The organism is Bradyrhizobium sp. CCGUVB1N3, from assembly GCF_024199925.1.
GTDB lineage: Bacteria > Pseudomonadota > Alphaproteobacteria > Rhizobiales > Xanthobacteraceae > Bradyrhizobium.
Window position 1 is genome coordinate 5,057,266 of the sequence record NZ_JANADR010000001.1, and the last position, 57,671, is coordinate 5,114,936.

General features: G+C 60.4%; 52 protein-coding genes (2 of these 52 only partly in view). 25 read left to right on the forward strand and 27 right to left on the reverse strand.

Annotated elements, in window-relative coordinates:
- Positions 1 to 42: the 5' end (the start) of a hydantoinase B/oxoprolinase family protein gene (locus NLM33_RS24190; protein ID WP_254099431.1), read on the reverse strand. 1,695 nt of this gene lie to the left of the window's left edge; only the first 42 of its 1,737 coding nucleotides appear in the window; its start codon is at positions 40 to 42; its stop codon lies off the left edge, out of view.
- Positions 43 to 53: 11 nt separating this feature from the next.
- Positions 54 to 2,138 carry a hydantoinase/oxoprolinase family protein gene (locus NLM33_RS24195; protein WP_254099434.1) on the reverse strand — a complete coding sequence of 695 codons (2,085 nt, stop codon included), beginning with the start codon at positions 2,136 to 2,138 and terminating at the stop codon, positions 54 to 56.
- Positions 2,139 to 2,337: 199 nt separating this feature from the next.
- Between NLM33_RS24195 and NLM33_RS24200 the strand changes: the two genes are divergently transcribed.
- The 7 genes from NLM33_RS24200 to NLM33_RS24230 all read left to right on the forward strand — a co-directional run bounded on the left by NLM33_RS24200 (position 2,338) and on the right by NLM33_RS24230 (position 8,398).
- Positions 2,338 to 3,318, forward strand: coding sequence for an ABC transporter substrate-binding protein (locus NLM33_RS24200; RefSeq protein ID WP_254099436.1), 981 nt, complete (start codon positions 2,338 to 2,340; stop codon positions 3,316 to 3,318).
- A gap of 10 nt (positions 3,319 to 3,328) precedes the next feature.
- Complete coding sequence (locus NLM33_RS24205; protein WP_254099438.1) at positions 3,329 to 4,126, forward strand: ABC transporter ATP-binding protein; 798 nt, start codon at positions 3,329 to 3,331, stop codon at positions 4,124 to 4,126.
- Positions 4,123 to 4,914, forward strand: coding sequence for an ABC transporter permease (locus tag NLM33_RS24210; protein WP_254099440.1), 792 nt, complete (start codon positions 4,123 to 4,125; stop codon positions 4,912 to 4,914). The genes NLM33_RS24205 and NLM33_RS24210 overlap by 4 nt, the downstream gene beginning before the upstream one ends.
- 61 nt (positions 4,915 to 4,975) lie before the next feature.
- A complete protein-coding gene (locus NLM33_RS24215) occupies positions 4,976 to 6,049 on the forward strand; it encodes a phosphotransferase (RefSeq protein WP_254099448.1) in 1,074 nt (357 codons plus the stop codon).
- 14 nt (positions 6,050 to 6,063) lie between these two features.
- Positions 6,064 to 7,410, forward strand: a complete 1,347-nt coding sequence (locus NLM33_RS24220) for an aspartate aminotransferase family protein (protein WP_254099450.1) — start codon at positions 6,064 to 6,066, stop codon at positions 7,408 to 7,410.
- A gap of 692 nt (positions 7,411 to 8,102) precedes the next feature.
- Positions 8,103 to 8,303: a DUF3732 domain-containing protein gene (locus NLM33_RS24225; RefSeq protein ID WP_254099452.1), complete on the forward strand. Its 201-nt coding sequence runs from the start codon at positions 8,103 to 8,105 to the stop codon at positions 8,301 to 8,303.
- Complete coding sequence (locus tag NLM33_RS24230) at positions 8,300 to 8,398, forward strand: hypothetical protein (RefSeq protein ID WP_254099454.1); 99 nt, start codon at positions 8,300 to 8,302, stop codon at positions 8,396 to 8,398. The genes NLM33_RS24225 and NLM33_RS24230 overlap by 4 nt, the downstream gene beginning before the upstream one ends.
- Positions 8,399 to 8,864: 466 nt before the next feature.
- Here the strand turns inward: NLM33_RS24230 and NLM33_RS24235 are convergent, their stop codons facing one another.
- The 3 genes from NLM33_RS24235 to NLM33_RS24245 form a co-directional block, all read right to left on the reverse strand.
- Positions 8,865 to 9,962 (reverse strand): GGDEF domain-containing protein, encoded by a 1,098-nt coding sequence (locus tag NLM33_RS24235; protein ID WP_254099456.1) that lies wholly within the window; start codon positions 9,960 to 9,962, stop codon positions 8,865 to 8,867.
- 295 nt (positions 9,963 to 10,257) lie between these two features.
- Positions 10,258 to 10,425 carry a hypothetical protein gene (locus NLM33_RS24240; protein ID WP_254099458.1) on the reverse strand — a complete coding sequence of 56 codons (168 nt, stop codon included), beginning with the start codon at positions 10,423 to 10,425 and terminating at the stop codon, positions 10,258 to 10,260.
- A gap of 376 nt (positions 10,426 to 10,801) precedes the next feature.
- Positions 10,802 to 11,260, reverse strand: a complete 459-nt coding sequence (locus NLM33_RS24245; RefSeq protein ID WP_254099460.1) for an SRPBCC family protein — start codon at positions 11,258 to 11,260, stop codon at positions 10,802 to 10,804.
- Between NLM33_RS24245 and NLM33_RS24250 the strand changes: the two genes are divergently transcribed.
- The gene (locus NLM33_RS24250; RefSeq protein ID WP_254099462.1) at positions 11,259 to 11,558 is read left to right on the forward strand and encodes a hypothetical protein; all 300 of its coding nucleotides are present in this window, start codon (positions 11,259 to 11,261) and stop codon (positions 11,556 to 11,558) included. The two genes, NLM33_RS24245 and NLM33_RS24250, sit on opposite strands and share 2 nt — an antisense overlap.
- 165 nt (positions 11,559 to 11,723) lie before the next feature.
- On the forward strand, positions 11,724 to 12,677 hold the full coding sequence (locus tag NLM33_RS24255) for a LysR family transcriptional regulator (RefSeq protein ID WP_256570550.1): 954 nt from the start codon (positions 11,724 to 11,726) through the stop codon (positions 12,675 to 12,677).
- Positions 12,678 to 12,728: 51 nt separating this feature from the next.
- On the opposite strand, the gene acdA is transcribed toward NLM33_RS24255, so the two are convergent.
- The 6 genes from acdA to ggt form a co-directional block, all read right to left on the reverse strand.
- Complete coding sequence (acdA, locus tag NLM33_RS24260) at positions 12,729 to 13,931, reverse strand: 3-sulfinopropanoyl-CoA desulfinase (RefSeq protein WP_254099464.1); 1,203 nt, start codon at positions 13,929 to 13,931, stop codon at positions 12,729 to 12,731.
- Positions 13,932 to 13,944: 13 nt separating this feature from the next.
- Positions 13,945 to 14,520: a peroxidase-related enzyme gene (locus tag NLM33_RS24265; RefSeq protein ID WP_254099466.1), complete on the reverse strand. Its 576-nt coding sequence runs from the start codon at positions 14,518 to 14,520 to the stop codon at positions 13,945 to 13,947.
- Between the two features lie 17 nt (positions 14,521 to 14,537).
- Positions 14,538 to 15,536: an MDR family oxidoreductase gene (locus NLM33_RS24270; RefSeq protein ID WP_254099468.1), complete on the reverse strand. Its 999-nt coding sequence runs from the start codon at positions 15,534 to 15,536 to the stop codon at positions 14,538 to 14,540.
- Positions 15,537 to 15,538: 2 nt separating this feature from the next.
- Entirely contained in the window at positions 15,539 to 16,195 is a 657-nt protein-coding gene (locus NLM33_RS24275) for a TetR/AcrR family transcriptional regulator (RefSeq protein WP_254099470.1), read from the reverse strand.
- A 341-nt stretch (positions 16,196 to 16,536) separates the two neighbouring features.
- Positions 16,537 to 17,547 carry an SDR family oxidoreductase gene (locus tag NLM33_RS24280; RefSeq protein WP_371929983.1) on the reverse strand — a complete coding sequence of 337 codons (1,011 nt, stop codon included), beginning with the start codon at positions 17,545 to 17,547 and terminating at the stop codon, positions 16,537 to 16,539.
- A 582-nt stretch (positions 17,548 to 18,129) separates the two neighbouring features.
- Positions 18,130 to 19,716 carry a gamma-glutamyltransferase gene (gene ggt / locus NLM33_RS24285; protein ID WP_254099472.1) on the reverse strand — a complete coding sequence of 529 codons (1,587 nt, stop codon included), beginning with the start codon at positions 19,714 to 19,716 and terminating at the stop codon, positions 18,130 to 18,132.
- Positions 19,717 to 20,258: 542 nt separating this feature from the next.
- Between ggt and NLM33_RS24290 the strand changes: the two genes are divergently transcribed.
- On the forward strand, positions 20,259 to 21,101 hold the full coding sequence (locus tag NLM33_RS24290; protein WP_254099474.1) for an IS5 family transposase: 843 nt from the start codon (positions 20,259 to 20,261) through the stop codon (positions 21,099 to 21,101).
- 136 nt (positions 21,102 to 21,237) lie between these two features.
- Here the strand turns inward: NLM33_RS24290 and NLM33_RS24295 are convergent, their stop codons facing one another.
- On the reverse strand, positions 21,238 to 22,419 hold the full coding sequence (locus NLM33_RS24295) for an alanine--glyoxylate aminotransferase family protein (RefSeq protein ID WP_254099476.1): 1,182 nt from the start codon (positions 22,417 to 22,419) through the stop codon (positions 21,238 to 21,240).
- Positions 22,420 to 22,568: 149 nt separating this feature from the next.
- Between NLM33_RS24295 and NLM33_RS24300 the strand changes: the two genes are divergently transcribed.
- Together NLM33_RS24300 and NLM33_RS24305 are read left to right on the forward strand one after the other, a co-directional pair.
- Positions 22,569 to 23,273: a GntR family transcriptional regulator gene (locus NLM33_RS24300; RefSeq protein ID WP_254099478.1), complete on the forward strand. Its 705-nt coding sequence runs from the start codon at positions 22,569 to 22,571 to the stop codon at positions 23,271 to 23,273.
- Between the two features lie 258 nt (positions 23,274 to 23,531).
- The gene (locus tag NLM33_RS24305) at positions 23,532 to 26,450 is read left to right on the forward strand and encodes an FAD-binding and (Fe-S)-binding domain-containing protein (protein WP_254099482.1); all 2,919 of its coding nucleotides are present in this window, start codon (positions 23,532 to 23,534) and stop codon (positions 26,448 to 26,450) included.
- A gap of 11 nt (positions 26,451 to 26,461) precedes the next feature.
- Here the strand turns inward: NLM33_RS24305 and NLM33_RS24310 are convergent, their stop codons facing one another.
- Positions 26,462 to 26,962, reverse strand: a complete 501-nt coding sequence (locus NLM33_RS24310) for an Lrp/AsnC family transcriptional regulator (protein ID WP_254099484.1) — start codon at positions 26,960 to 26,962, stop codon at positions 26,462 to 26,464.
- A 350-nt stretch (positions 26,963 to 27,312) separates the two neighbouring features.
- Here NLM33_RS24310 and NLM33_RS24315 point away from each other — a divergent pair, with 350 nt between their 5' ends.
- From NLM33_RS24315 to NLM33_RS24360, 10 genes are all read left to right on the forward strand, one after another.
- On the forward strand, positions 27,313 to 28,749 hold the full coding sequence (locus tag NLM33_RS24315; RefSeq protein WP_254099486.1) for a M20 family metallopeptidase: 1,437 nt from the start codon (positions 27,313 to 27,315) through the stop codon (positions 28,747 to 28,749).
- 180 nt (positions 28,750 to 28,929) lie between these two features.
- Positions 28,930 to 29,937, forward strand: coding sequence for an amino acid ABC transporter substrate-binding protein (locus NLM33_RS24320; RefSeq protein WP_254099488.1), 1,008 nt, complete (start codon positions 28,930 to 28,932; stop codon positions 29,935 to 29,937).
- A gap of 111 nt (positions 29,938 to 30,048) precedes the next feature.
- Entirely contained in the window at positions 30,049 to 31,248 is a 1,200-nt protein-coding gene (locus NLM33_RS24325; protein ID WP_254099490.1) for an amino acid ABC transporter permease, read from the forward strand.
- Between the two features lie 2 nt (positions 31,249 to 31,250).
- Positions 31,251 to 32,390, forward strand: coding sequence for an amino acid ABC transporter permease (locus NLM33_RS24330; protein WP_254099492.1), 1,140 nt, complete (start codon positions 31,251 to 31,253; stop codon positions 32,388 to 32,390).
- Positions 32,391 to 32,551: 161 nt separating this feature from the next.
- Entirely contained in the window at positions 32,552 to 33,244 is a 693-nt protein-coding gene (locus NLM33_RS24335) for an amino acid ABC transporter ATP-binding protein (protein WP_254105872.1), read from the forward strand.
- Positions 33,245 to 33,540: 296 nt separating this feature from the next.
- Positions 33,541 to 34,590 (forward strand): amino acid ABC transporter substrate-binding protein, encoded by a 1,050-nt coding sequence (locus tag NLM33_RS24340; protein ID WP_371930131.1) that lies wholly within the window; start codon positions 33,541 to 33,543, stop codon positions 34,588 to 34,590.
- A 37-nt stretch (positions 34,591 to 34,627) separates the two neighbouring features.
- Positions 34,628 to 35,785, forward strand: a complete 1,158-nt coding sequence (locus NLM33_RS24345; RefSeq protein WP_254099496.1) for a M20 aminoacylase family protein — start codon at positions 34,628 to 34,630, stop codon at positions 35,783 to 35,785.
- Positions 35,786 to 35,842: 57 nt separating this feature from the next.
- Positions 35,843 to 37,063 carry a Zn-dependent hydrolase gene (locus tag NLM33_RS24350; RefSeq protein WP_371929984.1) on the forward strand — a complete coding sequence of 407 codons (1,221 nt, stop codon included), beginning with the start codon at positions 35,843 to 35,845 and terminating at the stop codon, positions 37,061 to 37,063.
- Between the two features lie 571 nt (positions 37,064 to 37,634).
- A complete protein-coding gene (locus NLM33_RS24355) occupies positions 37,635 to 39,044 on the forward strand; it encodes a malonyl-CoA decarboxylase (RefSeq protein WP_254099500.1) in 1,410 nt (469 codons plus the stop codon).
- Positions 39,041 to 40,564 (forward strand): malonyl-CoA synthase, encoded by a 1,524-nt coding sequence (locus NLM33_RS24360; protein ID WP_254099502.1) that lies wholly within the window; start codon positions 39,041 to 39,043, stop codon positions 40,562 to 40,564. Before NLM33_RS24355 ends, NLM33_RS24360 begins: the two co-directional genes overlap by 4 nt.
- Positions 40,565 to 40,593: 29 nt before the next feature.
- On the opposite strand, the gene dapF is transcribed toward NLM33_RS24360, so the two are convergent.
- On the reverse strand, positions 40,594 to 41,457 hold the full coding sequence (dapF, locus tag NLM33_RS24365; protein ID WP_254099506.1) for a diaminopimelate epimerase: 864 nt from the start codon (positions 41,455 to 41,457) through the stop codon (positions 40,594 to 40,596).
- Between the two features lie 213 nt (positions 41,458 to 41,670).
- Here dapF and NLM33_RS24370 point away from each other — a divergent pair, with 213 nt between their 5' ends.
- Positions 41,671 to 42,876 (forward strand): diaminopropionate ammonia-lyase, encoded by a 1,206-nt coding sequence (locus NLM33_RS24370; protein WP_254099508.1) that lies wholly within the window; start codon positions 41,671 to 41,673, stop codon positions 42,874 to 42,876.
- Between the two features lie 217 nt (positions 42,877 to 43,093).
- Here NLM33_RS24370 and NLM33_RS24375 read toward each other — a convergent pair whose 3' ends face one another.
- Complete coding sequence (locus NLM33_RS24375) at positions 43,094 to 43,573, reverse strand: MarR family winged helix-turn-helix transcriptional regulator (protein WP_254099510.1); 480 nt, start codon at positions 43,571 to 43,573, stop codon at positions 43,094 to 43,096.
- Between the two features lie 109 nt (positions 43,574 to 43,682).
- Between NLM33_RS24375 and NLM33_RS24380 the strand changes: the two genes are divergently transcribed.
- Together NLM33_RS24380 and NLM33_RS24385 are read left to right on the forward strand one after the other, a co-directional pair.
- Positions 43,683 to 44,891: an ABC transporter substrate-binding protein gene (locus NLM33_RS24380; RefSeq protein ID WP_254099512.1), complete on the forward strand. Its 1,209-nt coding sequence runs from the start codon at positions 43,683 to 43,685 to the stop codon at positions 44,889 to 44,891.
- A gap of 16 nt (positions 44,892 to 44,907) precedes the next feature.
- A complete protein-coding gene (locus NLM33_RS24385) occupies positions 44,908 to 46,086 on the forward strand; it encodes a cytochrome P450 (RefSeq protein WP_254099519.1) in 1,179 nt (392 codons plus the stop codon).
- A 253-nt stretch (positions 46,087 to 46,339) separates the two neighbouring features.
- On the opposite strand, the gene NLM33_RS24390 is transcribed toward NLM33_RS24385, so the two are convergent.
- The 12 genes from NLM33_RS24390 to NLM33_RS24445 form a co-directional block, all read right to left on the reverse strand.
- Complete coding sequence (locus NLM33_RS24390) at positions 46,340 to 47,116, reverse strand: enoyl-CoA hydratase-related protein (RefSeq protein ID WP_254099521.1); 777 nt, start codon at positions 47,114 to 47,116, stop codon at positions 46,340 to 46,342.
- Between the two features lie 124 nt (positions 47,117 to 47,240).
- Positions 47,241 to 47,912 (reverse strand): nitroreductase, encoded by a 672-nt coding sequence (locus tag NLM33_RS24395; RefSeq protein WP_254099523.1) that lies wholly within the window; start codon positions 47,910 to 47,912, stop codon positions 47,241 to 47,243.
- A 34-nt stretch (positions 47,913 to 47,946) separates the two neighbouring features.
- A complete protein-coding gene (locus NLM33_RS24400; RefSeq protein ID WP_254099525.1) occupies positions 47,947 to 48,924 on the reverse strand; it encodes an NADPH:quinone oxidoreductase family protein in 978 nt (325 codons plus the stop codon).
- Positions 48,925 to 48,998: 74 nt separating this feature from the next.
- Positions 48,999 to 50,144 (reverse strand): acyl-CoA dehydrogenase family protein, encoded by a 1,146-nt coding sequence (locus tag NLM33_RS24405; protein ID WP_254099527.1) that lies wholly within the window; start codon positions 50,142 to 50,144, stop codon positions 48,999 to 49,001.
- Between the two features lie 164 nt (positions 50,145 to 50,308).
- A complete protein-coding gene (locus NLM33_RS24410) occupies positions 50,309 to 51,517 on the reverse strand; it encodes an ABC transporter substrate-binding protein (protein WP_254099534.1) in 1,209 nt (402 codons plus the stop codon).
- A gap of 20 nt (positions 51,518 to 51,537) precedes the next feature.
- Positions 51,538 to 52,557, reverse strand: coding sequence for a branched-chain amino acid ABC transporter permease (locus NLM33_RS24415; protein ID WP_254099536.1), 1,020 nt, complete (start codon positions 52,555 to 52,557; stop codon positions 51,538 to 51,540).
- Between the two features lie 2 nt (positions 52,558 to 52,559).
- A complete protein-coding gene (locus NLM33_RS24420; protein ID WP_254099539.1) occupies positions 52,560 to 53,438 on the reverse strand; it encodes a branched-chain amino acid ABC transporter permease in 879 nt (292 codons plus the stop codon).
- Positions 53,439 to 53,451: 13 nt separating this feature from the next.
- A complete protein-coding gene (locus NLM33_RS24425; protein ID WP_008135694.1) occupies positions 53,452 to 54,165 on the reverse strand; it encodes an ABC transporter ATP-binding protein in 714 nt (237 codons plus the stop codon).
- Entirely contained in the window at positions 54,162 to 54,941 is a 780-nt protein-coding gene (locus NLM33_RS24430) for an ABC transporter ATP-binding protein (RefSeq protein WP_371929985.1), read from the reverse strand. The genes NLM33_RS24425 and NLM33_RS24430 overlap by 4 nt, the downstream gene beginning before the upstream one ends.
- A gap of 54 nt (positions 54,942 to 54,995) precedes the next feature.
- The gene (locus NLM33_RS24435) at positions 54,996 to 55,991 is read right to left on the reverse strand and encodes a nitronate monooxygenase family protein (protein WP_254099543.1); all 996 of its coding nucleotides are present in this window, start codon (positions 55,989 to 55,991) and stop codon (positions 54,996 to 54,998) included.
- Positions 55,988 to 57,151, reverse strand: coding sequence for an acetyl-CoA C-acetyltransferase (locus NLM33_RS24440; protein ID WP_254099545.1), 1,164 nt, complete (start codon positions 57,149 to 57,151; stop codon positions 55,988 to 55,990). Before NLM33_RS24440 ends, NLM33_RS24435 begins: the two co-directional genes overlap by 4 nt.
- A 13-nt stretch (positions 57,152 to 57,164) precedes the next feature.
- Positions 57,165 to 57,671: the 3' portion of an enoyl-CoA hydratase/isomerase family protein gene (locus NLM33_RS24445; RefSeq protein ID WP_254099547.1), read on the reverse strand. The gene runs 270 nt beyond the window's last position; the window shows 507 of its 777 coding nt (coding positions 271-777); its start codon lies beyond the right edge, outside the window — the gene reads right to left on this strand; it ends in the stop codon at positions 57,165 to 57,167.

Genomic DNA, 57,671 nt, shown 5'->3' on the forward strand with positions numbered 1-57,671 from the left:
AACAGCGAAGGTGATCGGATCGTGAGCGGAAATCTCGGCCATGGCTTCGTTCCTCAGGAAAGGCGAATATGGAGGTTCAGGAAGTCGTCACGCTCGACGCTCGCCATGGGCGGCACGACGACGGTGCTGTCGTTGGCTTCCAGGATAACCGGACCGATCAGCTTGCGCGGCGAACGGGTGCGGTCGTAGATCGGCGTATCGATCCAGCCCTCGGCCTTGCCGTAGTAAACCTTGCGGCGCGAAACGGGCCCTGCCTCTTCAGATCCGACCGCCGACAGCTGGCGAAAGTCCAGGCGGCCCTGGCGCAGGCCACGGCCGGTCATCCGGATGCTGACGACTTCGACGGCATCCGAGGAGACGTAGCTGTAGATCGAACGATAGGTCTCGAGGAACGCGGTTCGCACCGCCTCGGGATCGAAGGGCTCCGCGAACGGGATGGCCAGCGACATTTCCTGTCCACGGAAACGCATGTTGGCCTCGGGCAGGAGCTCCATCGCGTCCTCGGGGATGCCTTCCTCGCGCAGGTTGGCAACGGCCTGCCGGCGCAACTCGTCGGTCACGGCCGCGAAATTATCGAGATCGACCGTCTCCACGACGCCGCCGATCGGAGCCGTGAAATAGCGTTCGACGTCTCCCGACAGCATGCCCATTGCCGTGAACACACCGGGGGTCGCAGGGATCAGCAGGCTGGTCATCGACAGGAGCGAGGCGATGGCGGCGGCATGGACGGGACCGGAGCCTCCGATGGCCACCAGTGTGAAGTCACGTGGGTCGACGCCCCGCTCCACGGTCACCGCACGAATGGCGCGCGCCATGTTCGCGTTGACTACTTCGCGCACGCCATAGGCCGCCTCGCTGGCGCTGAGGCCAAGCTGGCTGCCGATCTGGTCGGCGATGGCTGCCTCGGCGGCCGCCTTCGACAACCGCCTCGCACCACCCGCGAGCTCTTCCGGCAGATAGCCCAACACCAGGTTGGAATCGGTTACGGTGGCCCTGTTGCCACCGAGGCCGTAGCAGGCCGGACCGGGATCGGCGCCGGCAGAAACGGGTCCTACCCGGATCAGTCCCGCACTGTCGAGCGCCGCGATCGATCCAGCACCGCTGCCGACTTCGGCAACGTCGACGGTCGGAACGCTCATCATGTACCCGCCGGCCTTGATGAAGCGACTGGGCGTCGAAATTCCCGCCCGGAATTCATACTCGCTGACCCGGCTCAATTCGCCCTCACGCACCAGCGACGCTGAAGCCGTGGTGCCTCCCATATCGAAAATGACGAGGTTTTTCTGGGCCAATGCCTCGCCCAGACGCGCCCCGCCGACGGCTCCCGCGGCGCGGCCCGAGGAAATGAAGAACACCGGCTTCGCACAGGCCGTCTCGGCCGAGGCGAGCGCGCCGTTCGAGTTGCTGACCAATAGCGGTGCATCGATGCCGAGGCTTTTGATGCCGGCCTGCAGGCGCTCGAGATAGGCGGCCAGCACGGGACCGACATAGGCATTCACAACCGTTGTGCTGGTCCGCTCGTATTCCTTCGCCTCCGGCAGCACCGAGACCGACGTCGTGATCTGGACGGCAGGAAAGCGCTTGCGGATCAGCGCCTCAGCGCGCTGCTCGTGGGCGGGATTGCGATAGCTGTTGAGCAGGCAGATCGCGATGGATTCGGTGCCCGCCTCGACCAGCATGGCAGCCGCGGCAATGACGCCGGCCTCGTCGAGCGGCTCGATGACGCTGCCGTCGGCAGCGATCCGCTCCCTGACCTCGAGGCGGTAGCGGCGCGGGATGAGCGGCAGCGGCTTGTCCCACTGCAGGTCGAACATGTTGGGCGTGCGCAGCCGCCCGATCTCCAGCACATCGCGGAAGCCGGCGGTCGTGATCAGGCCGGCCCTGGCGCCCACCTTCTGAAGCAGCGTGTTCGATCCGACGGTCGTGCCATGCACGATCTCACGGACGTCGCCGACGGATATCCGCGCGTCCGACACGAGATGCGAGATGCCGGTGATGACGGCCTCCTCGGGCGCGCCGGGCGTCGAGGGAACCTTGGCGTGATGTAGGCGACCATCGCCCTCGATCATCACCAGATCCGTGAACGTCCCCCCAATGTCGACACCGATCCGCGCGGTCCTGATCGCCGAAGTCGCCATGCAAACCATCCTTGTTGAACTAATTGGTTAGTTCTGTATCACGCCGCGAACAGAGCCGGCAACGTAATTTTTTGGCATTTTATGCCTGAAATTCAGACTTTTCGATCTCGGCTCTTGCTTGTTATCTAACTAATAGTACTATTCTCCTTTGAACCAATAAGGGCGGATGGCCAACACGGCCCACTTCTGGAGAGGACAAATGAGAAATATGCGACTTCTGTCATCGGCCGCTTTTGCGATGCTTTTGGCCCTTGCCGGGCCCGCCCTTGCAAACGAGAAGCTGACGGTGCGGCTAGACTTCTCGCCCTGGGGCAGTCACGCAGCGATGCACCTCGCACAACAAAAGAGCTGGTTCAAAGAGGCTGGACTTGATGTCGATGTGCAGGACGGCCGGGGCTCCGCTAACACCCTGCAGCTCGTGAACGCGGGCCAAGCAGATGTCGGACAAATTCAGCTCGGCCTCGTGCCCGCGGCCCGCCACGGCGGCGCCAAGGTCAGGGCGATCGCGGGGTTCGACAGGCGCACGGACCTGTGTGTGCTCGTCGACAAGGACGCGCCGATCCGGAAGATCGAAGACCTCAAGGGCAAGAAGCTTGTCGTTTTCGCCGCCAGCCCATGGGCGCCCTATATCGACACGTTCCTCGCCGCCGGAGGGCTCGACCGCAACAACACGACGATCGAATTCGTCGATGCCGCGGCGCTGTGGGGCACCTACACGTCGCGACGCGCCGACGGGCTGATGTCGACTGTCGCTTCCGCCCTGCCGCTCGCGCAGGCGACCCGGCCGTCAAAATGCCTGACCTCCGACATAGCGGACCTCTATTTCCCGAGCTACGGGCTGATCGCCTCCGACGCAACGATCCAGAAGCGCGGCGACACGCTGAAGAAGCTGATCGAGGTCGAACAGCGCGCATGGGCCGAGATCGCCAAGGATCCCGACCTCGGCGTCAAAGCCATGCTCGCCGAGCGTCCAGACGCAATGCTGAAGCCCGACGTCCTGCGCGAGCAGATCAAGCTGACCCTCGAATACTTCAACACGCCAGCGACCGAAGGAAAGCCGATTGGCTGGCAGGCGACCGAGGACTGGAACGCCGCGCTGAAGGGCATGGAGCGCGCCGGCGTCGTGCCCGCGGGCTGGAAGGCCAGCGACTATTTCACCAACGATCTGGTCCCGCGCTGACGAGGTCGCCATGAACATGATAGCCAACAGGATCGCCGATAACTATCTGCAGGTCAGAGGCGCGGGGAAAACCTACCCCTCCAAGCATGGCCCGGTCGTTGCGCTCAGCGACATCAACCTGGATGTGCGCCTCGGCCAGTTCAACAGCATCGTTGGTCCGAGCGGCTGCGGCAAGAGCACGTTGCTCAAATGCATCGCCGGACTGGAGACAATCACCTCCGGCAGCATCAATGTGTCGGGCAAGCCTCTGATCGGTCCGCCGGATCGCATGGGCGTGGTGTTCCAACGTGACGTGCTTCTGGATTGGCGCACCATTCTGGACAACGTGCTGCTGCAGGCTGAATTTCTTGGCCACCCGCGCGAGCAGTACCGCGGCCGCGCCCTGCAGCTCCTGGAGCGCTTTGGCCTCAAGGGCTACGAGAAGCGACATCCGTGGGAGCTGTCGGGCGGCATGCGTCAACGCGCCTCGATCTGCCGCGCCCTGCTATGCGACCCCGACCTGCTCCTGATGGACGAGCCCTTTGGCGCGCTGGACGCGATGACCCGCGACGATCTCAATGTCGAGCTCGCGCGCATCTGGCAGGGCACCAACAAGACCGTCATTTTCATCACGCATTCCATCTCGGAGGCCGTGTTTCTCGCCGACCGGGTGGTGATGATGTCGCGCGGACCGGGCCGCATCGTCGACATGTTCGATGTCGATCTACCCCGCCCCCGCCCGCTCTCCGTGCGCGAGACCGATGCATTCGGTGTTTATGCCCAGCGTATTCGCCACCACTTCGCCGAACTGGGAGTGCTTCACGAATGACAAGCAGTTTCATCGCAAAATTCATGCGCGACAGTCGATCACTGGACATCGTCCTCGTCCTGATCGGCTCGATCCTGCTCTGGGAGGCGGTCGTGCGCATCTTCGATCCGCCCGCCATCATCCTGCCCGCGCCCTCCGCGATCTGGGCGGCGTTCTTGCAAAGTCCATGGATATTTATCCGTAATATGCTCTACACCCTGTCGACGACAGCCATCGCCTTCGCGATCTCCGTCGGATTGGGCGTGATTCTTGCTGTCGGCATCGTCCAGTCGCGGTTTCTCGAGCGCACGGTCTATACGCTGCTAATCGCTGTGAACTCGGTGCCTAAGGTGGCGCTGGCACCACTGTTCGTCATTTGGCTGGGGACCGGTGTCTCGTCGCAACTGGCGGTGGCGGTGATGCTGGCGATCTTCCCGATTGTCATCAATACCGTGCTGGGCTTGCGCTCCGTCGACCCGGATATGCTGAATCTCGCCAAAGCAACCCGGGCCTCAAAGTTCGACATCATCTATAAGATACGAATACCCAACGCCCTGCCTTCACTGTTCTCGGGTATGAAGGTTGGCATTTCCTTCGCGCTGGTCGGAGCGATTGTCGGCGAGTTCGTGGCCGGTGGGCGAGGCTTGGGATTCCTGGTGCTGACAGCCCAGGGGCAGTTCGACACAACGCGCGTCTTCGTCTCCCTGGTGCTGCTCGGCGTGATGGGCACCATCCTGTTCTACGCCGTCGATGTCATGGAGCGCATCGCCCTGCCCTGGCATACGTCGCAGCGCCAGCCGACAACCTGATCACGGAACGGGAGGGACGCATGCATCCCTCCCTCGTACCCGCCATCGAAAGCGATCCACGATGTCCTCTCCCAATCTGCTGACCGCTGGAGGGTTGGCCACACCGTTCAAGTCGATTGCCGTCGACGAAGCGCTTGGTATTCTCAACGTCCACTTCGGTGTCACCGGCACGCTCGATCGCTTGGCAACCGAAAAGGACGACACCTTCCGTCTGGCAACGCCCGCGGGAGAGCGCTTCATCGTGAAGTTCTCCAACCCGGATGAGGACCCGAATGAGTTGGCGCTTCAGTCGGACTTGCTCGATCACCTGGCAAGACACGACGGCGGCCTTCCGACGCCCCGCGTGGTGCGCGATCGCGATGCTGCGACCTTCTTCACGCACATCGATCGCCATGGCCAGCCACGTCTGGTGCGCATGCTGACGTATCTGGAGGGCACTCCGCTCGACCGCGTCGACGAAACGGCCGCCGATCGCGCCCGGGTCGGCGCGGTGCTTGCGAAGCTGCGTCTGGCCATGGCCGACTTCAGTCATCCATACGACGGGCGCGAGATTGCCTGGGACGTCCAGCATCTGCCGAAGCTCGCCTATCTTCTGGGCGGCATTCGCGGTCCCGAGCAGCGTAGGATGCTGGAACGCGGTCTCCAACGCTTTCACGAGATCGAGGACCTACTCAAGCGGTGCCGCCGTCAGGTCCTGCATAACGATTTCAGCCGCTCGAACATCGTCACCGATCGCGCCAACGCCAATTTCGTCACGGGCGTGATCGATTTCGGAGACGCCGTGCGAACTTATATCGCCGTCGACGTCTCGACTGCGTTGTTGAACCAGCTCGACGCTGAAGGCGACGACGCGATGTTCGATGCCGGACGCGACCTTCTGGCAGGCTATCTGTCTGTCGCTGGCCTGACAAGCACCGAGCTGGAAGTCCTGCCACACCTCGTCATGGCTCGCGTAATCGCGCGCGCGCTGATCACCACATGGCGCGCTGAACAATTCCCAGACAATGCCCGCTACATCATGCGCAACACCCACCAGGGCTGGAAGCAGCTGCACTACTTCCTCGAGCGGTCGCGCGACCACATCAGCGAGACATTCGCTGGCGCGCCCCAAAGCATCCGCCTGGAAAGCATCTGAAAGGAAGCACGATCATGAATGCGCCCACCAAGCCCAAGGTCAATGTCGGGATGGTCAACGGCTTCGACCCCAACAACATGGACGGTCTTGACGCCGCACTTCAGGACAAGATCCGCCAGCGCCGCGAGCTGCTGGGACCAGCCTACCGGCTGATGTACGCCGAGCCCGTCCAGATCAGCCGCGGCCTCGGTACGAAGATGTGGGATGCGCAGGGCAACGAATACCTCGACGCTTACAACAACGTCGTATCGGTCGGCCACTGCAACCCGCGCGTCGTCGAAGCGGTCCATCGTCAGATGCAGACGCTCTGTACCCATACGCGCTACGTGCAGGACGGTATCCTCGAATTTGCCGCCGAGATCATTCCGACGTTCGGCGCGCCGATCGAACACATCATGTTCACCTGCACCGGCTCGGAGGCCAACGATCTGGCGTTGCGCATCGCCATGCACCAGACCGGCCGCAAGGGCATCATCATCACGTCCGAGGCCTACACGGGGAATTCGTTCCTAACAGCAGGGCTGTCCCCGTCGCTTGGCAAGAACTCCCCGTTGGGGACCTGGGTCCGCAGGATCCCTGCGCCCGATTCCTACCGCCTGCCCGCGGGCCAAGTTGCCGAGCTTCTCGTTCGCCAGGTCGCACACGAGATCACGGAGCTTGAACGGCGGGGTGAAGGGATCGCCGCCTTCATCGCGGACTCGCTCTTCTCATCCGACGGGATCTACGCCAATCCCACGAATATCCTGCAGCCGATCACCGAGCTCGTGCACAAGGCCGGCGGCGTCGTCATCGCCGACGAAGTGCAGGCCGGCTTCGGTCGCTCGGGCGACAAGCTGTGGGGCTTCCAGCGCCATGGCCAGACGCCGGATATCGTCACCATGGGCAAGCCGATGGGCAATGGCTTCCCAGTCGCGGCCGTGGCGGTCCACGGAGAGGTCATCGAGCGCTTCGGCAACGAAATGCGTTATTTCAATACGTTTGGCGGCAATAGCGTGGCCATCGCGGCGGCAAAGGCAACGTTTGATGTCATCCGTGAGGATAATCTGCAGCACAATGCCGCGCGCATCGGCGCCATGATTCAGAAGGGTCTCCGGGAGATCGCGGCCAACGATGAGCGCATCGGGGACGTCCGCGGCGCTGGACTTTATGTCGCGGCGGAGTTCGTGAAGGATCGAGGCACGAAGGAACCCGACTCGGCAACCGCGCTCGCCGTGGTCGATGGCCTGCGCAAACGTCGCGTGCTGATCTCGGCGACCGGCTATCATGCGAACTGCTTGAAAATTCGTCCTCCTCTCGTCTTCTCGGAGAGCGATGCCGATCGCCTGTTGACCGAAACGCGCGCCGTTTTGAGGAGCATCTGACCTACTCTCAAAGAGCGGCGCAATCGAGCCGCTAGACTAGCGAAGCTTTGCAAAAGGAGCTTCTTCGCATCCACCTTGATACGCGGGGGGCCAGCACGCAGACAGTCGCGCCCGTGCTGGCGCCCGCGGGAAGCCTGGGTTTTGGGTACCTCGCTTTCGCAAGAATCGTTGGTTGCGGGGAGGCGCAGCACCCGATTGTTGCGATTGATGGAACGGGAGATCCCTAAGCTTGTCGCATAAGCGGGGTCCGACCGGGGCGCTGATTAAGAGACAGCCACAGGTTAAGACAAATCAATGACTTACCGGTCGCACCCCTAGACTTATCAGGCTGAAAATGGGCATTCGTCGCACGATCATGATGCCTCGGGTTGGGCGATAAGGGCACTATACCACTTACGCGAAGCGGGTTGCTGCAGCCCGCGCCTTAGTTGTCAACCCGTGCATACGCAGACAACGTCATTCGTCCTCGGCCACCATGGCTGTGGCGCTTCGGTCGCCGAGAGACTCGTGGCAGGCGATGACTTCAAGAAAAGCACTAGCGCGTACGATTGGTTGGGCCCAGGATTTACTTCTGGGAGTCCAATCCGGTCCGGGGAATTCAGTTCGCTGAAGAACTAAAATCAAGCGCCAGAGGCCGAAGAAGGATACGTAAGCCCGCGGTCGTAGGGGCGGCCATTGATCTCGGGCAGTGTTTGGATCTGACTACGGCTGCAGGTATCGCTCAGCTTGGCCGCAGAGAAGCAGCGACTACTGGCCGAAGCGGCAATCGCCCTGACTATCTCTGGGAGATCGGTAGCGGAGAGAATTGGATGGCGTACCATCTGGCCGCGCTGCTAACACTTCATGGTGTGTTCCTGACGCGCGGCACGACCAATCCAGGAACTTCCTTGTGATCGATCAGCCCAGCCAAGTCTATTTTCCGAGCGACACATTCGCTGCGTTCATCAAGGGTGAGCAGGCCGCAGGCGGGCAGGATCAACGGCCTTGACGTCGCAGGCATCTGACAGACATTGAGAGTACCGAACGCATCTTCTCCAGCCTCGCGCGCGCCCATCGAAGCTTTGAGGGTCGCGTTTAGATTATCGTTCTAGATCATGCAGACCGAAATGCTTGGGGTAAAGTGGATGGTGTGGTCGGAGTTGCCAATTGGCGCGATGACGAGGACTTCCTTTTCCCGGCCTCGTGGATTTCTCCACAGTCTCAGGACCCAGAGGAGACTGACAAGGACAACTGATATGACGCCGCATAGCCGTCCAGACCCAAACCTGTACTTCGCGACATGTTCGATGTGCATTCCGACAAACGTCTTTTGACGCTTGCATTGAACCTCCAAGTCAATTTCCTGTTGTCGGAACAGCGAAGCAAATTTCGAGCAACGTTGGGAAAACGTGATGACGATCATCGATGGATCGTCACGGGCCCGCTACATGGTTAGATTCACGGCAAGCCGTCCTTCACGGGCCCGGATGCGCGCTTAGGATAGCGTCCGAGACGACCTCATCTGGAACGATACTCGGTGAGGCGTTGCTCGTCACTCTCCCGGCCCACGCAACGCAATTGCGCCCGGCGGCCTTTGCTTCATATAGCGCACGATCTGCCTCTTCCAACAATAGATGAGGATCACCAGCAAACGTATCCCACCAAGCCAGTCCTGCACTGATACTTACGCTGCATCCCGGCAAGCCGGGATGAGGCAGGTCAACACTGGAGACCGCCGCCCGCAATTCCTCGCAAACACGCTCCAGTTCAATGGCCGTGATTGAGGGAGCTATCGCAGCGAATTCCTCGCCACCGTACCTAGCAATCGAAATGCCTTCTCTATCCGCCTTGCAAGCGAGTGCCTGCGCCACCGTCCGAAGGCAGACGTCGCCAGCAATATGCCCGGCCGAATCGTTATACTTCTTGAAGTGGTCGACATCCATCAGGATAGCGCCGACACTCTTACATTCTTTCTCCGCGCACAGACGTGCGGCTTCTGCCTCGAAATAGCGACGGTTTGGAAGCCCGGTCAATGCGTCTGTGTTGGAGATGCGCAGAAGCTCTCGATTCACCAGACTCAATTCGGTCGCCGCATATTCGTAGCGGAGCGCTTCCAGGAATCGTCGCCGCCGATCAATCTCGTTCTTTCGGATCACCAGGAGCACCGTCAGGGACGCCGCGGTACCGATAATCGTATCGCTGACGAATGAACTCGAATCCGTTCCGAAGAGTAGTGGCAGGGTTGGGTGCAAGATGGCCGCAGAAATGCAGGTAACAAGTCCCGCAGGAAACGACATTGGTACAGCCGCGAGACATATGGCAAATACCATGATCGCGGCGAGCATATAGTTCTCCATCATCGCTGGCGGCGCTGACGCTCCCGCGAATTCGATGACAGCCATGGTCGATATGATCGCGGCGCCATAGGCGAAGCTGATCTGCAAGGCGTTGCGGGAACGCAACCCGCAGACCGCGACGCCAGCGCAAAAGAGTGCGACCAGACAACGCCAATGCCAAGCCGCAGCAAAAACCTCGACGCTATTTGAACGGTCAAAGCCAATTGCGGCAAGCATCAGAACTCCGCAGACCGCCGAGGAGCGCGCCATGTGACGAGCCATCGAACGTCCGCGTCGAAGTGCATACATGCCCTCCAGCTCAGGCTGAAAGGACCAACAAGACGCGCGCGCAATCTCGCTCTCGAAATCGGTACGATCCATGAAGGCGGCAAACTCATTGAAAAGTCACACGATAGTGGTCCGGGAGAGGTTAAGAATGGGTGCCGGCCACGCGGCCATGTGGACCACCAGACATCATCCGCAAATTTACGGAGCGACCGAAAGCTGAAAACCGGCGACCGCTCGGCTTCAGCTATGTGCGCATCGACCAGTCCATCAGCTGCCCCAACCGCGCCGGGCCGATTCCGGGGAACTCGACAATGAAATCCCAGCCCATCACATCGACTGTGCTCTTGTTGCAGATCGAACCGGTCTGCGCGCAAAGGAGCTGGAGCTGGCTTACCGCCGATAAGACCGCCACGTTCCGACTCGACGGGATGGAAGTTTGGCCCAATTCACAGACCCGGATTGTTCGTCGTTTCTCCATGACCGCCTGAGTTGGCGATCAGGAACATGACCCCTCCCCCCTCTATCATGTCCGGATCGCAAACGCAGATTTGAATGTGAGTTTTCTGGAAGAACCCCGAGGTCGGATAGATGCGCTCACCCCCGATGAACATGCCTCGCACTGTGTCAACGGGAGCTTCAGATCGATCCAACCGTACGTCGTGAACTCGCGCGAAGGCGTTGGTACTCGGCGAAGTCGAAAGTCGCGATCTGGATCGGCGTGAGCTTCTCGACCCAGAACGAATTCTTCCCTTGGCAACACCGACTGTCTGCGAGCTTGCCGTGGCACTTCAGGATGCGTCGCGCTGCTCACGGGCATAAGCGTTGAGGCGGGTGAGTTCCTCGACGTATACGCGGTGCAACCTGCGAGGCGCGACGAGTCCCTCGACGAAGCCGGCGATGCCCGTCTCGCCATCAAACCTGGAGGTGATGTTCACCAACGCCTGCTCGCCGTGGGGAGTCACAGTAAATGTCCTGACGAGGCCGGAGCTTCCGGTGTCAGCCTGGACCAAGATTCGGCCGCGCTCCGGCTCAGTGATCTCCATCCGGAGATTCCGGACGCCGCCAGCAGATTTTATTTTGAAGCTGACGACGCTGCCTGCTCCTACGCCGCCTTCTTCGACTTGGAAGTCGTAGAAGGGGGGCGGCAGGAACCGAGCGTGAAGGTGCATGTCTGCGAGGTATCGGTAGACATCGTGCGCGGGCGCGTCGATGGTGCGCTCGGCGGACGCGACGACGTATTTTGCCATGAGTCTGATCTCCTTGTTTGTGTTGACCGTGGATCCGAGCGTGCTTTCCTATGAAGACTGGTCGCTGCGGGAGGCCATCGACGTGAGATGCACTACGGTGACCGACGATTTTGATTTCGAGCGTTCTCAGAAATTCTCGCGCGAAACGGCCCTGAAAAACGTCATGCAGCTAGTAGCTAAGGTCAAAGACGAGGCGCCAAAGGCGCTCAATGGCCCTTGCCATCCAGCCACCCGCGACCGAGCCGTTCACAAAATCGACGGCTCCGGAGTTCATCGTCTTCGGTGTCATCCCGCCTAATTCATTTTGACTAACTACGGAATCATTGACGATGAACAAGACTCCGTCGCCTGCCTGCTGGTCGAGCATTACCGTCGCCTCCTACTGCCTGAGCACCCAGCCCCAGACTGATGAACGATGACGACTTTGCCCTGGACAGACAGAATAGCAATCGCCTAACTTCCTATGTCTCCATACATAACTGGATGGCCCACCATACGAGCCGGAGGAGCGAACGTGGACTTACAATGGGACGACCTCCGCATTTTTCTCGCCGTTTGCGATGCTGGGAGCATGAGTGGCGCCGCGCGGCACTTGAAGGTGAGCCAACCCACTTTGAGCCGGAGGATTGCGGAGATGGAGTACGGGCTCGGCGAGCCGCTTTTCGTCCGCAAAAACCAGGGCATCACCCTAACGAAAACTGGAATAAGGCTAATGCCCGCAGCCCAAGGCATGGCGCAATGGGCGACGGAAGCCAATCGCTCACTCGATGCGAAGAACTCTCCTGTCAGTGGCCGCGTGCGCGTTACGGCCGCACCGACGTTCGCCTTAGATCTCCTGGCGCCGTTCGCGGAAACCCTCAAGAGAAAGCACCCACAGATCGCTCTCGAGGTGTTGGCCAGCACGGAACGCTTGAATCTCTCGCGTGGCGAGGCGGACATCGCGCTCAGGAGATATCCCTCCGATGATCCCGATCTGATCACAGTCGGCGAAACTGTGATTCCGATCGGCGCGTACGTCAGCAAGGACTACGCACGGAGACTGCCCGCGAAATATGGCTTTCGCGACCTCGACTGGATCGCATGGGCGGGGCAGCTCGAGATGGTCAGCCCGAATCCGGAGCTCGCGGCCAAGATCCCAGACTTTCGTCCCACTTTCGCATCTGACGACTACAGCGTACAGGTCGCGGCCTGCCAGGCTGGCGTTGGCGCGATGATCCTTCTGAAGACGCCCCATCGGCTCAAGCGGCCGGGAGACCTCGTGGAGCTCAAGCTCGAGCTTCCAGCCTCACTCCGCGCAGAACTCGCGATCATCTGCCACAAGCGCATGGCGGATCTCCCCAAGGTCAGAACTGTTCTGGACCTGCTCAAGCAAGAGTTTTCTGACCTGAGGAAGAGTCAAGGCGCGAAGAAACCCTGAATGGTGCCGCCAACGATCCCAAGGTCATGGCTTTGATCTTAGGTGTAGACCTTATTGGTTCTCGGATATCGTGTAGCCATCGCGGGTCTGCGGCAGCTTCCAGCCCAGAACCTTGCTTGCGACGAGCGTGCGCAGCACCTGGGCTGTGCCCCCGCCTATCGTGAACATGCGTACATCACGCGCCATGCGTTCAAGCGGGAAGTCGCGCGAATAGCCGCGGGCCCCGAACATTTGCAGCGCGTCGTTGACGATCTTGATCGCGGCCTCCGACGCGAAGATTTTTGCTTGGGCTGCGAGCATCGGGTCGGGAAACGCGCTGCCATCCGGACCGCGCGATGCTGCCGCGGCATGCAGCATCAACCGGGACGCCGTGAGCTGCGTCTGCATGTCGGCAAGCATCCATTGCAAACCCTGGAATTCGCCGATCGGCCTCCCGAACTGCTCGCGCGTTTTCGCCCATTGGACGGCGTGCTCCAGGGCGCCGGCGGCGATCCCCATGGCGACGGTGCCCGCGCCAACGCGCTGGCTGTTATAGGCGTTGATGAGATCGGCAAAACCGCGTTTGAAGCCCGACGGGGGCAGCAGCACCATATCTGGCGTGATCTCCAGATCTTCGAACACCAGCTCGCCCTCGGGCATGCCGCAGAGTCCCATCGTCGTTTCGCGCCTGCTCATGCGCAGACCGCCGGCGTCCCCGCGCACAGCTAGGAAGCCGCCGACGCCCAGCTCCTCGCCGCCCTCATCGAAAACCCGCGCGAAGATCAGGTGCAGGCGCGATACGCCGGCGCCCGTGATCCAGTGCTTCTTGCCGTTGATCACGTAACGGTTGCCGCGCTTGTCGGCCCGGGTCTTCATTCCGCTGGCGTCGCTGCCCGCGTCGGGCTCGGTAATGCAGATCGCCGGCTTGTCGCCGGCCAAGACGAGATCGGCAGCCCGCTTGCGCTGGGCGTCAGTGCCATACGCCATGACAGTCGAGATTGCACCCATGTTGGCTTCAACGACGATGCGCGCCGAGACGGTACACGCGCGCGCCATCTCCTCGATGACCAGAACTGTGTCGAGGAAGCTGCGGCCCCCTCCGCCATACTCCTTCGGAATGGTCATTCCCATGAAGCGCTCGGTCTTCAGCGCTTCGACGACGTCCCAGGGATATTCACGCGATTGATCGACCTCGGCGCCGCGCTTGCGCAGCAGCCCGTTCGAGAACGCCGCGGCTCTTTCCTTCAGCGCCAGTTGCTCCGATGAAAGCTCCATGGCGTACCTCCTCTCAGCCGCGGCCCATGGCGTAGAACTCTGCGTTCGGACGCATGCTCGTCACGTTGGCAAGCCGGTTCGACAGGCCGAAGAAGGCCGAGATCGCAGCGATGTCCCAGATGTCCTCCTCGGTGAAGCCGTGCGACTTCAGCGTGGCGAAGTCGCTCTCGGAGACCTTTTGAGCCTCGGTGGAGACCCGGACGGCGAAATCCAGCATCGCTTTCTGGCGATCAGCGATGTCCGCCTTGCGGTAGTTGACGGCGACCTGGTCGGCAATCAGGGGATCCTTGGCACGGATCCGCAGAATTGCCCCATGCGCCACCACGCAATACTGGCACTGGTTGAGGTTGCTGGTTGCGACCACGATCATCTCGCGCTCGGCTTTCGTGAGATTCCCGGGTTTGTCCATCAGCGCGTCGTGATAGGCGAAAAACGCGCGGAACTCGTCCGGTCGGTGCGCGAGCACGAGGAAGACGTTCGGAATGAAGCCCGACTTCTCCTGAACGGCCAGGATGCGGCTGCGGATGTCGTCGGGCATGTCGGCGAGATCGGGAACGGGAAAGCGACTGACTGCAAGGGCTTGGGTCATGACTTTGGATCCCTAGGTTATTGCTCGTTGGAAATTGGCACGATTACGCGGCCGCGCACCGTGCCCGAAATTAGACGATCTGCAACGCTGATGCAGGCTCCGAGCGGCACGCGCTCGGTCATCGCATCAAGGAGAGAAGGATCGAGGTCGCGGGCAAGTCGCCGCCACGCCTCGCGGCGTTCCTCGCGAGGACACATGACGCTGTCGATGCCAGCGAGTGTGACGCCTCGCAGGATGAAGGGGGCCACGGTCGCCGGCAAGCCCATGCCTGCGGCGAGACCGCAGGCCGCGACCACACCACGATACTTCATCGATGCGCAGACGTTGGCGAGCACCTGTCCGCCGGCCACATCGACCGCGCCGGCCCACTCTTCCTTCGCGAGCGGCTTCCCCGGTTCGCTGAACCGCGATCGCGGCAAGATACGCTTGGCACCAAGCTTCGTGAGATAGTCCGATTCTTCAGGACGCCCTGTAACTGCGGCCACCTCATAACCGAGATTGGCGAGTAGCGCCGTTGCGACACTGCCCACGCCGCCTGCCGCGCCGGTCACGAGCACCTCGCCACTTCCCGGCGTAACGCCGTGGCGCTCAAGCGCAATCACACAGAGCGCGGCAGTGTAACCGGCCGTCCCAATGCTCATCGCTTGAGCCAAGGAAAAGGCCGGCTCCAAAGGGATCAGCCAATCGCTCTTCACCCGGGCGACTTCGGCCAACCCGCCCCAGTGCCGCTCGCCCACGCCCCATCCGTTCAGCACGACCCGGTCGCCTGGCTTGAAATTCGCGTTTGAAGATTCTTCGATGGTCCCCGCGAAATCGATGCCAGGGATCATGGGAAAGTTACGAACAACCGGATTCTTTCCCGTGATGGCCAACGCATCCTTATAATTCAACGTCGAGCAGGCAACGCGTACCGTCACATCTCCCTCGGGCAACTGGTCGCGAGCAAGCTCAGCCAGTCTTACCGACTGCCGGTTGCCATCATGCTCGATCAGCACGGCTTTGAAATTCGACCCCACTGTCAACTCTCCTTACACGTTGCCCGGATAATCGAAAAAAAGCCTTCGGCGAATAAGTCGAGCGCGTCGGGGCGCCGTTCGAGCTTGGCGCGCAGGACCGCGCCCTCCCAGCCTGTCCAAAAAAACTGCGCTAGGCCTTCGCAATCGATGCCACTGGGTATCTCGCCCGCCTCTTGCGCCGAGCGCAGACAACGGGACGTCCGCGCTTCCCAGTCCCGGAAGACGGCGGCCAGGCGCTTTCGAAACGGCTCCGGCAGGACACCCATCTCTTGTCCGAGATTACCGATGAGACAGCCACGCCGGTAACCGTACCGCGCCATCCCCGACCCTGCGTCCGCAATGAAATCACGGAGACGGTCGAGGGGAGCACGCTCCATGTTGTCGAACCATCGATCCAGCTTGCGCGCGAAAAAGTCAGCATAGGCGTCGATCAGCTCGAGACCGAAGGCGTCCTTGCTGTCAAAGTAGTGGTAAAATGACCCTTTTGGCACATCGGCAGCTTCCAGGATCTCCTCAACTCCAACGGCGCTGAAGCCCTTCTCGGTCAGGATCGCGACGCCCGTGCGTAGTAGCCGTGCGCGCGGCGCGTCCGGCCGTGACTGGTCCTTGGGCGGGCGACCACGACGACGGGGCCCTGTTGATGGCAAAATCACTTTCACAGCGATTTATTAGACCGAATGTCTTGTAAAATCAACAGCCGTGGCCACCGCCGAGCCTGGACATCGAGGGAGCTGCTAGCGCCGTTCCTTTCCGCTGATTGCCGATCGCGTATCGATTTATGAGCAGTTCAAAGTCGCCTCAGCCAGCATTCCCGATGCAGCGCATGGAATTCCGATGTCCGTCGCAATGATGACGGTGCCTGGCATTCCCGGGTTTCAGCACAGAGTCTTCCGACATACGATCACACGCCGATTCTAATGAGCGATGGTCAAATCCATTCCACAAGGCCATCCGCCTCGAATAGAGCGGATGACCTTGTCATGCTTGGTCGCAGGAACCATCAGACTTGGTTCCAGCCGCCGTCGACACAGAGTTCGCTGCCTGTCAGATAGGATGAGTCATCGGAAGCTAGGAATAGGACGGCTTTTGCGATCTCATCGGCGGTGCCGCTGCGGTGCATCGGAATTTGGGCATGCACTTGGGTCTTGGTCTGCTGGATCATCTCCTCACTCACACCCGATTTGCGCGCTTGGTCAGTGTCGATGTAGCCGGGCGCCATGGCGTTCACTCGTATGCCCTTACCGATGAGTTCCGCCGTGAGCGAGCGTGCAAGCGAGCGAACGGCAGCTTTGCCCGCCGAATAGACGCTGACATAGGGCATGCCCTTCGTGGTCAGGGTCGTGGTGTTGAGAACGATCGAGCCGCCGGACGTCATGAGCGGCAGGAGCTTCTGCACCGTGAAGTAGGTTCCCTTGAAGGTACAGGCGATCGTGAAATCGAATTCTTCCTCCGACATATATTCAAACATGTTCGGTCGCGCCGCACCGGCGTTCGCGAAGATGATGTCGACACGGCCGTGCTTCCTCTCGACAAACGCACGCAGCGCTTCGATGTCCGCCATCTTCGAAATATCGCAGCCGATCGCGTCGGCGCCATTTCCGATGCCCTGCGCCGCGGCATCGAGCCTTGCCTGATCGCGCCCGGTGATGATGACCTTCGCGCCCTCGCGTGCGAACAGCTTGGCTGTCGCCAAGCCCATTCCATCGCTGCCGCCGGTGATAACAGCAACCTTGCCACCTAGTTTACCCATATTTCGTCTCCTATTTCGTCCTTTGGCGCGCCCGATGTGAACCGCGCGTTTTATGGAGCTTGATTTGTTTTCCTCATTTCTGGCGCTCCTTTCGCCTTGGACGGACAGAATAGCAATTACCCAATTTCCTATGCCGGCATACATAAGTGGATGGCGTGGACCGAGGAGTGAACGCGGAGCTACGCGGTTGCCTGTGAGGTGCCCTTCAGGAAAGTAATCAGAAACGAACGTGGGTGAATTGGGTAGGAAGATCGCTGTCATCCCGACGCTCACAACCGTCGCTTACGGATCTGAAAACTCGGCCTGTCGTCGGATGTGACAATTCTGGCACGACACCCAGGAGATGCCCATTGCGGAGCGGTGTTGGGTTTGAACAAGCTCCACGAAGGCTCTGCATACGGGCTTCATACGCCTCTTGGCGAGCTATCTCGTGATACTAGGGGACGGCAGGCACCTTGCAGATCTTGCACCAAAAATCGCTGCCCCGTTTATCCGTACGGATTTCGAACTCCTCCGTGACCCAATCAATCCGGTTTCGCAAAGGTTCGATTTCGGAAAGCTGCGCGCGACCGGTCCGTCCACAGCTCGGGCACCGCAGGTGTTCGGTCCAACTAGATTTCGTCACTCGTGCACCTCGCGGGCGCCAATCACGCCATTCCCAAGCTGAGTGCAATTTTAGGTCGGCGCCGAAATCGCACAGCTAGGCTGCATTGCTGAGACCAAACTCGGGCGCTGCCTCTCTTTCGGTGCAGAGACGTCAACCTCTCAACTCAAACATTGCGCGACGGTTGCCGTATCTCCGCACTCGACCACCAATGGAAAGAGAATTTTCGACGTCTGATCTCAGTAACCAAGGGCGATGCCATCTCGGCGGGAATCAGCCCCGCCTCTGAGAAGTCCACGTTTACGGTCGATCCAAATCGCCTGGGCTGTTCCGAGCGGACTCTGAGTTCGCGTAGGAAGGTGTCCCAACGCACGAAGCCCCTCGACGATCTTAGCCGGAACGGTCGCTTCGACGTCCAGCACGTCGCCGCGCGCGAAGATACGCGGTTGGTCGATCGCTTGCTGCACCGACATTTTGTGATCGAGTAGGTTCGACAGAACCTGGATCTGTCCGATGGGCTGGAAATGCCCTCCTGTCACGCCGAACGACAAGACGCACTCGCCGCCTCGCGTCAGCATCGCAGGCAGGATGGTGTGCATTGGTCGCTTGCCCCCCGCGAGCACGTTGGGATGGCCGGGTTCGAGCACAAAGCCAAAGCCGCGGTTGTGCAGCAGGACCCCGCATTCGGGGGCCACGATGCCGCTGCCGAAATCGTCGAAGACGGAGTTGATAAATGAAACTGCGGTGCGATCCTTGTCCACGACGGACAGGAACACCGTATCTTTGTGTTCCGGCATTGTGATCGGCGCGACGTCGCTCAGCCGCCCGCTAAATGATATCCGGCGAGAGAGGATGTCGGCACGGGCAGACGAGGTCATGCGCTCGACCGGCACATGCCCGGTGTCGGGATCGCCGACGAAGGAGTCGCGCTCTGCATAGCCAATGCGCGCGATCTCGGCCAAGAGATGGTAGCGCTCCACCGATACGGGAGCGAAGTCCGCGACGCTATAACGGTCGAGCAAACTTGCCATGGCGAGAACGGCAACGCCTGTGCCATTTGGCGGACATTCCCACAGTTCAAAACCACGGTAGGACGCGGATATTGGCTTCTCGTAGCGCGGCTGGAAGGCAGCAAAATCCTCGACGGTATGAAAACCACCGAGCGAGCGTAGAGCCTTTACGATGCTCTCCGCAATCCATCCCTCGTAAAACACGTCGGCCCCCTTTGCGGCGATATCCCGAAGGGTGCGGGCCAGCATAGGCTGCGTGTGCAAATCGCCGGGGGCCGGCGTTTCGCCGCGAGGCAGAAAGACCGAAGTCGTAGCAGCCAGACGAGAGAGCTTCGGCACATGCCTCCCCCAGTCCCTCGCCAGCCGCTCAGCGACAGGATAGCCATTTTCCGCAGCGGCGATGGCAGGTGAAAGGAGACGCGCGAGCTCAAGCGTCCCGTGATCCTCGGCCAGCCGGACCCACGTTCGTACGGCACCTGGAACCGTAACCGCGTGCGCACTCTCGGGGTCGAGCGTCGTTACGCCGGCTTCTGCGAGCCGTTCGACACTCGCGGCCGACGGCGCTGCTCCAGATCCGTTGAGCGCGATGATCGGTTGCCCTTCCCGCTTCAGTAGAACGAAACAGTCTCCACCCACACCGGTCTGGGTTGGCTCAACGACAGCAAGCACAGCTCCAGCCGCCACCGCCGCATCAATGGCGTTGCCGCCTTCGCGGAGCACGTCGATTGCCGCCAGCGTGGCCAGCGGGTGCGGGGTCGCGGCCATTCCATTGACGCCGAATGCTTCGGAACGTCCTGGGAATTCGAAATCTCTCATGTTCGCCAGACTTTCAAAGTGTGTCGGGACACCGGTTGGCTCCCAACCAGTCACGTCCAAAAAAGACCGGAGCACGAGCCCCGGTAAGTTTGGGAGGTAAGGAGTCGAACGCAGTGTCTCAGGAAGCTGAGCTTGGTCTCAATTCAACGCCTAAGACCGCGCTCGCCGAACGTCGGATAGCTACAGCTTCGCCACGAGAGTATTTCCTACACGTAGTGCGTTTGACGGTCAGAAACGCGTCTAAATGCGCCCGCATTCTGCATGAATGTTGCAGAATAGGGTCGCAATTCGCAAAGCCGCCACCTTGTGAGATGCCGTTCGATCATGGAGATGAGTGCAGGAACTTCGACGTGAGCGAGCGTGCGTCTTCCGCACGAAGGCATGCTCGGCCCCTTTCGATCGCATCTTCCGAAGCTCTATCTTATCGCTAAAGAATATCTACGCGTAGCGATCGTGACCTAAGTGTCCGACCGAAAAATAAGTTGAGTGATATCAGCGAGTTCTGATTCCATTGGTGTTGCGAAGCATCAAAGGGATCGAGAATGTGGACTGATATCACTCGGGCACAGTTTGCCCGAGAGGAGCTGCGTTTGCCAAGCGACTTGACGGATGCGGAATGGGTCGTGCTGGAGAGGTTGCTTCCTGTGCGGGCCAAGCGCGGGCGGCGCCCGAAATGGAGCTATCGGGACATCGTCGAGGCAGTGCTCTATCTGCTGCGCGGCGGGTTGCCGTGGCGCATGCTGCCGCCCACTCTGTTTCCACCAATGACCACGGTGCAGTACTATTTCTACCAATGGCGGGACAGCGGATTGTGGCAATCGATCAACCACGCACTCCTGATGCTGGCGCGCGAGGCGATCGGCCGGGAGGCCTCGCCGACGGCTGGTGTGATCGACAGCCAATCGGTCAAGACCACCGAAGGTGGCGGCCCTCGCGGCTACGACGCGGGGAAGAAGATCAAGGGTCGAAAGCGCCACATCGTCACCGACACCCAAGGGCTCCTGGTCGGCGCGATCGTTCACGCTGCCGACGTCCAGGATCGCGATGGCGCGCCAGATGTCCTGTGCAGCATTCGCTACCGCTTCCCCTGGCTGCGCCATATCTTCGCCGATGGCGGCTATGCCGGCGGAAAGCTCAAGGCGGTGCTGGGAAAGATCGGCCGGTGGACTGTCGAGATCATCAAGCGCTCCGATGCCGCACAGGGCTTCGAGGTGCTTCCGCGCCGCTGGGTGGTCGAACGAACCTTCGCCTGGCTCGGCCGCAACCGCAGATTGGCCAAGGACTTCGAGCGAACCATCGAAAGCGCAACTGCCTGGCTCTTCCTCGCCTCCGTCCAACTCATGACAAGGCGCATCGCAGCCATAAAAACAGCAATGCAATTTTGAGTCAGACTCTAAGGCGCGATGGGATTGGGGTGAATCATCATCGCGCTTCAGCTCTGTGCTTGAGCACCTCTCCGACCAGGCGGATCGCGGATTTCATATCAGCGATCTCTCAAACCAGGAACTGCCTTGCCGACGGCTAGCGCTCAGTTCGATTGATCCGCTGCTTGTCCTCGAAAACGGCCATGGCAGCATCGACACCTCCGCCGCGGTGGGGCACGCCGGCAGCCACCAGGCCCATCTCCACTCCGGACAACGCCCCGAGCAGGCTGAGCTCGTTGCATTCGCCGAGATGACCGATGCGGAAGACCTTGCCTGCGACCTTGCCCAGTCCGGAGCCGAGCGAAACGTTGTACTTCTCGAGCGTGATCTTGCGGAAGCGATCGGCGTCATGGCCCGGTGGCATCAAAACCCCGGTCAGAACAGGCGACTGCTCGGCCGGATTTTGACAGAGCACTTCAAGGCCCCACGCTTCGACCGCGGCGCGACACGCCGTCGCGAGACGCTTGTGTCGGGCGAAGACGTTGTCGAACCCCTCCTCTTTCAGCATCTCGAGCGCTTCTTTCAGCCCGAAAAGCAAGTTGGTGGCAGGAGTGTACGGAAAGAACCCTGCATTGTTGTGCTTCAGCATCTCCTGCCAGTCCCAAAAGGACCGGGGCATCTTGTTGTCCTTCGACGCAGTCAACGCCTTTTCAGAAATCGCGTTGAAGCCCAATCCAGGAGGAAGCATCAATCCCTTCTGAGATCCGGAGACCGTCACGTCAACCTTCCATTCATCGTGGCGGTAGTCGACTGAGGCGAGCGAGGAGATGGTGTCGACCATGAACAATGCCGGATGCTTCGCTGCATCGATAGACTGTCGGATCTCGGCGATCCGGCTGGTCGCTCCCGTGGAGGTCTCGTTATGGACAACCATCACCGCTTTGATGCTGTGGGATTTGTCCTCCAGCAATTTTGCCTCGATTGCTGCTGGATCGGCGCCATGGCGCCAGTCGCCGGGGACGAAGTCGACCTCAAGACCGAAACGCGTAGCGATCTGTTTCCAAAGCGTTGCGAAATGCCCCGTCTCGACCATGAGAACCTTGTCGCGCGGCGACAAGGTATTGACGATGGCAGCTTCCCAGGCACCGGTGCCGGACGAGGGGAAAATAATGACGGGCTGCTTCGTCTTGAACACGTCCTTGCAGCCATCGAGCACGCAATTCCCCAACTCGGCGAATTCGGCACTCCGATGATCGATAATGGGCATCGCGATCGCGCGCAGGATGCGGTCGGGTATCGGGCTAGGTCCGGGAATCTGCAAAAAGTGGCGACCTTGCATGATGACTTCCTCCAAATGGGCTAAGCGCTGACCAGCGGTGCGCCCCGCTCTCTTTTGCATTCATTTTTTTGGAAGTCAATCCAATTTTGGAATTCAAAATATGACTATGGAGCCTCGACAACTTCTCCCGGCGGGCTTACCGATAAGAGATGACCGACACAGCGCTTGAACCATCCGAAGATCAGACAACCCCAGCAGCTCACGGGGACGACAAAGGCCCCGCCTCGTTGCACGACGAACTGCTTGGCAAGCTTCGGGATTTCATCGTCGAAGGCAATCTCGCCGACGGAGCACGCGTTCCCGAACGAACCCTATGCGAGCAGTTCAACATTTCGCGGACTCCCCTCCGCGAAGCCCTGAAGGTGCTGGCCGCCGAAGGGCTGATCGAACTGCTCCCCAATCGCGGCGCGCGCATCCGCGCCTTGAGCTCCGACGACATCCGGGACCTCTTCGACCTCATGGGAGGTCTCGAGGCGCTGGCAGGTCGACTGGCCTGCGAGCGCATAACGGACGAGGAAATCGCCGAAATTGAGCAGATTCACCACGATATGTACCGAGATTATCTTCGGCGGGACATGCACGAATACTTCCAGAGCAATCAGGCCATCCACCAAAAGATCCTGGCGGCCGCTCGAAATCCCAGCCTAACGGCGACTTACGCCAACCTGTCTGGCCGGATCCGCCGGGTTCGCTATACGGCCAATCTGGCCAGAGATCGCGATCGCTGGGGGGAGGCCATGCGCGAACACGAGGCCATCCTGGACGCGCTCCGCCGCCGATCCGGAGGCGAATTGGCCAACATTCTGTTCGCTCACCTCAGAAACAAGCGAAAGGCCGCGCAGGGACAGACTTAAGGCGCCCTCCTGTCGAGCACTTGGCCCACATCCGGCATTGTGTCGGCATATTCTGCGATATCCAATTCAATATTGCATGCAAAATTGTTTCGTTCTAGTGTCCTGCCGACGCGCCAACTGATCGTAAGCCGGCGCGGTACCGAACCCAACAGGGACGGACACGGGCAGTGCGGATGGGGGACCGAGGCCAGACAGGGCCCATTCCCGTCGGTGATTCACCCATTCCTTCGTCTCTGGGCTTCATGATGAAGGCGCGACATGAACCAGACCGCATATGCAGGCCCCTACCGGCACGATGTCGCCTTCGAGAGACAGCTCTCTCGCGCATTGGAGGGTGAGGTCCGCTTCGATGCATTCACCCGCGGACGGTATGCGACGGACGCCTCGATCTATCAGATCATGCCCCAAGGCGTCGCCTTCCCAAAAACCGAGGCAGACATCGCGGCGGCACTGACAATTGCAGCCGAACACGGAATCCCCGTGATCGCGCGTGGCGGCGGCACTTCTCAGAATGGCCAACCGATCGGCAATGGCCTCGTGCTCGACCTGAGCCGCTACTTCAACGCGATCCGCGAGTACGATCCCACGGCCCGTTCGATCTCAGTCGCCCCCGGGATCGTTCTCGAGGCACTCAACACATTCGTCAAGAAAGACGGCCTGTTCTTCCCCGTCGAGCCGTCGACGGCGAGCCGCTGCACGATCGGCGGGATGACGGGCAACAATTCTTCCGGAGCGCGCTCGCTCAGATATGGCAAGACCGTCGACAATGTCATCGCACTCAAGGCCATGTTCAATGACGGCGAATCCTTCACGCTAAGTGATCGACCGATCGGCGATAACTCATCTTCGCGCACCCGCGATTTGATGAACAGGATGCTCGCGCTGGCCGAGCGCCATCGATCCGAGATCGAGACCATCTTTCCGAAGGTCCAGCGTCGCGTCGGCGGCTATAACCTCGATGAATTGCTGGCGGTCCGGCCCAACCTCTCCCACCTGCTGGTCGGCTCGGAAGGCACTCTTGCAATCACGACGGAAGCGACACTGCTCCTCTCGCCGCTGCCCCGGCATCGCGTCATGGGCGTCTGCCACTTCCCGAGCTTTCGGGCTGCCATGGAGACGACCCAGCATCTCGTCGCACTAAATCCCGTGGCGGTCGAGCTCGTCGACAACAACGTTCTGGTTCTCGGCGCCGACATCCCGCTGTTCATCCGCACTCTCAACGATATCACGAGAGGAAAACCGAACTGCCTCCTCCTGGTCGAGTTCGCTGGAGATAATCTCTCGGAACTGAAAAAAGATCTGAAACGACTGGATCAATGCATGGCCGACCACGGCTTTGCGGATGCGGTGGTCGAGGTCATCGAACCAGAGCGACAGAAGCGGGTTTGGGAAGTTCGAGAAGCCTGTCTGAACATCATGATGTCGATGAAAGGGGATGGGAAACCCGTCTCGTTCATCGAAGATTGTGCCGTTCCTCTGGAGCACCTGGCCGATTACACGGATGCGGTGACGGCCCTATTCGAGAAGCACGGCACGCGCGGAACCTGGTATGCCCACGCGTCCGTCGGCTGCCTCCATGTTCGTCCCATCCTGAACATGAAGACCGAAGAGGGCGTCAAGGCGATGCGAGCCATCGCCGAAGAAGCTTGCGACCTTGTGAGACGATTCAAAGGGTCGTTCTCAGGCGAACACGGAGATGGCATCTCCCGCTCAGATTTCATCGAGCCGATGTTTGGCGGATCGCTCACACGCGCCTTCGAGGAGGTCAAGGACGCGTTCGACCCCGGGAACCGGTTCAATCCAGGCAAGATCGTCCGGCCTTATCACATGGACGATCGCAGCTTGATGCGCTTTCCGCCGGAATACCGCGCCTCTGCTCCCGCGAAGACAGCTCTCGACTGGTCAGAATGGGGCGGCTTCGGCGGCGCCGTCGAGATGTGCAACAACAACGGTACATGCCGGAAGATGGCGGGAGGCACGATGTGTCCGTCCTGGCGCGTCACGCGGCAAGAGCAACACCTCACCCGAGGCCGGGCAAATACGTTGCGGCTCGCGATCTCCGGACAACTTGGCCCGGAAGCCCTAACCTCTCCAGAGATGAAGGAAACACTGGACCTTTGCGTCTCCTGCAAGGGTTGCAAGCGTGACTGCCCCACGGGCGTCGACATGGCGCGGATGAAAATCGAATTTCTGCACCACTACCATGGTCGGCATGGTCTGCCGCTCAAGGAGTGGCTGATCGCATATTTGCCGCGCTATGCACCACTTGCTGCAAAGCTCGCCCCTTTCATGAATTTGCGCGACCGCATACCTGGCTTGGCGTGGCTAACCGAACGCTGGCTGGGGTTTTCGGCGCGACGTACATTGCCTGTGTGGCGCGCCCCCTGGCACGACAAGCGTCATCGAGCTTCGCCATCGGACGTCGTGGGAGACGGGCGCGATGTGGTACTCTTCGGCGACACCTTCAACCGGTATTTCGAACGCGAAAACTTGGAAGCGGCTGAAAGAGTGCTACAGGCCGGCGGATACCGGATGCATCGTGTCACAGCAAAGGACGGCGGCCGGCCATTGTGCTGCGGACGAACCTTCCTTTCGGCAGGCCTTGTCGAGGAGGCCCGCCTGGAAGCGAGGCGGACTGCGGAAGCCCTGACGCCATTCGTTTCGAAAGGGGCACGGATCGTCGGGCTCGAGCCCTCCTGTCTCATGACGTTCCGCGACGAGTTCGCCGCCCTTCTGCCGAAGGAAGACGTTGCACCATTGGCCAAGGCGGCAAGGCTGATCGAGGAAGTGCTGGCCGACGACCTGGCGACAGGTGCTACCACCTTGTCCTTCCGGGACCAGCAGAGGCGGACCGTGCATTTGCACGGTCATTGTCATCAAAAGGCGTTCGACGCGATGGGCGCGGTGGAAAAAACCTTGCGGGCTGTCCCGGGACTCGACGTCAAGCCGATCGAGTCCAGTTGTTGCGGCATGTCCGGAGCATTCGGTTACGCAGCGGCCACGATCGACATCTCGATGGCGATGGGCGAGTTGTCTCTTTTCCCCGCCGTCCGCCAGGCAGCCCCTGAAGATCTCGTCGTCGCGGACGGCACAAGTTGTCGCCATCAGATCTGGGACGGAGCCGCCCGCGAAGCCGTTCACGTCGCGCGCGTCCTCGCGATGGCGCTAGACGATTGATCAGCAGGCCCCTACTTGGTCGTCTTCTCGGTGGGTAACTTTAGGCCCATCGACGCTTTCACGCGATCCATGACCACCATCGTCCTGAAATGCTTGACGTTGTGATTCTCGAAAAACAACCGCTTAGTAAGCTCTTCGTAGTCTCTCATCGAAGCAATGGTGATCACCAACAAGAAGTCGTTGTCGCCAGTAATGTAGTAGCACTGCTGGACTTCGGGAGTTGCTTTGAATGCCTTCTTGGCAGCCTCGAGCAGATCAAGACGCTCGTTTTCTATGTGGACTTCCACGAGAAGCGTGATCGGTAGTCCCACAGTCTCTGGATCAAGGATGGCGACGTTGCTTTGGATGACGCCGCCCTTCTGAAGCCTGCTGATCCGGCGTTGAACAGCCGCAGCGGAGAGATTGACCATGTCTCCAATAGTGCGTTGCGGAGTTGTGTTGTCGCGCTGAAGAATTTCGAGGATTGCTAGATCATGTTGATCGAGGTCCTGCACCCCGAGCCTCTCCGGCATTAACCCCTCCATCGGCAAGTAAGCCTCTCAAGCTAAAAGCCTTTTTGAGTTCGCGCGCAATATCTTTTCGACGAGAATCCCCTGCGTCTCGGGCTCCCCTCGCCCCTCCTCCTTTCGTCGACAACCCCGACCCGAGCTTTCGGCGCTCCCCCCGAAATATCGCTCCGAGCGATTTCGAGTGAACCACCACAATTCGTTCGGCCAATGCCGAGAAAACGAGGGAAGATTGCATTCGGAAGCTTGAATCCGAGCGCACAACTCGGCCACGCCGCAATACTGATCATATCCGAATACGCACATTCTTAAAGCATAAGAACCGCGGCACAGGGAGCGGCAGCGTGGGAGTTCTGATGTCTAGCGTTGCCCACCCGACCATGAGGGAAGATGCGATCGCCGCCGCGCGAAGCTACGTCGTTGACGGCGGCTTCACGGCCGAGATGGCCCCTCGCATTGCAATCCGCAGCGAAAGCCCGCGCCAGGATAGCCGCGACGACAACCTTCACTACTTGAACAAGGAAATGCGTCCGCTCCTGGAGCGGATGGGTTTTTCATGCCAGGTCATCGAGAACCCTGTCGAGCGGCGTCTACCGGCTATGTATGCCGAGCGAATCGAGGATCCGGGTCGTCCTACCATTCTGATCTACGGGCACGGCGACGTCCTGTGGGGCATGGCTGGCGATTGGAAAGACGGTCGCGACCCCTGGATACTGGATGAAGCCGAAGGTCGCATCTATGGCCGGGGCACTGCGGACAACAAGGGGCAGCACTCAATCAACCTAGCTGCCTTGCGCATCGTCTTGGAAAAACGCGGCCATCTGGGATTCAACACCAAGGTGCTCATCGAGATGGGCGAGGAGACCGGCTCGCTCGGGCTAGCCGAACTCGCAAAAGAGCATCGCGATCTGCTTAGGTCGGACTGTCTCATCGCTTCCGATGGCCCCCGTTTGGCAGCAGGTGCTCCAACTTTGTTTCTCGGCGGTCGCGGCAGCGTCGGCTTCCGTCTCACCTGCAAGATCCGCGAAGGAGCATACCACTCCGGGAACTGGGGTGGCCTGCTCGTCAATCCCGGCATCAGGCTTGCCCATGCGATTGCCACTATTACCGATCCAACCGGCCGCATCGCGATTCCGGAATGGACTCCGGATCGCATGCCGCCCGAGGTCCGCGCAGCCCTGAAAAAGATTGCCCTCGAAACAGGCCCCGAGGACCCGGAGATCGACGACAACTGGGGTGAGCCGGGATTGGCGGGCGCGGAACAGGTCTACGGCTGGTGCAATTTCGAGGTCCTGGCCTTCATTTGTGGCCGGCCTGACGCGCCGGTCAATGCCGTGCCGGGTACCGCTAACGCGATCTGCCAGCTGCGCTATGTCGTTGGCGTCGATCCGGCGAAAGTTCTTCCCGCCCTGCGCGCCCATTTGGACGCGCGAGGTTTCTCCGACGTGACGATCGAGGAAATCAAGGAAGACTTTTACCTTGCGACCCGGACCAACCTCGACAACGGTTGGGTTCAGTTCGCTCTCTCGTCGATGGAGACGACGCTCGGTCGCGAAGCATCTTTGTTGCCAAACTTTGGCGGGTCGCTGCCGAACGAAGTCTTTGCCGAGATCATCGGCATGGCGACCCTCTGGATTCCGCACTCCTATCCGTCCTGCTCCCAGCATGCACCGAACGAGCACATGCTCGTCTCCGTGGTGGAAGAAGGAATGCAGATCATGACGGGCTTGTTCTGGGATCTCGGAGAGGTAGCGATCCGGGATAGGCAACCAGTCGCATCGACGACTGCCTGACTCCGACCACTCCTCGCTCGACGAACGGTGATGCCGTAAGGCACGCCCAAGAAAAACAAACACATCGCATTTAACAGGGAAGGAACGACTATGGTGACTTTAGGATCCGCTCGCACGCGCGCAGGTAGGCCGCATTCAACACTGGCGATCGCGTTTGGTGCTGCGGCGCTGGTAGCGGCGATGACCATCGTCCCGCGAAGCGCCCAAGCCCAGACCGGTCAGAGTGCTCCTCCTTCAGACAAGGTCGACACGCTCGGAGCCATCAAGGCACGGGGGTACTTCATCTGCGGAGTGGCAGGCGATCGGCCGGGATTCAGCTTCCCGGACAGCAAAGGCGTGATGCAAGGCCTGGATGCGGACATATGCCGCTCGGTCGCAGCCGCGATCTTCGGCGACCCGGAGAAGATTCGCTTCACCTCCCTCACCAGCTTGACGCGCTTCCCTGCACTCCAATCCGGCGAAGTCGACATGCTGGCCCGCTTCACCACGTGGACTCTCACTCGCGAAGCCAGCCTCGGTCTAGACGTCGCCTCGGTCTATTTCTATGACGGCCAGGGGTTCATGGTGAAGAAAAGCCTGGGCGTAAAGAGCGCGCTGGAGCTCGATGGCGCCACCGTCTGCGTGACGCAGGGCTCGACAAGCGAGGCCAACATGGTCGACTTCTTCCGCGCCCACAATCTCTCACTGAAGCCAATCGTCATCGAAAAGATCGAACAGGTCCGCGATGCGTTGGCAAACAACCGATGTGACGCCTATACGAACGATTCCACGCTCCTCGGCTCCCTGAAATTTGCGATGGGTCCAGCCGGCGACGAATACATTCTTCTTCCCGACATCATATCAAAGGAACCGCTCGGAACCTTCGTCCGCAAGGGCGACCAACGGTTCTTTGACATCGTTCGCTGGACTTACATTGCCATGCTGACCGCCGAGGAAAGCGGCATCACCAAAACCAATATCGACACCTTCCGGAAGACACGAGACCCACAGAATCAGCGTTTCGTGGGCGAGACCGGCGATCTAGGTGCCGCTCTTGGGCTGGATGCGCAATGGGCCGTCAATGTGGTCAAGGCCGTCGGCAATACCGCTGAGCTCTGGGACCGCACCATCGCAAGCCTGGGCATTCAGCGCGGCGTAAACCGCCTCGCGAAGGATGGTGGCCTTCAATACGCTCCCCCGATGCGGTGATACCGCTCGCGAGCGGCGGCGTGAGGAAGGCCTTCCGGCAATCCTCTCGTCTTCTCCTAGGGAGACGTACTCTCAATTTGACTCACTTCTTGCAGTTCGTAGCAGAGCGACATGACGGCACTCAACAACGACATACAAGCGCACAATCGTCGGGCAATAATGCTGGGCTCGTTTGTTTCAAACGTCGCCGTGCGTAGAATCGTTTGGCAAGCGCTCGCAGCGGTTGCCCTGTTTGGAAGCGTCTTCTGGCTCGCCGGCAATCTCCACCACAATCTTGCAGCGCGCAACATCGCATCGGGTTTCGGCTTCCTTACTCGCGAAGCGGGTTTGCCTATTGCCGAACACTTGATCGCTTACACGCCGGCAGACAGCTATTTCCGCGCGCTTCTCGTAGGGACTCTGAATACGCTATCGGTTGCGTTCTGGAGCATCATTCTTGCGACCATTCTCGGCACCGCAATCGGCGTCGCGCGCACTTCGAAGAACTGGCTGCTCGCCAAGCTTTCTTCCATTTACGTCGATCTGTTCCGGGACGTCCCGCTCCTGCTCCAGCTCTTTCTTTGGTACACCATCCTTCAGAAACTTCCGCCCGTGCGGCAAGCTCTAAATCCCGTCGCCGGCGTTTTTCTATCGAATCGTGGATTGAGCTTCCCCGTTCTCGATTGGCAAACCGCGCATGGTTGGACGCTGCTCGCCTTTGTGCTCGGCCTACTGGCGACGACGCTGTACGCGAAGCGAGCGTCGCGCAAGCAACTGGAGGAAGGACGCGCAAAATCGTTCTGGCCGGTAGCCATCACCCTTTTGGTCATCATCCCGCTCGTCGTCGGGTTCTCGCTCGGCGCATCGACTAACCTTGATATGCCTCAGCCAAAGGGTTTCAACATTCGCGGCGGCGTCACCGTTTCTCCGGAATTCTTCGCGCTTCTCGTAGGTCTAGTCATCTACAATGCTGCGTTCATCGCCGAAATCGTCCGATCGGGGCTCGAATCGGTGGGCCGAGGGCAGCACGAAGCGGCTCGCGCCCTCGGGCTCCATCCGCAAAACATTCTGACTTGGATCGTATTTCCGCAGGCCCTGCGCGTCATTGTTCCTCCGTTGACGAGCCAGTATCTGAATGTGACCAAAGGCTCCTCGCTCGCCGTCGCGATCGGCTACCAGGACATTGTGTCCGTCGCGACCACCTCGATGAATCAAACGGGTCAGTCCATCGAGCTCGTGGGCGTCATCATGGGCGTCTATTTAACGATCAGTCTTTCTATCAGTCTTCTGATGAACATCTACAACGCCCGCGTGGCGCTGGTGGAGCGCTGACCATGACCGCTTTGGTTGAACACATCGTCAATCCGACACCCGTTGAAGCGCGCGAACGCCCGGAATTGATCGGTGGCGGCTTCTTCGCTTGGGCGCGGGAGAAACTCTTCTACTCTTGGCTTTCCTCGCTCACGACATTGGTCTTGCTGGCGGTCATAACGAAGGCCGGAATCTCGCTGTTTCATTGGGCTTTTTTGGACGCCGTGTGGAGTGTTCCAGCCGGCCCACAGGGCCCCATAACCGATAGCTGTAGAGCGATAGGAAGGGGAGCTTGCTGGGCAGTCATCAGGGAGAAGTACCGCTTCATCCTGTTCGGCATATATCCCTTCGAGCAGCAATGGCGACCGGCGATCGTCATCGCCCTTTTCGTCGGATTGTTCGTCGTGTCTGCGATGAAGCGGTTCTGGCGCATCGAATTGGCAGCACTGTGGGTGCTTACGCTCCTCCTGATCGGACTGCTCATGTGGGGCGGCGTATTCGGACTCACATTCGTTTCCCAGGCAAGCTGGGGCGGCCTGCCACTTACGCTTATCATTGCGACTATCGGGGTCGCGCTCGCGTTTCCGTTGTCAGTCTTCGTAGCCCTTGGCCGACGCTCGGACCTTCCATTCATCAAATGGCTCTGCGTGGCCTATGTCGAAGTTATTCGCGGCGTCCCTCTGATCACCCTCCTTTTCATGGCGAGTGTCATGTTTCCGCTGCTGATGCCCGAAGGTGTCAATCTTGACAAACTTCTTCGGGCACAGATCGCTATTATCCTGTTCTTCGCTGCGTATCTCGCGGAGGTCGTGCGTGGCGGCCTGCAAGCGCTTCCAAAGGGGCAGTATGAGGCCGCCTACGTCTTGGGGCTTTCCTATTGGCAGACTTCGAGACGGATTGTACTTCCTCAGGCCCTGCGAACGGTCATTCCACCGCTTGTCAACAACTTCATCGGCTTCCTCAAGGACACCTCTCTGGTCCTGATCATCGGTCTATACGACCTCCTGCATTCGGCACAGGTCGCCGTCGCCGAGCCAGCCTGGCAGGGATTCGGAGTGGAGACCTACATCGTCGCCGGCCTGATCTACTTCGTCTTCTGCTTCGCGATGTCGAGATACAGCCAATGGCTGGAATTCGGCCTCAACATGCATAGACACCGTTAACCATTGACCACTCGGGCGACAACTTGAGCCGCTCCTTCCGCGAGAGACAGCAGATGAATCAAGAGGAACTTAAAGTGGTCGAGCCAGCGATCGCCGAGACTAATTCGCCAACAAAGGCGATCGCGGTTTCGATACAAAAGGTCAACAAATGGTACGGCAACATGCACGTACTTCGCGACGTCGACCTGGACGTTGCAGCCGGCGAACGGGTCGTGGTCTGCGGGCCTTCAGGCTCGGGCAAGTCCACGCTTATTCGCTGCATCAACAATCTTGAGGAACATCAGCAGGGCAAGATCTTTGTGGACGGCATACAGGTCGACCACAACATCGCCCATCTGGATGCCATTCGCCGGGAAGTCGGAATGGTATTCCAAAGTTTCAATTTGTTCCCGCATCTGACGGTGCTCGAAAACTGTACGCTCGCACCAATGCTTGTGCGCGGCGTCGCTCGCGCAGACGCCGAAGCTCAGGCGAGAGCCTACCTGGAGCGTGTCCGTATTCCTGATCAAGCCAACAAGTTCCCCGGCCAGCTTTCGGGCGGACAGCAGCAGCGCGTTGCCATCGCCCGCGCCCTATGCATGAAGCCTAAGATCATGCTGTTCGACGAACCAACGTCGGCTCTCGATCCGGAGATGGTCAAAGAGGTGCTCGATACGATGGTTTCGCTCGCGAGGGATGGCATGACGATGATTTGCGTCACCCATGAGATGGGATTTGCCCGCGAAGTAGCCGATCGCGTCGTGTTCATGGACCACGGCCAAATCGTCGAATCCGGAAGTCCGCAGGCGGTGTTTGGCCAACCAAAGACCGATCGGCTCAAGCTATTCTTAGGTCAAGTTCTTAGACAGCACTGATCTTCCGATGTGCCAACTCGGGAAATACCGAGCCGATGGATTGATTGACACAACAGGAGGCCGCGGCTCGCCGAGGCGAGTCCCGGAAGCGGCTCTATGGATGGATGGCAATGTCCCTTGCGATTGACGCGACTCGTCCGAACGAAACACGTCTCGCCGCCTAGCCAGCGCAGATCCCGTCTTGAGACGAAGAGGCCGCGAAAAGATCAACGCGAACAACCACACTGCCTTTGGAGGAGGACTACAACATGAGACATTTGGATTTGCGCTGTTCGACGCCCGCGAAGCGCCATGACGTGTTGCGCCGAGCCTTGCGTACGACGATCTGCGCAGCAGCGTTAGCGATCGCGCCGTTGGTCACTCAAGCTCAGGCACAGAACTCACCCGCAGCAGCCGGTACGGTAGACACGCTCGGTGCCATCAAAGCCCGCGGATATCTGATCTGTGGCATCTCGGGGGACAAACCCGGCTTTAGTTTCCCCGACAGCAAGGGCGTCATGCAGGGGCTCGATGTTGACCTCTGCCGTTCCGTCGCAGCCGCAATCTTCGGCGATCCCGCGAAGGCGCGCCTCACTTCTTTGACTAGTCTTACGCGCTTTCCCGCACTGCAGTCTGGCGAAGTCGACCTCGTTGCGCGATATACGACCTGGACTCTCACCCGTGAGGCCAGTCTTGGTCTGGAGGTCGCTGTAGTTTACTTCTATGATGGCCAAGGTTTTCTCGTAAAGAAAAGCACTGGTGCAAAAAGTGCGCTGGATCTCAACGGCGCATCCGTCTGTGTGGAGCCTGGTTCGACCGGCGAGGTGAATCTCGTCGACTATTTTCGAGCCAATAAGCTTGAACTAAAACCTGTTGTCATTGAGAAGCTAGAACAGATCCGCGACGCGCTGATGAGCGACCGCTGCGACGCCTACACGAATGACAGTGCGCAACTGGGTTCGTTCAAGGCGACGCTGGGTCCCGCAGGCGACAACTATGTCGTGCTACCCGAAATCATATCGAAAGAGCCTCTCGGAATTTTCGTCCGCAAAGGTGACCAACGCTTTTTCGACATCGTCCGCTGGACGCATGTCGCGCTGCTCACCGCCGAGGAGTTCGGGATCACCCAATCAAATATAGAAACGTTCCGTAAGAGCGCTGATCCCCAAATTCAACGTTTCATGGGCGAGACGAACAATCTCGGCGCGGCTTTGGGCCTGGACACCCAGTGGGCTGTGAACGCAGTTAAGGCGGTCGGCAACTTCGCCGAGATCTGGAATCGCAATATTGTACCGCTGGGCATTCCCCGCGGCATCAACCGCCTCGTGAAGGATGGCGGCGCGCACTACGCCCCGCCGATGCGTTGATCGCAGCGAGATACGCACTTTCCAAGGAGACATGCCAATGATCGACTTTGCGACGCTGGACCGTGAGATGACTGAATGGAGACGCGATCTCCATCGGCATCCAGAATTCGGGTTCGAGGAGCGCCGCACTGCAGCCTTCGTGGCAGCAAAGCTCCGCGAATTTGGTTTAGACGACGTTGCCGAGGGGGTTGGCGGTACGGGAGTGGTTGGGACGCTGAGGCGCGGAACAGGCAATCGCTGCATCGCGCTGCGCGCCGACATGGACGCACTACGCATCTCTGAGCAAGGAGAGATTGGCCATCGGTCACTCAATCCCGGTGTTATGCATGCGTGCGGGCACGATGGTCATACCGCGATGCTTCTTGGGGCCGCCAAGCTTCTATCCGAAGAAGGAGGGTTCGATGGCACAGTGCGTTTTGTCTTCCAACCCGCCGAGGAATGGGGCCGAGGGGCACTCGCGATGCTCGACAACGGTTTGATGGAACGGTTTCCGTTTGAGGAAATTTATGGCCTCCATAACATGCCAGGTCTTGCGGTCGGGCACGTGCAAACCCGTGTTGGGCCTATTATGTCGGCAGAGGACAACTTCGAAATTGTGCTGAAGGGCATCGGCGGCCACGCCGCCCGTCCTCATCATGGCAAGGAGACCCTTGTGGCCGCCTGCGCAACCGTCATGAATATTCAGTCGATAGTGTCCCGGCGGTTGAGCCCGACCGATATCGGTGTCGTCTCGGTGACCGAGCTCATTACCGACGGTACCCGGAACGCACTACCAGGACTGGCACGGATCCTGGGCGATGCACGCAGCTTCTGCCCCGAAGTCAGCGCGGAGATCGAGGCCCAGATGCGTGTTATTGCTGAAGGAACCGCCCGCACCTACAATCTTGCCGTCGAGGTTACATATACGCGCGAGTTTGTGCCGCTCCTGAATGACCCTGCCCTCGTCGAGGAGGCGTTTGCGGCCGCACACACCGTCGCTCCGCCGGAGAATGTCGCGACCGCACGTGAACCTATGACTGGATCGGAAGACTTCGCACGGTTTCTGGCGCACGTGCCGGGCTGCTTTCTATTCGTAGGCAATGGTACGAACTCTGCTCCCTTGCACAACCCAAGCTACGACTTCAACGACGAGGGGCTTCTCACCGGCACCAAGCTCCATGTCGCAATCACGCGGCGTCGACTACCGGCGGCATAACGCTGGGCACAGCGACTGAAGAGCCCAGCCGGGGGCGACCTACAAGGATGGATGGCAATGATTCTTGCGATTGACGCAGCTCGCCTGATCGAGCGTATCAAAGAACTTGGGGCAACCGGCCGCGACGAAACCGGACGCCTTTGCCGTGTCGCGGCTACCGACGCCGATCGCGAGGGGCGAGACCTTCTTTGTGGTTGGCTGAAGCAAGCGGACTTGCGCATCGAAATCGATCGCATCGGCAACATCTATGGCGTCTGGGAGCCGGAAGGCTCTTCAGGCGGGCCGGTAGTGATGGGATCCCATATAGACACCGTAATTGATGCCGGCATCTACGATGGCTGCTTTGGTGTTCTGGCCGGTTTGGCGGTAATCGAAGCAATGCAGCAAGCGAACCTGCGACCGGTTCGGCCTCTTGCCGTCGTCGCCTACACCAATGAAGAGGGTGTGCGCTACGCTCCTGACATGATGGGCAGTCTCGTCGCAGCGGGAGGATTGGCTACCGACGACGCTCTTGCAGTCGTCGGGACCGACGGAACGACGCTTGGGGCTGAGCTTGCTCGTATCGGCTATGCGGGGTCCCGAGAGCCGGGATTCCTGCGCCCCCACGCTTACGTCGAACTCCACATAGAACAAGGTCCTGTTTTGGAAGCCGAAGGCCTGCCTATCGGTGCGGTCGAAAACCTCCAGGGCATTTCGTGGCAAAGAGTAACAATAGGCGGCACAGCAAACCATGCAGGAACGACGCCGATGGTGATGCGTCGCGATGCCGGTGTCGCAGCGGGACGAGTTATCGCCTTCCTTGATGACCTCGCGCGAAGAACGCAGAACGCAGTGGCGACTGTCGGCACCATCCGGTTCGAACCGAATGCGATCAACGTGATTCCGTCAGCCGCGGTCTTCACTGTCGACTTGAGGAATCCGGACGAGGATCGGCTGAGATCTCAGGAGGCTGCTCTCCAGCGCTTCTTAGATGACCTTCGCGATGAAGGTTATGAGGTAACGACCGAGCGTTTGGCTCGCTTCGAACCCGTGACGTTCGCGCCCGAAATCGTGGCTGCCGTTGAGCAGTCCGCGGCCGAGCGGCAATTATCTTGCCGACGAATGACGTCAGGCGCGGGTCACGACGCGCAAATGATTGCACGCGTTGCGCCGGCGGCAATGATATTCGTGCCCTCGAGGGGTGGGATCAGTCACAACCCAGCAGAGTTCACCGCCGACAGTGAGCTGATCGCGGGCGCAAACGTCCTTCTCGATGTCGCGAGGAAGCTGAGCCAATGAATAAAAAGACTGATGCTTGGGCCACATTAACCGCGTCGGCTTTTCCGGAGGATGTAAATCCAGAGAGGATGGAGCCAAGACAAGCAAGCGCTTTGTCGGTTGCACGGCTCCAGACTGTCCAGGCGAGCGAGCCAAGGCGCGAATTCACAATTGAGAGCTCGACGCTGGCTTCACCGGATGGACGCAAACAGAGCTAGAAGGGTACCAATCCAGGCTGGCAGGTTCTCCCGAACGCGAAACTCTCATTTGCGAGGGTGAGCGAGAGGGAAATCTTCGATATCGGGGTGAAGATGTAGCGCAGTGATCGCGTTGAGGGCGATATCTATGATGGGCTTGGACAACGGACTGCCTTCCTAACCAACACCGAAGGCGCGACTGATCCAGTTCTCTATGAGGCTCTCGTGGGCATTCGCCCCGAGAACGTGACGGCACAAAAGCTGAGTAAGACTTGAGGGACGCTGCGGCAAGCTCCACGGCTTGTAGCTATCGCACGTCTTGATACGGAATCCTTACGTACGCGCACGCCGTTGCGATTGGCATAGCCTTTCCCGATGATCGCGGAGACAAGACCGTGCTGAACGACACCCGATCTGGACGCATTACAACGCCCGAATTCCTACAGGGACTGATCGACACGCTGACGCAGCGCGGCCGCGCGGTGCTGGGCATGAAACAGGAGCGCGGGCACGATGAGGATCGCGACCTCGAATTTTTGGGCGAGGCGCTGCTCTCCCGGCGCGGCGAAGCCTCGGGGGTGGCGATCGCACAATCGCTGCTGGCGGCCTTCGAGCGGGCCGACGAGCCGCAGCGGCTCAAATTCCTGGCCTCGCTCGCCGACCGGTTCGGACCTGACCGTCGCGCGATCGAACTTGCGATTGCCGACTATCAGCGCAAGGAAGGCGGCGACGGAACCAGACTGGAAGCGCTACATGCGGCGGCCGAGCCGCGCCGGCAGGAACTGGTCCGGCGCCTCAACCTGTCGCCGGGGGGAACGGCCTCGCTGGTGCGCATGCGCGCCGTGCTGCTCTCCCTATTGGCCAAACACCCCGAGTTGCAGCCGGTCGACGACGATTTCGTTCATCTGTTCTCATCGTGGTTCAACCGGGGATTTCTCGTGCTGCGGCCGATCGACTGGAATACGTCGGCGAGCATTTTGGAGAAGATCATCCGCTATGAGGCGGTCCATGCCATCCAGGACTGGGACGATCTGCGCAACCGCCTCGAGCCGCCGGACCGCCGCTGCTACGCCTTCTTCCACCCCCAGCTCGTCGACGAACCGCTGATCTTCGTCGAGGTGGCGCTGACCAGGGAGATTCCCGGCGCAATCCGACCGCTGCTCGACAAATCGCGTCAGGCGATCGAGGCGCATGAGGCAACGACGGCCGTGTTCTACTCGATCTCCAACACGCAGAAGGGACTCGGCGGCGTCTCGTTCGGAAACTTCCTGATCAAGCAAGTGGTGCAGGACCTCGCCCGCGAACTGCCGAACCTGAAAACCTTCGTCACGCTGTCACCGGTGCCAGGCTTTGCCGGCTGGGTGCGACGAGAACTCAAGAACGAGGCTTCCAGTGCCATCGATGACGATACCCGACGCGTGCTGGATGGACTCGAAGGTGGCGGCGATATCGCACCGGCAAAGGACGCCATCAGCGCGCTCGCCGCTTACTATTTCCTGAAGGCAAAACTTCCTTCCGGAAAGCCGGTCGATCCCGTCGCGCGCTTTCATCTCGGCAACGGCGCTCGCCTCGAGCGGCTGAATTTCTCGGGCGATCCTTCCGCCAAGGGCATCAAGCAATCCTACGGCATGATGGTCAATTACCTCTACGACCTCGACCACATCGAAGCCAACCACGAAGCGTTTGCCGAGCACGGAACCGTCGTCGCCTCTGACAAGGTGAAGAAAGCGCTGCGCGCAAAATTGTCGTCCCGCGACCTCGTTCCGGCCGCCCCAACCACCCCTCAACGGAAGAAGCCGTCATGACCTGGAATCTGTACGACCGCTTGCTCGCCTCCGCCGGGTCCGATCAATCGATCAGCATCGAACGGGAAAGCGGCGCCACGCTGACCTACGCCGACCTCTCCGCGATCAGCGGCAGGCTGGCAGGATTCCTTGCCAGCATCGGCGTTGGTCCCGATCATCGCGTTGCCGCCAAGGTCGAAAAATCCGTCGAGGCGATCGCGCTCTATCTGGCGACCCTTCGCGCCGGCGCAACGTATCTGCCGCTCAATACTGCCTATACGGCCGCAGAGACCGAATATTTCGTCCGCGATGCCCAACCGACCTTGATCGTGTGCGACCCGAGGGAAGCGGCCGATCTGCGCGCCATTGCCGCAAAGGCCGGCGGGCGCGTCGAGACACTCGATCAGTACGGCAAGGGCTCGCTCGTCGACGCGGCCGCGGGCCGTCCCACCAATTTCGACACCGTGCCGCGCAACAAGGATGATCTTGCCGCCATCCTCTACACGTCGGGCACCACGGGTCGTTCCAAGGGAGCGATGCTGACGCACGGCAATCTGGTCTCCAATGCCCTGACGCTGGTCGAGCAATGGCGCTACTCCCGCAACGATGTCCTCATCCATGCACTGCCGATCTATCACATCCACGGTCTGTTTGTGGCCTGCAATGTGACCCTCGCCGCGCGCTCACGAATCCTGTTCATGCCAAAATTCGATGCCGAACAAATTCTGGCCGCGATGGCGCGTTCGACCGTGCTGATGGGCGTGCCGACCTTCTATGTCCGCCTGCTGCAAAGCCCGAGTTTGAATGCGCGCACGACAGCCCACATGCGATTGTTCGTTGCCGGCTCGGCGCCGCTGCTGGCGGATACACATCGCGCCTGGAAGGAGAAGACCGGTCACGAGATCCTCGAACGCTACGGCATGACCGAGACCGGCATGATCGCCTCCAACCCCTATGAGGGCGCGCGCATCCCCGGCTCCGTCGGCCGCCCGCTGCCCGCCGTCGAGGTTCGCATCACCGATCCAGAAACCGGCAACAAACTATCCACCGATGAGGTGGGCATGATCGAAGTGAAGGGACCGAACGTGTTTTCCGGCTACTGGAACATGCCGGAGAAGACCGCGGCCGAATTCCGCGCCGACGGCTTCTTCATCACCGGCGATCTCGGCAAGCTCGATCGGAGCAGCTATCTCTACATCGTCGGCCGCGGCAAGGATTTGATCATCACCGGCGGCTTCAACGTGTACCCAAAGGAAATCGAAGCGGAGATCGACGCGATCCCGGGTGTTTCCGAAAGTGCCGTCGTCGGCGTTCCGCATGCCGATTTCGGTGAAGGCGTCACCGCTGCAGTGGTGCGAACGCCGGGCGCTACCGTCGATGAACGCGCCATTCTCGACGCGTTGTCCGGACGACTGGCAAAGTTCAAGCAGCCGAAGCGCGTCATCTTCGTCGACACTTTGCCGCGCAATGCTATGGGTAAGGTGCAGAAGAACCTGCTGCGTGAACGGTTTGGCAATCTTTATTCGATCAAGGTCGGGTGAACGCCGCGCTATACGGGCGAACGTGGGCCTCACACGATGGGCGCAAGGGCTGGATCGAAGGTCCCCTCATATTCGAAGCTCGCCGTACCCGTCATCAGCACGTGGTCGTCGCTCTCGCGCCATTCGATATTGAGCTTGCCGCCGGGCAGCGTGACCTCGACGCTGCGGTTAGCGCGCTTCAGCCGCGCCGCAGCAACCGCCGTCGCGCAGGCCCCCGAGCCGCAAGCCTTGGTCATGCCGACACCGCGTTCCCAGGTGCGGGTCGTGATGTGGTTGCGATCAACTATATGAGCGAGCGTGATGTTGGCGAGCTCGGGAAAAATCGGATGATTTTCGAGCAGCGGACCAAAACGTCCGAGATCATAGCCGTTGACGTTGTCGACCCAGAAGATCGCGTGCGGATTGCCCATGCTCACGACTGCGGGCGAATGGAGGATCGGATTATCGATCGGCCCAACTTGCAAGTCGATGTTGCGCGTGTCGCTAAACTCATGCGCAAGCGGAATATCCCGCCAACCGAACTTGGGAGCGCCCATGTCGACGGTATAGAGATCGGGCACCGGCCCCTGCCAGCAATAGAGCAGGCCGGCGCGCGTCTCCAACGTCGCCACGGTCTGCCCGGTCTTTTCGAAGATCCGGCGGACCACGCAGCGCATGCCGTTGCCGCAAGCGCCGGCTTCCGAACCGTCATTGTTGTAGATGCTGACGAAGGCTTCGGTACCCGCCGACCGTGGCCTGTGAAGTACCATCAGTTGATCGTAGGTAACGGCGCCCGCCATCACGAGCACATCGTTCGACGTAACGGGAGCATCGGAGTTACGCATGTCGACGACGACGATCTCGTTGCCGATGCCGTTCATCTTGGCAAATGCGCGATTGGCGAGCGGGCTCATGGCAGCACCCTTTTCTCACTGGCCACAAAGACCCCCCTAAAACGTTGACCGCGCTTTCACCGGCTGATCCTAGTTAGCAGGTTCTTCCGACGTAAAATGCTCATTTGCGCGGGTGAGCGAGAGGGAAATCTGCGATATCTAGGTGAAATTGTAGCGCAGTGATCACGTCAGGGGCGGTATCTATGATGGACCTGGTCAGCAGAAGATGACGCCATGTTGCTCCGCAATACCCTTAGTGACTATCGTTCAGCACTCGACCCTTCCGATGCCGACGCTCTCGGCATCGAGGCTGCTCAAGCCGTAGAGCGCTTTCTCCAACATCGAGAGGGGGCGATCCCGACCCCCCTGGTTTCACTTCCCGCCCTTGCGCGTCGTCTGGGTATCCAATCCATTTACCTCAAGGACGAGGGACACCGCCTTGGTCTCGGCAGCTTCAAAGCGCTCGGAGGAGCTTATGCCGTCATCCAGCTTGTTCTCGAGTTGGCGTCGAAACAACTCGGCCGTCCGGTCGACGTTTCCGAGTGGCGCTCACCTGAGGTGGCCGCAGTCGCCGCGGGACTAACGGTGACCTGTGCTACCGACGGCAACCACGGCCGGTCGGTGGCACAAGGCGCCCAACTGGTTGGCGCAAACTGCGTCATCTTTGTCCATGCGGGCGTTAGTGACGAGCGATGCCGAGCGATCGCCCGCTATGGTGCTCGCATCGAGCATGTTGAAGGCAACTACGATGATTCCGTTGCGACGGCATCGAGTGTCGCCAGCGAGCGGGGCTGGATCGTGGTCTCCGACACATCGTGGCCTGGTTACGAACGCATCCCACACCTTGTCATGCAGGGCTATACCGCGCTACTGCGTGAGGCGCTTGCCGCACTACCAAAACCTCCGACCCATGTGTTTGTCCAGGCAGGCGTCGGCGGCATCGCCGCAGCAGTTGCGGCCCATTTTGCGCTTGTGTTCGGAAATGACAGACCCTTCCTGACCGTGGTGGACCCGGCCCGAGCCGCCTGCCTTCTCGAGAGCGCCAAGGCTGGCCATATTGTGAAGGTGCCGCACGACAGACCGACGGTTATGGCAATGCTCGAATGCTACGAGCCATCACTTGTTGCCTGGCGCATTCTCTCCCGCGTTGCAGATGCCTTCATGACCGTCGAGGACGACGCGGCGATCGCGACGATGAAGGATCTCGCGTATCCCGTCGATGGCGATCCGGCGATCGTCGCCGGCGAAAGCGGTGGTGTCGGTCTCGCTGGATTGGCAAGGGTGGCGCGTGATCCGGCGCTGCGCGCGGAGATCGGGCTCGGCCCAGATTCATCCGTCTTCCTGATCAATACCGAGGGGGCGACTGATCCGGTGCTCTATCGGAAGCTTGTGGGCATTCGTCCCGAGGACGTGACGGCAAGAGTGCTCAGCAAGCATTGAACTGCAAAGAGCTCAATTCACTGGGGAGCATATCGCGAAGGAAACGGAGGCACCCTCGGTACGTGCAACAGCCACGACGTCAGACGTCGCTTCGGGCGTCGAGGAGTTCGGCCGCCTGCATGCCTGCAAACGAAAGTCCTGGACCACACCGTAAGGCCGGTCCCCGCGGCCTGTATCGACGGCGGCGCGTCGCAACGTCCCAGCTCGCTGATCCGTCCTAAAGCGGCAGCATCCGGTTCAACAGCTCGAGCAGCGTGCGCTGCTCGGCCTCGGTGAGCGGCGCCAGCATCTTCCGATTATAGGAGTCCGTCAGCCGCGCCCCCTCTTCAATGAGCTTTGTGCCCTTCGGCGTCAGCATGAGCTCGATCGCGCGGCGATCAGACTTCGAGCGATTGCGCCTGATGAAGCCGGACGATTCCAGCTCGTTCAAGATCTTGATCAGGTTCGGCAGGCGCAGCCGCAGCAGGCTCGCGAGGTTGCTCGGCGGCACGCCGGGATTGTCGCGGATGATGGCGAAGATCGCGTAGGTCGCGGGTGTCAGACCGAGTGCGGCGAATTCCTCGTAGAAGCCTTCGAAGAACTTCAGCTGCGCGAGGCGCAGCATGAAGCCAGGCGTTCGTTGCAGCGCGCGCAGGTCCAGCGAGCTTTCCGGCGGTGATGCGGACTTCGTTCCGGTTCTTACGCGTCTTGGGCTCATCATCTTCATCCGCAGGGCGGCCGAAATCGGCCGAATTGACACTCTCAAAAATAGCTATAAAATATAACTATTATTCAGCGGCACCAAGACCGCCCATGGGAGGGACACAATGAACAGCAAATTCCTGCATAAATTATGCATTCTGGCCGCGACGCTGGCTGCAGCGCCGGCATTCGCCCAGGACGTGGTGAAGATCGGCATCCTCAACGACCAGTCCGGCCCGTTCGCGAGCTATCAGGGCATCGGTTCAGTGGTCGCCGCCAAGATGGCGGTCGAGGATTACGGCGGGAAGGCCGCCGGCAAGCCGGTCGAGGTCGTCGCGGCCGACCACCAGAACAAGACCGACATCGGGATTGGCATCGCCCGGCGCTGGTACGAGAACGAGAGCGTCGATGCGATCTTCGACATTCCGAACTCGTCGATCGCGCTCGCAGTGGCCGGCATGAGCGCCGAGAAGAACAAGGTCTTCGTCGGATCTGGCGCCGGCACGGTGCTCCTGACCGGCGAGAAGTGCACGCCGAACACCGTGCACTGGACCTACGACACCTATGCCTATGGTCGCGGTCTCGGCAAGGCGATCGTCCAGCAGGGCGGCAAGAAGTGGTTCTTCATCACCGCCGACTACGCCTTCGGTCATGACCTGGAGAAGCAGGCTGCGGAGGCCGTGAAAGCCTCGGGCGGCGAGGTGCTCGGCAGCGTGCGGCATCCGCTGGGAACGGCCGACTACGCCTCCTTCCTGCTCCAGGCCCAGGCGTCCGGCGCGAACGTCGTCGGCTTCGCCAACGCCGGTGACGATACCATCACGTCGATGAAGCAGGCCGCTGAGTTCGGGCTGACCAAGGATCACAAGCTGGTCGGATTGATCCTCGGCATGAACGGCCTGCCCGCGCTCGGGCTAAAGTTTGCGCAAGGCGCGCAGATCATGAATCCGTTCTACTGGGATCTGAACGACGGCACGCGCGCGTTCGCAAAGCGCTTCGCCGAGCGGATTCCGTCGAAAGCCTATCCGAACGACATGCAGGCCGGTGTCTATGCCTCGGTCATTCACTACCTCAAGGCGGTCGACAAGGCCGGCGGCGCCAAGGACGGCAAGGCCGTCGTCACCGCGATGAAGGAGATGCCGACCGACGATGTGCTGTTCGGCAAGGGCTATATCCGCAAGGACGGCCGCAAAATCCATCCGCTGTACCTGCTGCAGGTCAAGGTGCCCGAGGAATCGACGTCGGCATGGGATCTCTTGAAGGTCGTCGCCACGATCAAAGGCGAGGATGCGTTCCGCCCCGAGAGCGAAGGCCAGTGCCCGCTCAGCAAGCAATAGCGGATCGGAGCTGACCATGAGCGGCATTGCATCCAGTCCGGTCGATCCGTTTGCACCTGACTTCCTGATAGAGCCCTATCTCGCCTATGAGAAGTTGCGCGCGCTCGGGCCTGCGTTCGAATTGGAGCGCTACGGCGTGTGGGCGATGGCCGGCTATGCCGAGGTCGAGCCGGCCCTGAAAGACTGGAAGACGTTCATCAGCGGCGAGGGTGTCGGGCTCCACGGGATGAACCCGACGCTGCCAAAACCGCTGACCCTTCAGATCGATCCTCCCGACCACGATAAGGGCCGCCGGGTGCTCGGCCGCACGCTGTCTCCGGGCGTCGCAAGGAAGCTGCGCGAGACGTTCCAGCGCGAGGCGGAGAAGAAGGTCGCGGAGCTGATCGACAAAAGCATGTTCGATGCCGTGACCGATCTTGCCGAAGCCTTTCCGATGAAGGTGTTTCCCGATGCGATCGGCATCCGGCCAGACGGCCGCGAAAAGCTCTTGGCCTGGAGCACGTTCGTGTTCAACAGCTTCGGGCCGGAGAACGAGATAGCGGCGGCATCACGGCAGGAAGGTCTCGCCGCGCAGAGCTGGATCATGGAATGTTGCGCGCGGGATGCGCTACGGCCGGACAGCCTCGGCATGATGATCTACCAGGCGGCCGACGAGGGCGAGATCACCGAGCACGAGGCGACGCACCTGGTGCGGCCGTTCCTCACGGCGGGAATCGACACCACCGTCAACGGCATCGGCAACACCCTGCTCGCGCTCGCCACCCATCCGGGCGAATACCGCAAGCTGCATCACAAGCCGGAGCTGGCGCGCAACGCTTTCGAGGAAGGCCTGCGTTACGATTCGCCGGTGCAGACGTTCTTCCGCACCACCTCGCGCGAGGTCGAGATCGGCGGCGGCGTGATTCCGGCGCATCGCAAGGTGCTGCTCTTCATGGCCTCCGCCAACCGCGATCCTGCGCGATGGGACAGGCCCGATCAGTTCGACGTCGAGCGGGTTGCGACCGGACATGTCGGCTTCGGCGCCGGCATTCACGCCTGCGTCGGCCAGATGATCGCGCGCCTGGAGGGCGAATTGATCTTCGGCGAGCTTGCAAGGCGCGTGAAGACCATCGAGCTCACGGCAGAGCCGAAGCGCAGGCTCAACAATTCCCTGCGCGGGCTGGAGAGCATGCCGGTTCGCGTGACGGCGGCATGAGCTGTATCACGCGCGCGGTCGGCCCGCTTTAAGGTCAAGTTGTCGCGACGACCTCTGGCCAATTGCGAGACCTCTGGATCAAGGAAAAAGTGCCGGGCTGTTGCAACCTGAGCTGCAACAGCCCGGCAAGTCTTGGGAGGAGCAACACCGGACATCGGCGACTATTTCGGGCGTCGTGTGAACGAGCTATGATCACGGTTGAGGCTAGGAAAACGGCAAACCCTTTAAGCCACTAGTCCACTGTGAAGTAGGCTCAGTGCCCCTTCCAATTCGGCTTGCGTTTCTCCGCAAAAGCCTGCGGTCCCTCCACCGCATCCGCAGAAGCGAGCATCACCTTCATAGCCGGGTATTCCCACTCCTCTGAAATTCCCTCGGAAATGGAGCGTGACAGCCCTCGGAGAACCGCTTCCTTAGTGGCCCGGACCGACATGGGACTGCAGGCAAGGATCTCGTCGGCCCAGCGTCTGGCGGCATCCAGAACGTTCCCGCTGACTACCTCGTTGACGAGACCTAACGATAACGCTTCCTCCGCACTGACCCGACGTCCCGTCAGCATCATGCCCATCGCTCGCTTGAGGCCGATCTCCCGAGGGAGTCGCTGAATTCCCCCAGCGAGCGCCGCCAGGCCGACGCGCGGCTCCGGCAGCGCGAACATCGCGTTCGTCGAGGCAACCACGATATCGCATGCCAGTGCGATCTCAAATCCGCCGCCCATCGCGACTCCATTGACCGCCGCGATCACCGGTTTTGCCAGATCAAAGCGCTTTGTCAGACCAGCGAAGCCCTTGGCTGGGGTCGTCAGCCCTCCGCCAGCCGCCTGCTGCTTGAGATCGTGACCTGCACAGAACGCTTTCGGTCCGGCCCCCGTGATGATCGCCACCCACTGCTCGTCGTCGGAAGCAAATTTGTCGAAGACGTCCTCAAGCTCGGCGTGGCAATCAGCATTCAAGGCGTTACGTGCCTCAGGCCGATCAATCGTAACGATTGTGCATCTGCCCTCACGGGCGACCTTGACATGTTCGTACGTCATTGCGGCTTTAGCCTTTCGAAGTGGAATATGCCGATGGCACAGCTGTTGTCTGAGACGATCAGTTTGCAAACAATCGAGGTTCGGCAAATCGATTATCAGTGCAGAGTTTCTTGGCTTCTCGCGATCAAAACCCGCCGACAGTGGCGAATTCCGACAAGTCGGCGCGATCCGCGCGCAGACTGTTGATAGGATGTGCTGGATCTTTGTAACCCAGAGCCATGCCACAAAAGAGCATGAGATGGGGAGGCAAGCCGATGAACTCCGCAACGGTCTCGTGCCAGAGCGCCCAAGCTTCCTGCGGGCAAGTGCTCAACCCCTTCTCCAGCGCGAGCAGCATAACGGATTGCATGTACATGCCGAGATCTGCCCATTGCCCAGGTTCCATTTGGCGATCGATGGCGAAAAACAGGCCGACTGGCGCACCGAAGAAGCTGAAGTTCTTAGCAAGCTGATTGAGACGCGCAGCTTTGTCTTCGCGCGGAATCCCGATCGTGCGATAGAGATCCTCGCCGTTCTTGAAGCGTCGGCTTCTATACGGCTCCTTCAGTTCTGGTGGATAGATATTGTATTCCGGCTTCTCGCCCTTCGGATTGATCTTGATTCGCTCGGCCATTAGCGCCTTGAATCGAGCGAGTTCTTGACCTCCTAGAGCCCAGACATGCCAAGGCTGTAGATTGCCGCCGGAAGGTGAACGGCTGGCCGCAAGCAGGATGTCTTCGACGACCTCGCCGGGGACGGGAACGTCCAAGAATGCCCGCACGGAGGTGCGCGAGTTCAACGCGTCAGAAACTCTCATGAAACTTTCTCCAAAGACTTATCGAGAAAACTCGTCATCCGATCCGGACGACCATCTTTCCTAGAGCCGAGCGCGTCGTCATCGCTTTGAACGCTTCGTGGAATTCCTCAAACGCAAAGACCCGTCCCACCACAGGAGCAAGCGTCTTCTCGCTCAACCAAGTGAACAGCTGGGCGATGACGAGGTCTCTCACATCCGGCTCGCGACGACCAATCTGTGCCAGGTCGACACCCAGCAGCGCGCCCCCCTTCAGAAGGGGCAGATTGAACCGCAGCGCCGGAATCGTCCCTGAAGCAAAGCCGATCACCAGGTGCCGTCCGTTCCAGGCGATCGAACGGAAGGCCTGCAGGCTCAGATCTCCGCCAATGGGATCATAGATCACGTCCGCCCCGTGACCGCCGGTGAGTTCCTTAAGTTCGTCGCGCCACCCTTCACGCGTATAGTCCAGGCCCGCATCTGCACCATGACTGATCGCAAATTGTCGTTTCTCCTCAGTCGAAGCTGCCGCAATGACGCGGGCTCCCAGCAACTTTCCAACCTGGACAGCGGCTATTCCGACCCCACCCGCGGCTCCCAAAACCAGAAGTGTCTCGCCTCTTTGTAGCTTTCCCCGAGCGCTGAGCGCGTACAGTGCTGTCAGGTAGTTAGCGAAGAACGAGGCGCCGACCTCCGGCTCTATGCCCTTCGGCGTGAAAAAAAGGTCTTCGGCTGGCACGCAAATATACTCGGCAAGGCCGCCATTTCTGACCATCCCGATGACCGGTTTACCGGGTGCGAAGCCCTTAGCATCTTCCGCCGCCTCGTCGACGACGCCCGCAAACTCCGACCCCGGCGTAAATGGCAGAGGATCCTTGGTCTGATACAGCCCCTGCACCTTCAAGCCGTCCACGAAACCGACGGCGGCTGCTTGAATTCGAACGCGGACCATTCCCGGCGACAATTCAGGTTTGGCCACTTCCTTGATGGCGATATTTTCGATGCGATCGTAGTTTTCGACCAGGACTGCTTTCATGACATCCTCTTGAGCGAGCGCCGATCCGGATCGGCCGTCGAGCTCGCGCGATTAGGTTCAGAGATCTCCAAACTCTAAAGCGCTCGAGAGATCACTTCCTTCATCATTTCACTCGTTCCACCGTAGATGCGCTGCACGCGTGCGTCGGCATACATTCGTGCAATAAGGTACTCGTTCATGAAGCCGTATCCGCCGTGCAACTGCAAACATTCGTCGACAACCTTACCCTGCTGCTCCGATGCCCAGAGTTTGGCCATCGAGGCTGTTGCCGCATCGAGCGTGCCGGAAACCAACGCCTCGACGCATTCATCAACAAAGCTGCGCGTGACCTTCGTGATCGTCGCCAACTCGGCCAGTCTGTATTTTGTATTTTGGAATTCGGCGATCGACTTTCCGAAGGCCTTGCGCTCGCGGACAAAATCGAGCGTGGCCTCGAGAGCGCCTTCCATTGCTGCCACTGCCATGACGCCGATAATCGTGCGCTCATAGGGCAGGTCGGACATCAATTGATAGAAGCCGCGACCTTCCACTCCTCCGAGTAGATTCGAGGCTGGCACGACAACCTCGTCGAAGAACAGTTCGGAAGTGTCCTGAGCCTTCAGTCCGAGCTTGTCGAGCAAGCGGCCGACCTTAAAGCCGGGAGCTTTTGCCGTCTCGACCAGGATGATCGACATTCCGCTCGCCCGCTCGGACGGATCGGTCTTCGCAACGACGAGCACCAGGCCAGCAAGGAGGCCGTTCGAAATAAAGGTCTTTGAGCCGTTGATCACATAGCTCCCGTCGCGCTTTTCAGCGCGGGTCCGTATAGATTGGAGATCCGATCCGGCACCCGGTTCGGTCATCGCGACCGCGCCGACCAGCTCTCCACTCGCCAAACGCGGCAAGTATTCGCGCTTTTGCTCCTCCGTTCCGTGATTCAGCAGATAGTGCGCCACGATCGTGTGGACCGACGGGTTCATTCCCGTCAGGCCGCGTCGCGCCATGGCGTCGTAGAAGATCGCTTCGTGCCGAAAGTCGCCACCGCCGCCGCCATATTCTGTCGGAATGTCCGAACAGAGAAGTCCAAGCGCGCCGGCCTTAAGCCAGAGTTCGTGCCCGACATTCCCTCGCTCGCGTGCCTCTTCGTCAAATGGCGCCATTTCCTTGTCGACGAAGCGGGCGACCGTTTCGCGATACATCTCGAGGTCGGAATCGAGCCAGGAGGGTCGATAGTCAATCATGCGCCTACTCGTCGTTCCTATGAAAGCAACCATCGCTTTCGTTTCCGGCTGGCTTCCGCATTTTCATCCAAACGTGATCGATTGAACCCGTCGCGCACGACTTCGACAAAGCTTCGATTTCATCTGCTGTCGAAAGCATGCGCGGCGGTTCTCTGCGTGGGGGTCTATTCCGTGTCCCCGTTGATCACGTCTCCGAAGAGCTCCCACTTTTCGCCGCTAAAGCGCATCAACCGAAGTTGGCTGATCGGAGCAAAGTCGGTCGGCGAGGTGTTCAGGTAGATTCCCGGCAAGAGCGCCTCGGTCCGCCAATCCTTCAGGTTCGCAGCCTGCTTCATGACGTTCTCGCGGGTGAGGTCGTCGCCGCATTGCTCCAACGTCTGGGCCAGCGTCTCCGCAAGCGCGTAGCCGGTGATCAGCAAGATGTCGCGCTTGTTGCCTTCGGGATAATACTTGCTCAGAAAGCCCTGAAACTCCTTCATGCCGGGATCATTCTCCCACTGCGGATCCGCCGGGTCCTTCAAGTAGGTGGCGGAGATGATGCCCTGTGCGTTCTCAAAGCCAGCAGGTTTGATCACGCTGCCGACCGACGCCGAGACGTTGCTCAGGATGTGCAGCGGCTTCCAGTCAACTTCGGCAATCTTCTTGATTGCCTGAGCCGCAAATTTGGGTGAGCTGATATCGACCAGGGTATCGGCCCCTGTCGCCTTGAGCTTGACGATGTGACTGTCGATCGTCGGCTCTGATGTTTCGTAGCTTTCCTCGGCGATGATCTGAGCACCGAGCTTGTCCTTGAGACCCTTCAGGTAGTCCTTTCCGAGATCGTCGTTCTGATAGAAAACGGCGACTTTGGCGTTTGGCTTTTCCCTGAGGATGTACTTCGCGTAGGCGCGAGCCTCGCTCTGGTAGGAGGGTTGCCAGCCCGTAGTCCAGGGGAAGTTCTTGGGATCGTTGAACTTGGTGGCGCCCGCCGCCACGAAAAGCTGTGGGATCTTCTTGGAGTTCAGATACTTCTGGATAGCTGTGTTGTTGGCCGTGCCCAGCGGATCGAACATGAGCAGAACTTCGTCGCTCTCCACCAGCTTGCGCGTCTGCTCGACGGCCTTGGGCGGTGAGTACGCGTCGTCATAGCTGATGAAGTTGACTTTGCGGCCGTTGATCCCGCCCTTGTCGTTGATCATCTTGAAGTATGCGGCCTCCACCTGGCCGATGACGCCGTAGGCAGATCCCGGACCGCTGTACGGCATGAGATTACCGACCTTGATCTCGGTGTCGTTGGCCCCCGTATCATACTTCTTCTGGGCGAGCGCCGCGCCCGACGCGAGCGCGATCACTGCTGTTGCCAGAGCGGTCGTCCCTATAATCCTAGCAAGCATATGAAGTCTCCTTGTGAGTTTCACTTCTGTTTTAGTTTGGCGACCCAGCCTTGGCTTAGGATCGCGACCTGCCTTGCGCCATGTGGCACAAGATAGATGACGAGAAACAAGAGGACGCCGAACACGGCGCCGGAGAGGCCCTTGGAGATGCCCTCCGCGATGTTCGGCACGAAGATGATGAAGGCCGCACCGACGATCGAGCCCGGCAGCCAGCCGACGCCACCAACGACCATTCCGAGGAACAGCTGGATCGCGAGCGTGATGGTGAAGCTGTCGGGCGCCACGAACTGCACCGCTATGGCGCTTAGACCGCCGGCCACGCCGGTGATGCCTGCGGACACGCCGAAGGCCAGCGTCTTGTACAGCGCGACGTTGACGCCCATGGCGGAGGCCGCGATCTCGTTGTCGCGGATCGCCATGAAGGCGCGGCCCGAGCGCGAGCGCAGCAGATTGACCGCGAAGATGTAGATCGCGAGCACGACGACGAGGGTGAAGTAATACAGCCACATGTCCTGCGACATCTTCAGGCCGAACGGCGCATCGGGCTTGGTGACGACGAGGCCCTGCACGCCGCCGGTCCAGTGCTCGAGGAAGTTCAGCTTCAGAAGCTGCGGCATGGCGGTGGCGAGCGCGAAGGTCGCAAGCGCAAGATAGACGCCGGAGAGCCGCAGCGCCGGCTGGCCGAACAGGAAGCCCGCGCCGAAGCAGAGCACGGCCGCGACCGGCAAGCAGAGGAAGTACGGGATGTTGAACTGCTCCATCATGACAGCGGTGACGTAGGCGCCGATGGCGTAGAACGCGCTCTGGCCGAGCGAGAACTGTCCGGAACCGCCGGTCAGGATGTTCAGCGCCAGCACGGCAAGGCCCAGATACAGCAGCTGGGTCAACTGGAAGATCACGAAGTTCTTCGCGAACAGGGGAACGGCGACGAGAAGCAGCAGCACCACCAGCGAGGTGCCGGTGCCCAGCGTCATGGCCCGCTTCGGAACGGCTTCGACCGCCTCGTTGCCTTCGGCAACGACTTCTTCTGCTGCGCTCATGATCAAACTCGCTTGACGATGTGCCGGCCGAACAGGCCAGCGGGTTTGACGACCAGGACGGAGATGATCAGCGCGAGCGCGATCGGGAGTTTCAGCTCATTGCCGACGCCGGGGATGTAGGTGCCGGCGAGGTTCTCGAAGATGCCGACCAGGAAGCCGCCGACCACGGCGCCGAACGGGCTGGTGAGACCGCCGAGCACGGCTGCGGCAAAGCCGTAGATCAGCACGCCGCCCATCATGTTGGGCTCGAGGAACACCACCGGCGCAATCAGCATGCCCGCGATCGCGCCGATCGCAGTCGCCATGCCCCAGCCCAGTGCAATCATCCAGCTGGTGTTGATGCCGACGAGGCGTGCCGATTCAGGCACCGACGCGCCCGCACGCATCGCAAGGCCGATCCTTGTGTACTGGAAGAAGAAGTAGAGGCCGAGCAGCAGCAGCACGGTGACGCCGATCATGCCGACCTGGTGGGTCGAGATCAGCTGGCTGCCGAGGAACGGCGCCGAGCCGAACGGGGTCGGATATTGCTTGATGGTGAAGTCCCAGATCAGGCCGGCCGACGAGTTGATGATCGCAAACAGCGCGATGAAGCCGGCGACGTTGGTCAGGACCGGCGCCTTCGCAAGCGGCTTGAACAGGATGCGCTCGATCGCGATGCCCGCGACGAAGGAGAATGCCAGCGTGATCAGGAAGGCGGCCCAATAGGGCACCCCCCACTGCATCAACTGCCAGGAGATGAAGGTCGAGAACATCGCCATCTCGCCTTGCGCGAAGTTGAGATGGTCGATGGCCTGGTAGATCATGACCACGGCGAGCGCCATGCAGGCGTAGATCGCGCCCGTGGCAATGCCGGCCAGGACCTGGTTCGTGAACAGCTCCATTGTCCCGGCTCCCTCAGTAACCCAGATAGGATTTGCGGATTTCTTCGTTGTTCGCGATGTCCTTGGCATTGCCCGACATCACGATGCGGCCGGTCTCGATCACATAGGCCTGGTCGGCGAGCTCGAGCGCCAGCTGGGCGTTCTGCTCGACCACCAGGATCGACACCTTGTCCTCGCGGTTGATCTTGCCGAGGATGCCGAACAGGTCACGGACCACCAGCGGCGCGAGGCCGAAGGAGGGCTCGTCCAGCAGCATCAGCCGCGGCCGCAGCATCAGCGCGCGGGCAACCGCGAGCATCTGCTGCTCGCCGCCCGAGAGCGTGCCGGCCTGCTGGGTGTGGCGCTGCTTCAGCACCGGGAAATGCGCATACATGCGCTCGATGTCGGAGACGATGCCGGCGCTGTCCTTGCGGGTGATGGCGCCGAGCTGGAGGTTCTCCTCCACCGTCATGGTGGTGAAGGTGCCGCGGCCCTGCGGCACATGGGCGATGCCGAACCGCACGATGCTCTCGGTGGAGCGGTTGTTCAGCGGCTTGCCGTCGAACTCGATCCCGCCGGTGGAGCGCACCATGTTGCAGATCGCGCGCAGCGTGGTGGTCTTGCCGGCGCCGTTGGCGCCCAGCAGCGTCGTCAGCGATCCCTCGTTGAGCGAGAAGGACAGGCCATGCAGCGCCTGGACCTGGCCGTAATAGGCGCGCAGGTCCTTGACGTTGAGAAGAGTCGTCATTGGTCCTTGCTCCCGAGATAGGCCTTGATGACGTCGGGGTCTGCCTGCACCTGGGCGGGCGTGCCTTCCGCGAGCTTCTTGCCGAAATTGAGTGCGACGACGTGGTCGGCGATCGACATCACGAGGCCCATGTGGTGCTCGACCAGCAGCACGGTCATGTGACGCTCGTCGCGGATGCGGCGAATGAGGTCGCCGAGCACATAGACTTCCTCGTGGTTGAGGCCACCGGCGGGCTCGTCGAGCAGCAGGATCTTCGGATCGGCCGCCAGCGCGCGCGCCAGCTCGACGCGCTTCTGCGTGCCGAAGGGCAGGCCCGACACGGTGGTGTGGGCGACGTCCTCGAGGTCGAGATAAGCGAGGATCTCGTGCACCTTCTTGTTGACGTCGCTCTCGCTGCGGCGGATCCAGGCGAGGCGAAGCGAGTCGCTGATGATGTCGCTGGAGGTGCGCGCATGCGTGCCGACGCGGACGTTGTCCATCACCGAGAGGTTCGGAAACAGCGCCACGTTCTGGAAGGTGCGGCCGATGCCGATCTCGGCGATCCGGTGCGGCGGGCGCGTCAGGATGCTCGCGCCTTCCATCAGGATGTCGCCGGACGACGGCTGGTAGAGCCGGGACAGGCAGTTGAAGAACGTGGTCTTGCCGGCGCCGTTGGGGCCGATCAAGCCGAGGATCTGGCCCTTGTGCATGTCAAAGGACACGCCGTTGAGCGCGGTGATGCCGCCGAAAGCGACCGTCACGCCACGAACCGAGAGCAGAACCCCTTGATCCTTCATTTGCCTCACTTGAACCATGCTCTACCCCAAAACGCCGGAGCACCGGCACTCTCTTCAGGCCGGGAGACCTTCGGACTTCAGCAATCCCGCGAGCCGGCCACGAATCGTAACCTTGGCGTCAGCCACGATCCGCTCGATCAGGCGCTGGCACGTGGGGACATCGTGAATGAGCCCTTGCACTTGCCCTGCCCAGATCAACCCAGCGTCAAGGTCACCGGTTTCGAGCGCAACGCGTCCCTTCGCCCCCGAGACCAACGGCCGGACATCATCAAACGCGGCTTCAGGTACATTCGATATCTCAACGACCTTGTCGGACACGCTGTTCTTGGCGACCCGGCCCGTATTCCGAAACCTGCGGAAGATAAGGTTCGTTGCGCGCTCGTCGTTCTGAACCAGAAACTGCTTCACTGCCTCGTGTATCGGAGCCTCAACCGTCGCGCAGAAACGCGTGCCCATGTTGATTCCGTCGGCCCCGAGAGCCAAGGCAGCTGCGAGACCACGACCATCACCGAAGCCGCCGCTGGCCAACATCGGAATGGAAATCTTGTCTGCCGCAGCGGGGATCAATACGAGACCAGGCACGTCATCCTCTCCGGGATGGCCAGCGCACTCGAAGCCATCGATCGACACAACGTCGACCCCCATCTTCTCGGCGGAAAGGGCGTGTCGAACCGAAGTGCACTTGTGAATGACGATGATGTCATGTGACTTGAATTCATCCACATGCTCTTGTGGCCGCGCGCCTGCCGTCTCGACCACCTTGATGCCGCTTTCGATGATGGCCTTTCGATACTCGGCGTAAGGAGGAGGTGTCACCGAGGGAAGGATCGTCAGGTTGACCCCGAAAGGCCTATCGGTCATCGATCGGCAGCGATCAATCTCTCTCCGCAGATCGTCCGGGGTCGGCTGGGTCAAAGCCGTGATGATACCCAACCCGCCAGCGTTGGAGACCGCGCTGGCGAGCTCCGCACGCCCGACCCACATCATGCCGCCCTGCATGACCGGGTGGCTGATACCGACGAGCTCCGTAAAGCGGGTTTGGAAGGTCATCCCAAAACCTCAACGATGGTCACGTTGGCGATGCCGCCGCCCTCACACATCGTCTGAAGGCCATATCGCTTGCCGCGGGCCTTCAAAGCGTGGACCAGCGTCGAAAGGAGCTTCGTGCCCGAAGCGCCGAGCGGGTGACCGAGCGCGATCGCGCCGCCGTTTACATTGAGCTTTGCGGGGTCCGCCTCGATGGCCTGAAGCCAGGCAAGCGGCACCGGTGCGAATGCCTCGTTGACTTCGTACAAGTCGATATCACCGATCTTCATTCCTGCCTTCGCGAGAGCCCGTCGGGTAGCGTTGATGGGCTCCTCAAGCATGATGACGGGATCGCCAGCGGTTACCGTAAGACCGACGACGCGCGCGATCGGCTTCAGATTGTGCTCCTTGAGAGCCCTCTCGCTAACGACCAGCGCGGCGGATGCGCCGTCGCAGATCTGGCTTGCATTGGCGGCGCTGACAACACCACCGTCTTTCAGAAGCTTGACCGAGCCAATCGACTCCAGCGAGGCGTCGAACCGAATGCCTTCGTCCACGGTGTGCTCGCCCCCTTCGATCTTGAGGGGCACGATCTCGTTCTTGAAGGCTCCCAATTTCGTAGCCTCTGCGGCCCGCCGATGACTTTCGAGAGCGAACCGATCCAATGTGAGCCGATCGAACCCGTATTTCTTTGCGATCATTTCGGCGCCCTCGAACTGGCTGAAGGTTTCCACACCGAACCGCTTCTGAATGCGGTCGCTGATTGGACCGGTCCCGATGCCTTCCTTCTGGTGCAGCAACACGTTCGAGAACATCGGGACGCGGGTCATGCTCTCCGCGCCGGCGGCGATCACGACGTCTTGCGTGCCGGACATCACTGCCTGGGCAGCGAACTGCACCGCCTGCTGCGAGCTGCCGCATTGCCGGTCGATCGTCACGGCCGGAACGGATCCAGGGAGCTTGGAGGCAAGAACCGCATTCCGTCCGAAGGCGAACGCCTGTTCGCCGGCCTGCGTCACGCAGCCCAGAATCACGTCGTCGACGGCAGCAGGATCAATCCCCGAGCGGTCCACGACCGTGTTGAGCGTTTCCGCCGCCAGATTGGCGGGATGCCAGCCGGCCAGCTTGCCGTTGCGCCTGCCACCTGCCGTTCGTACAGCTTCGACGATATAAGCTTCGGCCATGGAACAATTCCTTTCATCCGTTTGAATTTCGACGAGCGACGAAGGCCGCTACGCGACGACGTGATTCTTCCGAGTTACCCAGCGCGGCAATGCTCCGCATCTCGCGCTCGAGTTGCGTCTCCAGCGTGCTATCGTAACTTTCGAGCAGGAGACGCCGGACCGCACCGAGCGCTGCCACCGGCTCGGCCGCGAGCTTCGCAGCGAGTTCGGCGCCGGAGGCAAGCAACTGCTCGCCATCGACGATGCGCGTGACGATACCAATTCGCTCTGCCTCGTCGCTCGACACGCGACGGTTGGACAGGATGATCTCCTGAGCTCGCCTGAGGCCAACCACCCGCGGCAGCAGCCAGCTCATTCCTCCGTCCGGGCTGAGGCCCAAGGCGGTGTAGGCCGGGCTGAAGTGAGCCGAGCGGGTTGCCAGCGCGACGTCGCCGATCATCGCGAGGCTCATGCCGGCTCCGGCTGCGGGGCCGTTCACGAGCGTGATCAGCGGCTTTCTCATACGCATAAGGCGCATGAT

Excerpts from the sequence above, each read along its gene's own strand:
- NLM33_RS24195 (WP_254099434.1), bottom strand. The coding sequence starts at position 2,138 with ATGGCGACTTCGGCGATCAGGACCGCGCGGATCGGTGTCGACATTGGG.
- NLM33_RS24200 (WP_254099436.1), top strand. The coding sequence starts at position 2,338 with ATGAGAAATATGCGACTTCTGTCATCGGCCGCTTTTGCGATGCTTTTG.
- NLM33_RS24205 (WP_254099438.1), top strand. The coding sequence starts at position 3,329 with ATGAACATGATAGCCAACAGGATCGCCGATAACTATCTGCAGGTCAGA.
- NLM33_RS24210 (WP_254099440.1), top strand. The coding sequence starts at position 4,123 with ATGACAAGCAGTTTCATCGCAAAATTCATGCGCGACAGTCGATCACTG.
- NLM33_RS24215 (WP_254099448.1), top strand. The coding sequence starts at position 4,976 with ATGTCCTCTCCCAATCTGCTGACCGCTGGAGGGTTGGCCACACCGTTC.
- NLM33_RS24220 (WP_254099450.1), top strand. The coding sequence starts at position 6,064 with ATGAATGCGCCCACCAAGCCCAAGGTCAATGTCGGGATGGTCAACGGC.
- NLM33_RS24235 (WP_254099456.1), bottom strand. The coding sequence starts at position 9,962 with ATGCTTGCCGCAATTGGCTTTGACCGTTCAAATAGCGTCGAGGTTTTT.
- NLM33_RS24250 (WP_254099462.1), top strand. The coding sequence starts at position 11,259 with ATGAGTCTGATCTCCTTGTTTGTGTTGACCGTGGATCCGAGCGTGCTT.
- NLM33_RS24245 (WP_254099460.1), bottom strand. The coding sequence starts at position 11,260 with ATGGCAAAATACGTCGTCGCGTCCGCCGAGCGCACCATCGACGCGCCC.
- NLM33_RS24255 (WP_256570550.1), top strand. The coding sequence starts at position 11,724 with ATGTCTCCATACATAACTGGATGGCCCACCATACGAGCCGGAGGAGCG.
- acdA (WP_254099464.1), bottom strand. The coding sequence starts at position 13,931 with ATGGAGCTTTCATCGGAGCAACTGGCGCTGAAGGAAAGAGCCGCGGCG.
- NLM33_RS24265 (WP_254099466.1), bottom strand. The coding sequence starts at position 14,520 with ATGACCCAAGCCCTTGCAGTCAGTCGCTTTCCCGTTCCCGATCTCGCC.
- NLM33_RS24280 (WP_371929983.1), bottom strand. The coding sequence starts at position 17,547 with ATGACAGCGATCTTCCTACCCAATTCACCCACGTTCGTTTCTGATTAC.
- ggt (WP_254099472.1), bottom strand. The coding sequence starts at position 19,716 with ATGAGAGATTTCGAATTCCCAGGACGTTCCGAAGCATTCGGCGTCAAT.
- NLM33_RS24290 (WP_254099474.1), top strand. The coding sequence starts at position 20,259 with ATGTGGACTGATATCACTCGGGCACAGTTTGCCCGAGAGGAGCTGCGT.
- NLM33_RS24295 (WP_254099476.1), bottom strand. The coding sequence starts at position 22,419 with ATGCAAGGTCGCCACTTTTTGCAGATTCCCGGACCTAGCCCGATACCC.
- NLM33_RS24300 (WP_254099478.1), top strand. The coding sequence starts at position 22,569 with ATGACCGACACAGCGCTTGAACCATCCGAAGATCAGACAACCCCAGCA.
- NLM33_RS24305 (WP_254099482.1), top strand. The coding sequence starts at position 23,532 with ATGAACCAGACCGCATATGCAGGCCCCTACCGGCACGATGTCGCCTTC.
- NLM33_RS24310 (WP_254099484.1), bottom strand. The coding sequence starts at position 26,962 with ATGCCGGAGAGGCTCGGGGTGCAGGACCTCGATCAACATGATCTAGCA.
- NLM33_RS24315 (WP_254099486.1), top strand. The coding sequence starts at position 27,313 with ATGTCTAGCGTTGCCCACCCGACCATGAGGGAAGATGCGATCGCCGCC.
- NLM33_RS24320 (WP_254099488.1), top strand. The coding sequence starts at position 28,930 with ATGACCATCGTCCCGCGAAGCGCCCAAGCCCAGACCGGTCAGAGTGCT.
- NLM33_RS24325 (WP_254099490.1), top strand. The coding sequence starts at position 30,049 with ATGACGGCACTCAACAACGACATACAAGCGCACAATCGTCGGGCAATA.
- NLM33_RS24330 (WP_254099492.1), top strand. The coding sequence starts at position 31,251 with ATGACCGCTTTGGTTGAACACATCGTCAATCCGACACCCGTTGAAGCG.
- NLM33_RS24335 (WP_254105872.1), top strand. The coding sequence starts at position 32,552 with ATGCACGTACTTCGCGACGTCGACCTGGACGTTGCAGCCGGCGAACGG.
- NLM33_RS24345 (WP_254099496.1), top strand. The coding sequence starts at position 34,628 with ATGATCGACTTTGCGACGCTGGACCGTGAGATGACTGAATGGAGACGC.
- NLM33_RS24350 (WP_371929984.1), top strand. The coding sequence starts at position 35,843 with ATGATTCTTGCGATTGACGCAGCTCGCCTGATCGAGCGTATCAAAGAA.
- NLM33_RS24360 (WP_254099502.1), top strand. The coding sequence starts at position 39,041 with ATGACCTGGAATCTGTACGACCGCTTGCTCGCCTCCGCCGGGTCCGAT.
- dapF (WP_254099506.1), bottom strand. The coding sequence starts at position 41,457 with ATGAGCCCGCTCGCCAATCGCGCATTTGCCAAGATGAACGGCATCGGC.
- NLM33_RS24370 (WP_254099508.1), top strand. The coding sequence starts at position 41,671 with ATGTTGCTCCGCAATACCCTTAGTGACTATCGTTCAGCACTCGACCCT.
- NLM33_RS24375 (WP_254099510.1), bottom strand. The coding sequence starts at position 43,573 with ATGAGCCCAAGACGCGTAAGAACCGGAACGAAGTCCGCATCACCGCCG.
- NLM33_RS24380 (WP_254099512.1), top strand. The coding sequence starts at position 43,683 with ATGAACAGCAAATTCCTGCATAAATTATGCATTCTGGCCGCGACGCTG.
- NLM33_RS24385 (WP_254099519.1), top strand. The coding sequence starts at position 44,908 with ATGAGCGGCATTGCATCCAGTCCGGTCGATCCGTTTGCACCTGACTTC.
- NLM33_RS24390 (WP_254099521.1), bottom strand. The coding sequence starts at position 47,116 with ATGACGTACGAACATGTCAAGGTCGCCCGTGAGGGCAGATGCACAATC.
- NLM33_RS24395 (WP_254099523.1), bottom strand. The coding sequence starts at position 47,912 with ATGAGAGTTTCTGACGCGTTGAACTCGCGCACCTCCGTGCGGGCATTC.
- NLM33_RS24400 (WP_254099525.1), bottom strand. The coding sequence starts at position 48,924 with ATGAAAGCAGTCCTGGTCGAAAACTACGATCGCATCGAAAATATCGCC.
- NLM33_RS24405 (WP_254099527.1), bottom strand. The coding sequence starts at position 50,144 with ATGATTGACTATCGACCCTCCTGGCTCGATTCCGACCTCGAGATGTAT.
- NLM33_RS24410 (WP_254099534.1), bottom strand. The coding sequence starts at position 51,517 with ATGCTTGCTAGGATTATAGGGACGACCGCTCTGGCAACAGCAGTGATC.
- NLM33_RS24415 (WP_254099536.1), bottom strand. The coding sequence starts at position 52,557 with ATGAGCGCAGCAGAAGAAGTCGTTGCCGAAGGCAACGAGGCGGTCGAA.
- NLM33_RS24420 (WP_254099539.1), bottom strand. The coding sequence starts at position 53,438 with ATGGAGCTGTTCACGAACCAGGTCCTGGCCGGCATTGCCACGGGCGCG.
- NLM33_RS24425 (WP_008135694.1), bottom strand. The coding sequence starts at position 54,165 with ATGACGACTCTTCTCAACGTCAAGGACCTGCGCGCCTATTACGGCCAG.
- NLM33_RS24430 (WP_371929985.1), bottom strand. The coding sequence starts at position 54,941 with ATGAAGGATCAAGGGGTTCTGCTCTCGGTTCGTGGCGTGACGGTCGCT.
- NLM33_RS24435 (WP_254099543.1), bottom strand. The coding sequence starts at position 55,991 with ATGACCTTCCAAACCCGCTTTACGGAGCTCGTCGGTATCAGCCACCCG.
- NLM33_RS24440 (WP_254099545.1), bottom strand. The coding sequence starts at position 57,151 with ATGGCCGAAGCTTATATCGTCGAAGCTGTACGAACGGCAGGTGGCAGG.